The organism is Magnetospirillum sulfuroxidans, from assembly GCF_018224925.1.
Taxonomy (GTDB): Bacteria; Pseudomonadota; Alphaproteobacteria; order Rhodospirillales; family Magnetospirillaceae; genus Magnetospirillum; species Magnetospirillum sulfuroxidans.
In genome coordinates this window covers 168,099-217,577 of the sequence record NZ_JAGTUF010000005.1, presented here as the reverse complement: position 1 = coordinate 217,577, position 49,479 = coordinate 168,099, and the positions used below count along the sequence as shown (strand labels likewise).

36 protein-coding genes are annotated in these 49,479 nt (G+C 61.9%); 18 read left to right on the top strand and 18 right to left on the bottom strand.

The genetic code is table 11. From position 1 onward, the window contains the following. The first annotated feature begins 332 nt into the window (after positions 1 to 332). Positions 333 to 728: a PDDEXK family nuclease gene (locus tag KEC16_RS08395; protein ID WP_211547776.1), complete on the top strand. Its 396-nt coding sequence runs from the start codon at positions 333 to 335 to the stop codon at positions 726 to 728. 297 nt (positions 729 to 1,025) lie between these two features. On the opposite strand, the gene KEC16_RS08390 is transcribed toward KEC16_RS08395, so the two are convergent. Next, positions 1,026 to 4,640, bottom strand: coding sequence for a tetratricopeptide repeat protein (locus KEC16_RS08390; RefSeq protein WP_211547774.1), 3,615 nt, complete (start codon positions 4,638 to 4,640; stop codon positions 1,026 to 1,028). 113 nt (positions 4,641 to 4,753) lie between these two features. Beyond that, positions 4,754 to 8,155, bottom strand: coding sequence for an indolepyruvate ferredoxin oxidoreductase family protein (locus KEC16_RS08385; RefSeq protein WP_211547772.1), 3,402 nt, complete (start codon positions 8,153 to 8,155; stop codon positions 4,754 to 4,756). A 191-nt stretch (positions 8,156 to 8,346) separates the two neighbouring features. Between KEC16_RS08385 and KEC16_RS08380 the strand changes: the two genes are divergently transcribed. Then, complete coding sequence (locus KEC16_RS08380; RefSeq protein ID WP_283091892.1) at positions 8,347 to 9,327, top strand: SDR family NAD(P)-dependent oxidoreductase; 981 nt, start codon at positions 8,347 to 8,349, stop codon at positions 9,325 to 9,327. On the opposite strand, the gene KEC16_RS08375 is transcribed toward KEC16_RS08380, so the two are convergent. Next, positions 9,315 to 10,202 carry a LysR family transcriptional regulator gene (locus KEC16_RS08375; protein ID WP_211547766.1) on the bottom strand — a complete coding sequence of 296 codons (888 nt, stop codon included), beginning with the start codon at positions 10,200 to 10,202 and terminating at the stop codon, positions 9,315 to 9,317. The genes KEC16_RS08380 and KEC16_RS08375 overlap by 13 nt on opposite strands. 81 nt (positions 10,203 to 10,283) lie before the next feature. Here KEC16_RS08375 and KEC16_RS08370 point away from each other — a divergent pair, with 81 nt between their 5' ends. Continuing rightward, positions 10,284 to 11,003: a sulfite exporter TauE/SafE family protein gene (locus tag KEC16_RS08370; RefSeq protein WP_211547764.1), complete on the top strand. Its 720-nt coding sequence runs from the start codon at positions 10,284 to 10,286 to the stop codon at positions 11,001 to 11,003. 4 nt (positions 11,004 to 11,007) lie between these two features. On the opposite strand, the gene KEC16_RS08365 is transcribed toward KEC16_RS08370, so the two are convergent. Further along, positions 11,008 to 12,735, bottom strand: a complete 1,728-nt coding sequence (locus KEC16_RS08365) for an AMP-dependent synthetase/ligase (protein ID WP_211547762.1) — start codon at positions 12,733 to 12,735, stop codon at positions 11,008 to 11,010. A gap of 97 nt (positions 12,736 to 12,832) precedes the next feature. Between KEC16_RS08365 and KEC16_RS08360 the strand changes: the two genes are divergently transcribed. Further along, positions 12,833 to 14,617: a M3 family oligoendopeptidase gene (locus KEC16_RS08360; protein ID WP_211547760.1), complete on the top strand. Its 1,785-nt coding sequence runs from the start codon at positions 12,833 to 12,835 to the stop codon at positions 14,615 to 14,617. A gap of 55 nt (positions 14,618 to 14,672) precedes the next feature. On the opposite strand, the gene KEC16_RS08355 is transcribed toward KEC16_RS08360, so the two are convergent. Continuing rightward, positions 14,673 to 15,854, bottom strand: coding sequence for a cyclic nucleotide-binding domain-containing protein (locus KEC16_RS08355; protein WP_211547758.1), 1,182 nt, complete (start codon positions 15,852 to 15,854; stop codon positions 14,673 to 14,675). Positions 15,855 to 15,941: 87 nt separating this feature from the next. Between KEC16_RS08355 and KEC16_RS08350 the strand changes: the two genes are divergently transcribed. Both KEC16_RS08350 and KEC16_RS08345 read left to right on the top strand, forming a co-directional pair. Continuing rightward, positions 15,942 to 16,376: a FecR family protein gene (locus KEC16_RS08350; protein ID WP_211547756.1), complete on the top strand. Its 435-nt coding sequence runs from the start codon at positions 15,942 to 15,944 to the stop codon at positions 16,374 to 16,376. Next, positions 16,373 to 16,975 (top strand): OmpA family protein, encoded by a 603-nt coding sequence (locus KEC16_RS08345; protein WP_211547754.1) that lies wholly within the window; start codon positions 16,373 to 16,375, stop codon positions 16,973 to 16,975. Before KEC16_RS08350 ends, KEC16_RS08345 begins: the two co-directional genes overlap by 4 nt. On the opposite strand, the gene KEC16_RS08340 is transcribed toward KEC16_RS08345, so the two are convergent. Beyond that, the gene (locus KEC16_RS08340) at positions 16,976 to 19,096 is read right to left on the bottom strand and encodes a CHASE2 domain-containing protein (RefSeq protein ID WP_211547752.1); all 2,121 of its coding nucleotides are present in this window, start codon (positions 19,094 to 19,096) and stop codon (positions 16,976 to 16,978) included. Positions 19,097 to 19,487: 391 nt separating this feature from the next. On the opposite strand from KEC16_RS08340, the gene KEC16_RS08335 reads away from it, so the two are divergent. The 4 genes from KEC16_RS08335 to KEC16_RS08320 all read left to right on the top strand — a co-directional run bounded on the left by KEC16_RS08335 (position 19,488) and on the right by KEC16_RS08320 (position 25,584). Then, entirely contained in the window at positions 19,488 to 20,615 is a 1,128-nt protein-coding gene (locus tag KEC16_RS08335) for a Re/Si-specific NAD(P)(+) transhydrogenase subunit alpha (RefSeq protein ID WP_211547750.1), read from the top strand. 14 nt (positions 20,616 to 20,629) lie between these two features. Continuing rightward, positions 20,630 to 21,037: an NAD(P) transhydrogenase subunit alpha part 2 gene (locus KEC16_RS08330; protein ID WP_211547748.1), complete on the top strand. Its 408-nt coding sequence runs from the start codon at positions 20,630 to 20,632 to the stop codon at positions 21,035 to 21,037. Positions 21,038 to 21,047: 10 nt separating this feature from the next. Next, positions 21,048 to 22,448, top strand: coding sequence for an NAD(P)(+) transhydrogenase (Re/Si-specific) subunit beta (locus KEC16_RS08325; RefSeq protein ID WP_211547746.1), 1,401 nt, complete (start codon positions 21,048 to 21,050; stop codon positions 22,446 to 22,448). Positions 22,449 to 22,602: 154 nt separating this feature from the next. After that, positions 22,603 to 25,584: a PAS domain S-box protein gene (locus KEC16_RS08320; RefSeq protein WP_211547744.1), complete on the top strand. Its 2,982-nt coding sequence runs from the start codon at positions 22,603 to 22,605 to the stop codon at positions 25,582 to 25,584. Between the two features lie 51 nt (positions 25,585 to 25,635). On the opposite strand, the gene KEC16_RS08315 is transcribed toward KEC16_RS08320, so the two are convergent. Further along, positions 25,636 to 26,664, bottom strand: coding sequence for a methyl-accepting chemotaxis protein (locus tag KEC16_RS08315; protein ID WP_211547742.1), 1,029 nt, complete (start codon positions 26,662 to 26,664; stop codon positions 25,636 to 25,638). A gap of 361 nt (positions 26,665 to 27,025) precedes the next feature. Beyond that, a complete protein-coding gene (gene rpsU / locus KEC16_RS08310; RefSeq protein WP_024079771.1) occupies positions 27,026 to 27,229 on the bottom strand; it encodes a 30S ribosomal protein S21 in 204 nt (67 codons plus the stop codon). A gap of 183 nt (positions 27,230 to 27,412) precedes the next feature. Here rpsU and KEC16_RS08305 point away from each other — a divergent pair, with 183 nt between their 5' ends. Further along, on the top strand, positions 27,413 to 28,033 hold the full coding sequence (locus KEC16_RS08305) for a COQ9 family protein (RefSeq protein WP_211547741.1): 621 nt from the start codon (positions 27,413 to 27,415) through the stop codon (positions 28,031 to 28,033). 33 nt (positions 28,034 to 28,066) lie between these two features. Here KEC16_RS08305 and KEC16_RS08300 read toward each other — a convergent pair whose 3' ends face one another. Then, on the bottom strand, positions 28,067 to 29,257 hold the full coding sequence (locus KEC16_RS08300) for a TIGR03862 family flavoprotein (protein ID WP_211547740.1): 1,191 nt from the start codon (positions 29,255 to 29,257) through the stop codon (positions 28,067 to 28,069). Positions 29,258 to 29,333: 76 nt separating this feature from the next. Between KEC16_RS08300 and KEC16_RS08295 the strand changes: the two genes are divergently transcribed. Next, positions 29,334 to 30,122 (top strand): MBL fold metallo-hydrolase, encoded by a 789-nt coding sequence (locus tag KEC16_RS08295; RefSeq protein WP_249208952.1) that lies wholly within the window; start codon positions 29,334 to 29,336, stop codon positions 30,120 to 30,122. Here KEC16_RS08295 and KEC16_RS08290 read toward each other — a convergent pair. The 3 genes from KEC16_RS08290 to KEC16_RS08280 all read right to left on the bottom strand — a co-directional run bounded on the left by KEC16_RS08290 (position 30,114) and on the right by KEC16_RS08280 (position 36,582). Then, complete coding sequence (locus KEC16_RS08290) at positions 30,114 to 32,324, bottom strand: hypothetical protein (protein WP_211547736.1); 2,211 nt, start codon at positions 32,322 to 32,324, stop codon at positions 30,114 to 30,116. The two genes, KEC16_RS08295 and KEC16_RS08290, sit on opposite strands and share 9 nt — an antisense overlap. A gap of 137 nt (positions 32,325 to 32,461) precedes the next feature. Further along, positions 32,462 to 35,611, bottom strand: a complete 3,150-nt coding sequence (locus tag KEC16_RS08285; protein WP_211547734.1) for an efflux RND transporter permease subunit — start codon at positions 35,609 to 35,611, stop codon at positions 32,462 to 32,464. 5 nt (positions 35,612 to 35,616) lie between these two features. Next, positions 35,617 to 36,582, bottom strand: a complete 966-nt coding sequence (locus KEC16_RS08280) for an efflux RND transporter periplasmic adaptor subunit (RefSeq protein ID WP_249208950.1) — start codon at positions 36,580 to 36,582, stop codon at positions 35,617 to 35,619. A 103-nt stretch (positions 36,583 to 36,685) separates the two neighbouring features. On the opposite strand from KEC16_RS08280, the gene KEC16_RS08275 reads away from it, so the two are divergent. Continuing rightward, positions 36,686 to 36,889 carry a YgaP family membrane protein gene (locus tag KEC16_RS08275; RefSeq protein ID WP_211547732.1) on the top strand — a complete coding sequence of 68 codons (204 nt, stop codon included), beginning with the start codon at positions 36,686 to 36,688 and terminating at the stop codon, positions 36,887 to 36,889. Between the two features lie 31 nt (positions 36,890 to 36,920). Here KEC16_RS08275 and KEC16_RS08270 read toward each other — a convergent pair whose 3' ends face one another. Then, a complete protein-coding gene (locus tag KEC16_RS08270; RefSeq protein WP_211547730.1) occupies positions 36,921 to 37,787 on the bottom strand; it encodes a M48 family metallopeptidase in 867 nt (288 codons plus the stop codon). A 520-nt stretch (positions 37,788 to 38,307) separates the two neighbouring features. Continuing rightward, positions 38,308 to 38,700, bottom strand: a complete 393-nt coding sequence (locus KEC16_RS20190; protein ID WP_211547728.1) for a bacteriohemerythrin — start codon at positions 38,698 to 38,700, stop codon at positions 38,308 to 38,310. Between the two features lie 157 nt (positions 38,701 to 38,857). On the opposite strand from KEC16_RS20190, the gene KEC16_RS08260 reads away from it, so the two are divergent. The 3 genes from KEC16_RS08260 to KEC16_RS08250 all read left to right on the top strand — a co-directional run bounded on the left by KEC16_RS08260 (position 38,858) and on the right by KEC16_RS08250 (position 42,650). Next, a complete protein-coding gene (locus tag KEC16_RS08260; protein ID WP_249208946.1) occupies positions 38,858 to 39,991 on the top strand; it encodes an ABC transporter substrate-binding protein in 1,134 nt (377 codons plus the stop codon). A 52-nt stretch (positions 39,992 to 40,043) separates the two neighbouring features. Then, positions 40,044 to 41,099, top strand: coding sequence for a phytanoyl-CoA dioxygenase family protein (locus KEC16_RS08255; protein ID WP_211547724.1), 1,056 nt, complete (start codon positions 40,044 to 40,046; stop codon positions 41,097 to 41,099). Positions 41,100 to 41,225: 126 nt separating this feature from the next. Then, entirely contained in the window at positions 41,226 to 42,650 is a 1,425-nt protein-coding gene (locus KEC16_RS08250; RefSeq protein WP_211547722.1) for a hypothetical protein, read from the top strand. Positions 42,651 to 42,653: 3 nt separating this feature from the next. On the opposite strand, the gene KEC16_RS08245 is transcribed toward KEC16_RS08250, so the two are convergent. Further along, positions 42,654 to 43,673 (bottom strand): polyprenyl synthetase family protein, encoded by a 1,020-nt coding sequence (locus KEC16_RS08245; protein ID WP_211547720.1) that lies wholly within the window; start codon positions 43,671 to 43,673, stop codon positions 42,654 to 42,656. Positions 43,674 to 43,838: 165 nt separating this feature from the next. Between KEC16_RS08245 and KEC16_RS08240 the strand changes: the two genes are divergently transcribed. Beyond that, positions 43,839 to 44,543, top strand: coding sequence for a tRNA1(Val) (adenine(37)-N6)-methyltransferase (locus tag KEC16_RS08240; protein ID WP_249208942.1), 705 nt, complete (start codon positions 43,839 to 43,841; stop codon positions 44,541 to 44,543). On the opposite strand, the gene KEC16_RS08235 is transcribed toward KEC16_RS08240, so the two are convergent. From KEC16_RS08235 to KEC16_RS08225, 3 genes are read right to left on the bottom strand one after another with little or no spacing between them, the layout of a single operon-like run. Continuing rightward, positions 44,532 to 45,392, bottom strand: a complete 861-nt coding sequence (locus KEC16_RS08235) for a universal stress protein (protein WP_211547717.1) — start codon at positions 45,390 to 45,392, stop codon at positions 44,532 to 44,534. The genes KEC16_RS08240 and KEC16_RS08235 overlap by 12 nt on opposite strands. A gap of 46 nt (positions 45,393 to 45,438) precedes the next feature. Next, positions 45,439 to 46,923 carry a bifunctional aminoglycoside phosphotransferase/ATP-binding protein gene (locus tag KEC16_RS08230; RefSeq protein WP_211547715.1) on the bottom strand — a complete coding sequence of 495 codons (1,485 nt, stop codon included), beginning with the start codon at positions 46,921 to 46,923 and terminating at the stop codon, positions 45,439 to 45,441. Then, entirely contained in the window at positions 46,920 to 47,384 is a 465-nt protein-coding gene (locus KEC16_RS08225) for an NUDIX hydrolase (RefSeq protein ID WP_249208940.1), read from the bottom strand. The genes KEC16_RS08230 and KEC16_RS08225 overlap by 4 nt, the downstream gene beginning before the upstream one ends. A gap of 40 nt (positions 47,385 to 47,424) precedes the next feature. Between KEC16_RS08225 and KEC16_RS08220 the strand changes: the two genes are divergently transcribed. Then, positions 47,425 to 49,464, top strand: a complete 2,040-nt coding sequence (locus tag KEC16_RS08220) for a sensor histidine kinase (protein ID WP_211547712.1) — start codon at positions 47,425 to 47,427, stop codon at positions 49,462 to 49,464. Positions 49,465 to 49,479 lie beyond the last annotated feature (15 nt).

Here is a 49,479-nt window from a genome sequence, read left to right as displayed (position 1 = left end):
TAGACGCCTTCACCCCTGCCGAGTGCGAGAACTTCTTCGCCGCTGCCGGATATGACCGTGATTGAGCGGAAAATGCTCTAGGCCAACAGGTCCAGCGTTTCCAGTATGAAACATTAACCATGTCGTGAATTTTCAGCGTGACGAAAAATCAATGACTTGGTGCTATTTCAGTATGAAACAATTGCCTCACCATACAGGTTGTGATTGCAGATAATAAAGTCTCATCCTTGATAATAAACTATCATCCTGGATAAAAGAGCGTCATCCTAGCTCTTGCGTCGGTGATTGATCGGCGTATCGTGGAGGAAGTCCCGTTCGCGGAGGCCTCCGTCATGGCGTACCGGCGATGGTCCGTTGATGAAGACAAGATCACCCGCCTGTACAAGGAGGGACGAGGCCAGGGACGGGGGGCTGATTATCGGCCCTGGCTGGCGATTTATGATGTCGCGTCCAGGGGGCGCTCCCATCGAGTGGTCGGTTATAAAACCGGTCGCATCCATCATTTCCTCTCGGACATCGGATGGCGTTTGTTCATGCATCTTGACTGGTGTGACGACGTTACGGACATCCGCGAGCAGTTCCCCCTGGAACGGTGCGAGACTCGCCGTATCGCCGATGAGCTGGGAATCCGCCACTCGACCGACACGTCCAGCAAGACGCCATTGGTGATGTCCACCGATTTCCTTGTAGATCTGCTCCGTGGCGGTAAGTTGTACCAGGAAGCCTGATGTCAGGTGATTCCCCGATTAGCATTACCAATGGCTGATGTAGAGCAGTTGAGTTGCGGTTCTCAGACTCTGGGCTGTGTCGGCCCAGCCTCTCGCTGGTCGGTATGATACTATCGCATCACGGCGAACCGCCGAGCCAACAGGCCCGGCAGTTCCAGTATGAAATATTAACCGTGTCGTGATTTCTCGGCGTGAAGAAAAAACAATGGGTTGGTATCATTTTGGTATGACACTATCGCGTCACCATACAACTGGTCTTTAAAATCTCCGGCCTGACGAAAATGCGGTTTTTGTCGTTTAATGGGCGCGGCTGCGCTTGCCGGCGGCCATGGCGGCCATGGCTTCGCTGACGCGGGTGATGGCGCGGGTCCAACTGCCGTCGGGGGATTGACGGAACACCCGCATGGTCGGGTACCAAACGCTGTCGTCGCGTTCGTCGACCCAGCGCCAATCATTGCCCAGGGGCAACAACACCCAGACCGGCTTACCCAGGGCGCCGGCCAGATGGGCTTCCACCGTGTCGGCGGTGACGATCAGGTCCAGACCGGCGATGATTGAAGCCAATTGCCCGAGGTCGCGGCATTGAGTGCCCATTTCCTCGACAAACAAGCGATTGCCGCTGGCGACCAGATCGGCGACGCGGTCGCCGCGTTGCAGACTGACCAGATCAATCCCCGGCTCGGCCGCCAGACGCATCAGCACCGGGAGCGGGACGCCGCGATCACGGGGGCGGCTGCCGGTCCACGACAGCCCCACATGCAAACGGTGATCACCGGGAAAGCGGAACGGCAGCATGCCTTCGGGCAAATGCAGATAGGGCACGTTGCGCGGCGGTGTGGTGCGCGAGGTGGTGCCCAGCAGGCGCGGCACGTCGAGCAGGCGCACGGTGGCGTCCATGGCGGGGATGGGCTCGCCACGGGCGATCACCCGTTCGACCCCGGCCAGTCCGGCCAGGAGGGGGGCCACTTCCGGCACGCATTCCACCGTCACCAGCCCGCCCTGGAGGGCGACCATGGGGATGTAGCGCGACAGCATGATGGTGTCGATGGCGTCGTTTTCGTCGCGCACCAAAATGGTCCGCGCCTGTAAGCGGCCGCCATCCCATTCGCTGGCGTCCACCGGCGGCAACATAACCGGACGACGACGGCTCATTTCGGCCATGCCACGGGCCAAATTGCCTGATTTCAGCAAGGCGCTGGCCAATTCGCCGCCGGGCACGGTGCCGGGGCGCAAGGTTTCGGCCTTTTCGAACAGGCCCAAGGCTTCCTTGGGCCGGCCGCGTTCGCGTTCCAGCAGGCCAAAGGCGTAGAGCAGGTCCGGGTTGTCGGGCATGGTGGTCAAGGCGTGCAGGAAGGTGGCTTCCGACGCTTCCAGATGGCCGCTTTCCCGCAAGACATTCGCCAGATTGGCCCGCACCATGGGCGGGCCACCGGCAGCCAGGGCGCGACGCCAGCAGGCGGCGGCGGCATCGGCGCGACCGATGCGGCGCAGCAATCCGCCCAAATTGGCGTTGGCATCCACATTGCCGGGATCTTGAGCCAAAGCGCGGGCAAAGGTGGCGCCGGCGCGATTGGCCTGGCCCTTGGCCAGTTCGGCATTGCCCTGGGCGGCCAGACGGGCGGCCAGAGCTGACGCCTTGGCCATGCTGGCTGGTGAGGTGGGGTCGCCGGCATCGCCGTAAAGCGCCGATACCGCGACGTCCGGCGCCACGGCCAGCACCGTGGCGGCGCCGCCGCTGAACGGGCGCACCGGACCGGCGGCGATGGCGCCAGGGAATTCGAACAGCTTATAGCCACGTTCGCTCAACAGAGCGGCGGCGCCGCCGCCGTCAGCATGGCGAAAAACGATGATTGCCGGCAGGTACGATCCCAGACCGGCCAAGATGGCGGCTTCTTCCCCCTTGGCCCCCAGGCGCAGCACCAAGCGGCGGCCACGCAGGTCCGGGTGGCGGTCCAGCATGTCGGCCAGCGGCAGACATTGCTGCCCGGCCTTGACCCAGGTCGGCAAGGCAAAGACGGCGCGGCCCGAACGTTTGCGGCCGGCGACAGTCACCGGCGCCGATACGGCGCCGATGGCGACCCGTTCGACGGTGACGATGTCGGAGAGGCCGGAAATGGCCACGGTATCTTCCAAGATGTCGGCTTCGCCAGGGCGGGCGTCGACGGCCAACACCCGGATGTCGTCCAATTCCTGGCTGGCGGTATCCAGCACATGGGTGCCGTCGGCGCCGCAGCCGATATCGACATACAGGTCGCCGGCGGTCAAATGGGTCGACAAAAAGGCGCGCTGGGCCGCCCGTTCGCCGCTTTGCGCCAGGGCCATGCTTTGGCGGCGGGCGTTTTCGCCGGCCAGTTTGTCGTCCAGCGCCGCCATCACTTGGCTGATGGTTGCGGTCCAATCGCCGGCCCGGCTTTGCCGGAACAATCGGGCGGTGCCGTACCAGGGCGAATCGTCGCGGCCGCGCATCCACCGCCAATCGGCGGCGACGGGCAGCAAGACCCAGACCGGTTTTCCCAAAGCGCCGGCCAGATGGGCGACGGCGCCATCGACGGTAATGATCAGATCCATTTCGGCGATGCGGCCGGCCAGATCGCCGTAATTGGAAATGGTTGGCGACAGGTCGGTAATCAGACCGGGATGGGCGAGCTGCGCCACGTCTTGGGCCCGGTTGCCCAGTTGCAGGCCGAAAAAGGCGGCGCCGGGATGTCCGAACAGGGCCATCACCTGCGGAAAGGGAATGCTCCAGCCGGCGCGGGGGCCGGCCCAGGCCAGCCCCACTTTCAACAAGGCGGATGGCGGCGCCACGACCGGAACGCAATGGCCCGGCGGCGGCGCAAGATAGGGCGCGGGGGGGATGCCGGCCAGCGAGGTGCCGAACAGGCGCGGCAGATCGTTGAACGAGGCGTTGTAATCGACCTTGATCCCGCGCGGCAAGGGCTGGCCCGAGGCGATTACCGCGAAAACCCGGTCCAGTCCCTTGGCCAACGGCACCAGCGGTTGCGGCACGCCCAAGATGACCTTGCCGGCCCGCTGGCCGATTTCGCGGACATAGCGCAGCAGATGGATGATCTCGGCCAGTCCTTGTTCGGCCCACAGCAAGATGGTGCGGCCGGCCAGATCGTCGTCGCCATTCCAGCTTTGCCCCGGCGGTTCCGGGCGTTTGCGGCCCTCTGCCCGCCAGCGCCATTCCAGATCATCCCAGGCGCCTTGCAGATGGCCGCCCAGCAGATTGAGGCGGGCCCGGCCAAGATGGGCGTGGGGATTGTCGGGGATGATCGCCAGGGAACGTTCCAACTGGTCTTGGGCTTCGTCCAGACGGCCCAGGCCGATCAGCGCCTGGCCCAACCCGGTCAGGGCGGCGGCATTGTCGCAATCCATGGCCAAAATATCGTGATACAGATCGGTGGCGGCGGACAGATCCATGCGTCGGGCCAGCAGATCGGCCAATTGCAGGCGAGCTTCGATCAGGTCGGGGGCCTGGGCCATGGTCCGGCGCAGTGCCGATTCCGCCGCGGCTTCATGGCCATCGGCCAATAACAGCAGGGCCAAGCCGTGCCACGCCCGCGCCGGCGGCTCGGGGGTGCGGACCAGCGCGGCAAAGATGATGCGGGCTTCGTCCGGCCGTCCCAATCCTTGCAGGGTCAGCGCCAGTTCCAGCCGTGCTTCCAGGTGGTGGCTGTCGAGATCGAGAACGCGCAGCAAGACCGGCAGCGCGTCGCGGTCGCGGCCCAAGGCCCGCAACATGGCGCCTTTGCCGGCCAGGGCATCGGGGTGGGCGGAATCCAGCAGCAACGCCGCCTCATAGGCGGCCAGGGCATTGACGTGGTCGGCGGCGTCGCGGGCGGCGCGGGCGGCGTACAATTCGGCTTCCATGGCGGCGCTGGTGCCGGCTGGCTCGCCCACTTGGTCCATGACGCTGATCCCCCCGCATGTGTGTAGCTTGCCCCTCTGGCAGTCAAGCGCGGCTGTGCCTGATGGTCAAGTGTAAACGAGATGAAGGATAAGCCTGCTTGTTGCAAACGTCATCAATCAGCAAGGGGTTTTTCATATTCGCCGAGGGCGGCGGTGACGGCGGCGCGGGCTTTTGTCACTGCTGTCGCCTTGACCGGGCCAAAGCCCCGTATTTGTTGAGGTATTGCGGCAATACTTACGGCCAGGGCATGGTTGTCTTTGTTCAGTCGTGCCAGCAGACGGTCAAGAATGTCTTCGTATTCGCCGATCAAGGCCCGTTCCATCCGGCGCTCGGCGGTGTGGCCGAAGGGGTCGGCCCAGCTGCCGCGCACTGCCTTTAATTGGGCCAAGCCTTTCATCAGCTTGAGCATCCACGGACCGAAGCGATGCTTGCGCGATCCGAACCAGGGCGGCGCCAGATGCGGCTCGATCCGCTGCCAGCCTTGGAAATGATCGGCCAGGGCGGCGGCGAAGCTGCCGTCGCTGTACAGCCGCGCCACCTCGTATTCGTCCTTATAGGACATCAGTTTGAACAGCGCATGGGCGGCCGCTTCGGTCAGGGCAGTGCTGGCGGTGATCGCGCTCTCGGCGTGGCGGATTTGAGCGATGCGAGCGCTGAAACGTTCGGCCCAACGATGGTTGCCCCAGGCCTGCAACTCGGCGACGCGATGGGCGATGGCGCTGTCCAAATCACGGGTGATCGGGGCGGGCGGGGTCAGCAATGCTTCGATTGCGCGGCGGTCATGGGCGGCGCGGCGGCCCCACAGGAAAGCCTGCTTGTTGAAATCGGGGGCGGCGCCGTTGAGGTCTATGGCGGTCTGAATGGCTTCCCACGACAACGGCAGCAGGCCGCGCTGCCATGCATAACCGACAATGAACAGGTTGGCGCCGATGGCGTCGGCCAGCAAGGCCGTGGCCAATTGGGTGGCGTCGATGAAATCGGCGGCGGCGGCGGCGCTGATGGCCTGGCGCATGGATTGCGCAGGAAAGGCCAGATCGGGGGCGTGGGTAAAGGTGGCCGGCATGGATTGATGGTCGTTGACCACCGCCGTGCTGTCCCCGGCCTTTAACTTGGACAAAGTATCGAAACCGGCGGCGGTGACCATGTCGCAGGCCAGCAGGACTTGGGCGCCGCCATCGGCGATGCGGGCGGCGTACAGCTTGGACGGCTGCTCGCACAGGCGCAGATGGCTGACGACGGCGCCGTTCTTTTGCGCCAGGCCGGTCTGGTCAAGGCTGGTGACGGCTTTGCCGTCCAGATGGGCGGCCATGCCCAGCACCTGGGCGACGGTGACCACCCCGGTGCCGCCGATCCCGGTGACGACGATGGAATAAGGTTCGGCCGCGGATGGCAAAACGGGGTCGGGCAGGGCGGCGAAACTGTCGCTGGCCACGGTCTTGTCGCGCTTCAATTCAGCGCCGGAGACAAAGACGAAGGCCGGACAAAAGCCCTTGGCGCAACTGAAATCCTTGTTGCAGGCCGATTGGTCGATGGCGCGTTTGCGGCCCCATTCGGTTTCCACCGGCACCACGGCGACGCAATTGGATTTGTCGCCGCAATCGCCGCAGCCCTCGCAGACTTTTTCGTTGATGAACAGGCGCTCGGGCGGGTCCTCCATCAGACCGCGCTTGCGCCGGCGGCGCTTTTCGGCGGCGCATGTCTGGTCGTGGATCAACACCGATACGCCCGGCCAGGCGCGCAATTCCTGTTGCAGGGCGATGATGGAATCACGGTGGTGGATGGTGGCGCCGGGCGGCAGCATGTCGGCATAAGCGATGGGGCGGTCCGAGACGATGGCGATGCGATCAACCCCCTCGGCGCGGACCTGGGCGGCGATGGCGGCAACGCTGATCGGTCCGTCCACCGGCTGGCCGCCGGTCATGGCGACGGCGTCGTTGAACAGAATTTTATAGGTGATGGGCACGCGGGCGGCGATACAGGCGCGGATGGCCAGCAGGCCGGAATGGTAATAGGTGCCGTCGCCCAAATTCTGGAAAATGTGACGGCGTTGGGTGAACGGAGCCTGACCGATCCAGTTGGCGCCTTCGCCGCCCATCTGGGTATAGGTTTCGGTATGCCGTTCGGGCATCCAGGTGGCCATGATGTGGCAGCCGATGCCGCCCATGGCGTGGCTGCCTTCGGGGATGACGGTCGAGGAATTATGCGGGCAGCCGGCGCAGAAATAAGGCACGCGGGCAAAGCCCTGGGGCAGGCTTGCCAGGGCGGTTTGCTTGGCGTCCAGCCATTCCAGCCGCTGCCGGACCCGCAAGCTGGTGTAAAAGCGGCCGATCCGGCCGGCGATCATGCGGGCCAGCAACGCCGGGTTCAGCTCGCCATGGCTGGGCAGCAGCGGGGCGCCGGTCTCGTCGGTCTTGCCGACCACGCGCGGGCGGACGTCATCGCGCCAATTGTACAATTGGGCGCGCAACTGGTCCTCGATCACCGGGCGTTTTTCCTCGATGACCACGACTTCCTCCAGGCCTTGGCAAAAGGCCCGGATCCCATCGGGCTCCAGCGGCCAGGTCATGCCCACCTTGTAGATGGCCAAGCCCATGGCGGCGGCATATGCGCCGTCGATGCCCAGATCGTCCAGGGCCTGCATCACATCTTGGCTGGCCTTTCCGGTGGTGATGATGCCAAGGCGGCGATAGGGGCCGCCGACCACCACCCGGTCCAGGCAATTGGCGCGGGCGAAGGCCAAGGCGGCGGGCAGTTTGTGGCGCAGCAGACGTTCTTCTTGCGCCAGGAAGCGATCGGGCCAGCGGATGGACAGGCCGTCGGCGGGCACGGGGAAATCGCTGGGGGCGACGATGCTGACCCGCCAGGGATCGATGTCGATGGTGGCCGAACTTTCCACCGTCTCGGTGATGGCCTTTAGCCCCACCCACAAGCCGCTATAGCGCGACAGCGCCCAACCGATCAGACCGTAATCCAGCAATTCCTGAACATTGGCGGGGTTGAGCACCGGCATCCCCAGGGCCATGAACAATTGCTCGGATTGGTGGGCCATGGTTGACGAGCGCGCCCCGTGATCGTCGCCGGCCAACACCAAGACGCCGCCATGGCGGGCGGTGCCGGCGGAATTGGCGTGCTTGAAGGCATCGGCGGAACGGTCGAGTCCTGGTCCCTTGCCGTACCAATAGGCGAAGACGCCATCGACCGTGGCGTCGTCGGACAGGCCGATTTGCTGGCTGCCCCAGATGGCGGTGGCGGCCAGATCCTCGTTCAGACCGGGTTGAAAGCGGATGTCGTGGGCGGCCAGATGCTTTTCCGCCCGCCACAATTCCTTGTCCAGGCCGGACAGCGGAGAACCACGATAGCCCGAGATGAAGCCGGCGGTGTTCAGGCCAAGGGCGCGGTCACGGTCACGTTGCAGCATGGGCAGGCGCACCAGGGCTTGGACGCCCGAGACGAAGACACGGCCGTTTCGGGCGGTATATTTGTCTTCCAAGGTGATCTTCGCGGCGATGGACATGACGCACCTCCTGCTTTGGCAGGTGGGAAGGGCGGTGGCGCAGGGAAAGGGGGGATGGGGAAAACGCAATAAAACTCAGCGCCAAGCCGACACGGCGTAACAAAATTGCCGGCGCCGCACCGAAATCGGGGGGTGATTTCCGTGCCGAGGCAGGCTATACGAAAGCAGCCTGAAAATTAGGAATGTGCCCGATGAGCGTGCTTGTGACCGGAGCCGCCGGCTTCATTGGATATAATACCTCGTTGCGATTGTTGGCCCGTGGCGACCACGTCGTCGGCGTCGATAATTTGAACGCCTATTATGATCCGGCTTTGAAGGCGAAGCGGCTGGAACATCTGTCGCAGCATCCGGGATTCACCTTTGTTCAGGCCGATATCGCCGACCGTGCCGCCATGGCGGCGGTGGCGCAGGCGCATCCCGAGATCACGGCTTACATCAATCTGGCGGCTCAGGCCGGTGTCCGTCACTCGCTGAATGCGCCGCACGATTACACCCACTCCAACGTCGAAGGCCATCTGGTCATGTTGGAACTGGCCCGCGCCAACAAGAAGTGCCGGCATTTTGTCTATGCCAGCTCGTCCTCGGTTTATGGCGCCAACACCAAGCTGCCGTTCTCGGTGGAAGACCGCGTCGATCACCCGATTTCGCTCTATGCCGCCACCAAGCGCGCCGGCGAGCTGATCAGCCATTCCTATTCGCACCTGTACCGCATTCCCACCACCGGCCTGCGCTTTTTCACCGTTTATGGCCCGTGGGGACGCCCGGACATGGCGGCCTATCTGTTCGCCACCGCCATTTTGGCCGGCAAGCCGATCACCGTATTCAACAATGGCGACATGCGTCGCGACTTCACCTATATCGACGATATCGTTTCCGGCGTTGTCGGCGTGCTCGACAACCCGCCCGCCGATGACGGTGCGGCGCCGCCCTGCCGGCTGTACAATATCGGCAACAACAACTCGGAAAAGCTGATGGATTTCATCGGCTTGATCGAGCAATGCCTGGGCCGCAAGGCGGAATACGATTTCCGTCCCATGCAGCCGGGCGATGTCAAGGAAACCTATGCCGATATTTCCGCCATTCAGCGTGATGTCGGTTTCGCCCCGACCACGCCGATCTCGGTGGGCGTGCCCAAGTTCATCGAATGGTTCAAGACCTATCACGGGGCCTGAGCCAGGGCCGCCAGCAGCGCCGTCACCAGCGGCGGCTGGAGCTTTTGCCGTCTGACGCAGACCATCAGGTCGCGGCTGGCCCAGCCATCGGCCAGCGGAAGCGCGATCAGCGCATGTTTGAGGGCGGCGCGGCGCGCCGCCGCTTCCGGCACGACGGCGATGCCGACCCCCAGGGCCGCCAATTCGCAGATTCCGGCAAAAGTGCGCAGGCGGGTGCGGAACTTCATCCGTCTTCCCGCCTGCGCCGCCTGGGTGGCCAACAAATCATGAATGGCGCTGTCGCTGCCCAGCCCGACGAAATCGCAATCCAGCACTTCGGCGAAGTGGACCGCATCGCGTCCAGCCAATGGGTGATCGGGGGCGGCGGCGACGACTAAGCGGTCACGTCGAAACAAGGTGGTGTCCAGCCGGGGTGAGGCGGCGGCATAGGCGGCGATGCCGATATCGGCCAAGCCGTCAGCGATGGCGGCGACGATGCGGCGACTGGGATGTTCCTCGATATCGACATCGATCAACGGATGGGCGGCCAGGAACGGCCCCAGCGCCTGGGGCAGGAATTCCACCAAGGTGACGGTGTTGCACAGCAAGTGGATGCGGCCACGGCGGCCATGGGCGTATTCCGACAAATCGGCCCGCATGGTCTCCATCTGGGCCAGGATCTGGCGGGCATGGCCTTCCAGCACCCGGCCGGCGGCGGTCAGTTCGATGCCTCGACGTTTGCGTTCCAGCAAGGCGGTGCCCAGATGGTCTTCCATGCCGCGCAGCCGGGCACTGGCCGAGGCGATGGCCAGATGGGTGCGCTCTGCCCCCAAGGTGATGGAACCGGTCATGGCGACATTGAGAAACAGGCGTAAATCGGCGGGATCGAAACGCATGATCGTACTTTCGGATAAGACGAAATCTTAATCCTGAAATAGCAGATATTCCGAAGTGATGGCCAGGCCCATGCTGGGGCCATGGACATCGCTCTCATCCTTTCCATCTTCGTTCTGGCCGGGGCCGTCAAAGGTATCAGCGGCCTGGGTTTGCCCACGATCGGCATTGCCTTGCTGGGGCTGATGTTCAGTCCGGCCGAGGCTGCCGCCTTGCTGGTGGCGCCGTCCTTGCTGACCAATGTCTGGCAGGCCTGGGGCGGGGGGGCGTCGTTGATGCTGTTGGCGCGGCGGTTGTGGCCCTTGCTGGCCGGCATCGTCGCCGGCACCGCCTTGGGCGGCGCCTTGGCGGTGGATGCGGCATTCGCCCGGCTGATTCTGGCCGAGGTGCTGATGCTGTATGCCATGTTGGGGCTGCTGGATTTTTCCCCCCGCATGGCGCCCTGGGCCGAGCCGGTTCTGGCGCCCCTCAGCGGACTTGCCGCCGGCGCGTTGGCGGCGGTCACCGGGGTGTTCGTCATCCCGGTGGTGCCTTATCTGCAAGCCTTGCGGCTGGAGCGCGATCATTTGGTTCAGGCGCTGGGGCTGTGCTTCACCGTTTCCACCTTGGCCTTGGGGCTGATGTTGGCCGAGCATGGCGCCTTGGCGCTGCCGCAACTGGGATTATCGCTGTGGGCGACGCTGCCGGCGGTATTGGGCATGATGCTGGGGGGCAAGATCCGGCGGCGTATTCCGCCGCTGATCTTTCGTCGCGGCTTTTTCGTCTTTTTGTTCGCCATCGGCGTGCATCTGCTGTTGTCTTAGCGCATTAGCGATACAGCCTTTCCAGCTCTTCGCCGTAATGCTGGCGGATGACGTGGCGGCGGATTTTCATGGTCGGCGTCAACATCAGATTGTCGGTGGAAAACGCCTCAAGGGTCACCGCGTGGCGACGGATTTTCTCGATGGTTGATACCGAGGAATTCACTCGCTCCACCGCGCGGCCGACATCGGCGGCGGTGTATTCCTCGGCCGGGACGAGCAAGGCCACCAGATGCGGGCGCTTGTCGCCATGGACCATGGCCTGGGCGATTTCCGGTTGCAGGGTCAGCAATCCCTCGATTCGTTGCGGCGAGATGTTGTCTCCGCCGGAATTGACGATGATGTCGCGCTTGCGGTCGGTGATGCGGATATAGCCGTCTTCGTCGATTTGGCCGATATCGCCGGTATGCAGCCAGCCATCGGCGTCGATGCTTTGGCCGGTGGAGACGGGATCGCGCCAATAGCCCTGCATCACCACCTCGCCCTTGACCAGGATTTCGCCGTCTTCGGCGATGCGGACGCTGATCCCCTTTAGCGGCGGCCCCACCGTATCCAGTTTGACCTTGGCCGGTGGCGAACAGGAAATGGCCGGTCCCGCCTCGGTTTGGCCATAGCCTTGCAGGATGCGGACACCAAGGGCGGCGAAGAACATGCCGACTTCCAGGGCCAGCGGCGCCCCGCCCGAGACCAAGGCCTTGAGGCGGCCGCCGAAACGGGCCCGCACCTTGGCCCGCACCAGCCGGTCCAGGGCAAGGTCGCTGAGCCGCTCGGCGAAGCTGAGCGGCTCGCCGTTCAGTCGTTTGCTCCCCAAGCGGATGGCGGCGAGAAACAGTTTTTCCTTGAAGCCGCCTTGGCGGTGCAGGGCGCCCAGGATCCTGGCCCGCATGCTTTCGTACAGACGCGGCACCGCGGTCATGATGGTCGGGCGCACCTCGGCCATGTTGGCGGCCAGTTGCTCCAGGCTTTCGGCATAAGCGATGGTGGCGCCGACGCTGAGTGGAAAGATCAGCCCGACCGTGTGCTCATAGGAATGCGACAGCGGCAGGAACGACAAAAACAGTTCATCGCCCGCATACAGATCCTGCAACAAGGCGTCGGCGCCCAAGCAATCGGCGAGCAAGGCGCCATGGGACAGCATGACGCCGCGTGGCGCCCCCCCGGTTCCCGAGGTGTGGATGATGCAGGCGGTGTCGTTGCGGCCGAGGCTGGCGGCGCGGGTGCGCATTTCGGCCTGGGTGCCGTCGCCCATGGCCAGCGCCTGCCGCCAGCTGAGGACGGCGAAGCTTGGCGCCTGGGCCAGATTGGGGGGCTCGAGACAGATCAGGGTGGGGGGGTGACTGGCGCGGGCGGCGGCGTGCATCAGCTTTTCCGCCAGCGCCAGGGTCGAGGCGATGACGATGCGGGCCTGGGCGTTTTCCAGAATGTGCAGATGGTCGCTGGCGGTGTTGGTGACATAGGCCGGCACGGTGATGCCGCCGGCGATCATGATGGCCAAGTCGGCGATAGCCCATTCCGGCCGGTTTTCCGACACCAGCATGACGCGGTCGCCGGGTTCCACCCCCAATCGGACTAATCCGCCGGCCAAGGTCAGGGCGGTTTCCGCGGTTTGGCGCCAGCTCAGATAGCGCCAATGGCCGTCATGCTTGGCCCCCAGCAACGGTTTTTCCCCCAAGCGAGCGGCTTGGGCCAAAAACATGGCCGGTATGCTGGGGCAGGTTGCGAAATCCACGGACATGATTCCTCCCATTGGCTCTTGATCCGGGCCGTTTCGCGCCATCTTATAGGGGCACGTTGTCTTAAGAGATATCCCCAACCGGGACAGGAGTCACTGGATGAGCATCACCAATACCGCCGCCGATCTGGGCAATCTGCCCGAATGGGACCTTTCCGATCTGTATCCGGCCCCGGATTCGCCCGAATTGGCGGCCGACCTGGAGGCGGCGGAAGCGGCGGCCAAGGCGTTCAGCCAGACCTATGACGGCAAGCTGGCGGCGATTTCCGGCGACGAATTCGGCCGGGCCATCGCCGAATATGAACGCATCGGCGAGATCATGTACCGGGCCATGTCCTATGCCCAGCTTTACTATGCCGGCGACCAGACCGACCCGGAACGCGGCGGCTTTCACCAGGGCATTCACGAGCGGATCACCGATATCTCGTCCCATACCCTGTTCTTTACCCTGGAAATCAACCGGCTGGATGATTCGGTGCTGGCGGCCAAGCTGGATTCGGCCAAGGCCGCTCATTACGGCCCCTGGCTGCGCGACGTCCGCGCCTTCCGCCCGCATCAATTGTCGGACGAGGTCGAACGTCTGCTGCATGACAAATCGGTGGCCGGGCGTTCGGCCTGGAACCGCCTGTTCGACGAAAGCATGGCGCGGCTGCGCTTTCCCATCGACGGCGAGATCCTGACCTCGGCCGAGGCGCTGCACCTGATGAGCAACCGCGACCCGGCCAAGCGCAAATCCGCCGCCTTGTCGTTGGGCAAAGTGCTGACCGAGAACACCGGTCTGTTCGCGCTGATCACCAACACCTTGGTCAAGGACAAGGAAATCGAGGACAAGTGGCGCCAATACGCCCGGCCGCAATCTTACCGCAACTTGTCCAATCAAGTGGAAGACGAGGTGGTTGACGCCTTGGCCGCCGCCGTCAAGGGCTGCTATGGCCAGTTGTCGCACCGTTATTACAAGCTGAAGGCCAAGTGGTTCGGCGTCGATCAGTTGGATTACTGGGACCGCAACGCGCCGTTGCCCGACGTCGCCGACCAGACCTATAGCTGGGAACAGGCCCGCGACACCGTGTTGGACGCCTATGGCGCCTTCAACCCGGACATGGCCGCTGTCGGCAAGCGTTTCTTCGATGGCAAATGGATCGATGCCCCGGTGCGTCCGGGCAAGTCGCCCGGCGCCTTCGCCCATCCCACCGTCACCACCGCTCATCCGTATCTGCTGGTCAATTACCAGGGCAAGGTGCGCGATATCATGACGCTGGCGCACGAGTTGGGCCACGGCGTCCATCAGGTGCTGGCGGCGGGCCAGGGCGGGCTGATGGCCGATACGCCGCTGACCTTGGCCGAAACCGCTTCGGTGTTCGGCGAGATGTTGACCTTCCAGTCCATGCTGGCCAAGGAAACCGAACCGGCGCGGCGCAAGGCCATGCTGGCCGGCAAGGTCGAGGACATGCTGAACACGGTGGTGCGTCAGGTGGCGTTCTATCAGTTCGAATGCCTGGTCCATGACGAGCGTCGGCGCGGCGAGCTGTCGCCCGACCGGATCGGCGAATTGTGGATGCAGGTGCAGGTTGAAAGCCTGGGGCCGGCGCTGCGTTTCGACGACGGCTACAAGGCGTTTTGGACCTATATCCCGCACTTCGTCCACACGCCGTTTTATGTCTACGCCTATGCCTTCGGCGATTGCTTGGTCAATTCGCTGTATTCGGTCTATCGCAACGGCGCCCCGCACTTCGCCGACAAGTATCTGGACATGTTGCGGGCGGGCGGCACCAAGCGGCACCAGGATCTGCTGGCGCCGTTCGGCCTTAATGCCGGCGATCCGGCTTTCTGGCGGCAGGGGCTGGACGTGGTGGTCGGCTTCATCGACGAATTGGAAGCCATGTGATCAGGGGGGGCGGGGAAAAGTTCACCAAGGCGAAGCCGAGGGACTTTTCCCCAACCTAGGCCTTGGCCCCCAGCATCGCTTTCAGCCGGGCGATTTCGCCCGACTGATAGCGGATGCGTGTCGCCATCACTTCCAGCAGCTTGACGGCGATAATGTCGCTTTTTTCCAGCCGGGCCAGGAAGTCGGCACCTTTGATCACCACCACTTCCGACGGTTCCAGTACCTGGGCCGAAGCCATGCGCGGGCGATCATCCAGCACCGCCATCTCGCCGATGATGTCGCCGGGCTTGGACACGTCCAGATACAGCTCGCGGCCATCGGGGGTGGTCTTGGAAATCTGCACCAAGCCGTCATCGAGCACATAGCACTCGCCGTTGCAGGAATCACCTTGGTGGAACAGGTATTCGCCGGGGCGCAGGAAACGGCGGCTGTTGGCCGATGGCCCGGAGGCGGTCGCCGTCACCGCTCGCTTGCCGCTGACGACGGCCTGCAAACCGCGCAATTGTTCCACGGCGTCGGCGATGGAATTGTCCATGCTGGACGTATTGCGCAAGGTGCCGGCGATGCGCAGGGCCATGGGGCGGATTTCGGCGTCGGCCGGCAGTGCGGCCAGCGTTTCGATCATCACCGCCGCCCGTTCGGCGTCGTCGGCGCGGCACAGCGCCGGTTCACGGAAGGCGCCGAACGATCCCAAAAGTGCGCCAGAGCCGTTGCGGGCATGAATGGAGCGGGCCACGTGCAGCAGGCGGGCGGTGGCGAAATTCTCGACCTTGATGACGCCTTTTGGCGACAAATAGGCCTGGGCTGGCGACAGGCATAGCCCGACCTGACCGATGCGCTGGCTGAGTTCGAACAGCGACAGCAACCGCACCATGGCCGAGGCGGCGAAAACCGACGAGATGTTGTTCACCCCCTTGGGCAGGCGGCTGAGGGGCAGACCGTCCGGGACTTCCGACACCACGTAGATGCGGTTATCGTCTTGCAGCAGGTCCTCGGCCTGCAACACGCTGGGATGGGTGACGGCGCGTGCTTGCTGCACATCGGCCTGCAAAAGGGCCAGATCATAGCCGGTGCCCGGATGGTCCAGCAGCGTCTTGTCCAGCCCCAGGATGACGACCTGGCAATCGGCCTTGGTGTCTTGGCAGCGGGCGCGCAGAACGCCGTCTTCCATGGCGCTGGACAGCACCCGGTAACGGTCGAACAAAGTTCCCGGCACCATGGCCGCCGCGTCACTCATGGACTCCTCCTTAATTTGTCGGCACCATGATAGTGCGAAGCCAATTCATTGGCGAGGCGGTTGCAGCAACCGGAAAGGGTTAGGCGCATGGTTTGCTATAAAGGGGGGGCGCTGATCGCGCTGATGTTGGCGGCGCCGGCTTGGGCCGCGCCGGTGGGGACCATCAAGAACACTGCCGGGGAGGCGTCGGTGCTGCGCGGGGAACAGAAACTGGCGGCGGCGCCCGGTCTGGCGCTGGAACAAAGCGATTCCATCGTTACCGGCAGCGACGGCAGCGTCGGTCTGACCTTGCGCGACAACACCACGCTTTCGGTGGGGCCGCGGACCACCCTGGGGCTGGATGAATTCGACTTTGAACCGGCCTCCGACCGCATGAAACTGGTTGCTTCGGTGGCGCGGGGCACCATGATGATGACCTCGGGCACCATTGCCAAGCTGGCGCCGGAAAAGGTGTCGGTGGTGACCAAGACCGGCACCATCGGTGTGCGCGGCACCCGCTTTGTCGTCAGCGTGGAAGAATGAGCCGGCTTCGCCTTGCCGTTGCCATGACGGTGCTGGCTTTGCTGGCCGGCTGCTCGCGCCCGGCGGCTTACGTGGTGTTGCTGGATCAGCCCGATCGGCCCAACAGCGCCGTGACCTGGACCACCCAGGCCGGCACCCAGGTGGTGAGCACGCCGGGCAGCGGAACCGGCGCGGATCGCGTCGATGCCAAGCCGGTGGACGTCTTCGCCGTGGCGGAAAAGGATATTCAGGATCGTTTCGGCCAAGCCATCAAGGCGCAGCCGCGCACGCCCAAATCGTTCCTGCTGTACTTTCAGTTCCAATCCACCGATCTGACGCCCGAATCCAAGGTGCTGCTGCCGGCGGTGCTGGACGAGGTCAAGGCGCGGCCGGCTCCTGATCTGTCGATCATCGGCCATACCGACGGCGTCGGTGACGCCAAGTACAATTACGAGCTGGGTCTGCGCCGCGCCAACGAGGTTCAATCCATGGTCACCGCTTTGGGCATCGAACCCAAGATGATCGAGGTGACCTCGCACGGACAACGCAATCCGCTGGTGCCTGAAGTCAAGGGCAAGGGCGAAGCTCAGAACCGTCGGGTGGAAGTGATCGTCCGTTAGTTATTTCTCGGCCAGCACCACCCGGATGCCGGTTTGCCCCGCTTGCAGCCGGTGCAGGTGAAAGGCGGCCAGCGGGTCCGAACCGGCCAGGGCGGCGAAGGCGGCGGTTGCCGCCGGCTCGCCCGCCGCCATCAGCTCATAGGCGGCTTGATAGGCGGCGCAATCGCTGTCGTCCGGCAGGGGCTCGAAGGCCAGGGTGGCTTGGCTTTTGCCCTTGAGCACCAATTCGCCCACCGGCCGGCCGTGAAAATCCGGGCATTGGCTGACGGTGGCGGCGGCGACGCAGATGCGGGTGCCGAGATGGCGGTTGACGGTTTCCAATCGCGCCGCCGCGTTGACGGCGTCGCCCAGGGCACGATAATCGGAAATGCTGCCGCCGCCGACATTGCCGATGGTGACAAGACCGGTGTTGACGCCGATGCGGGTCAGCCCCAGGGGATGCCCGGCGGCCTGCATGCGGGCGACGTAATCCTGGCTGAAGCGATCCATGTCCAAGGCGCAGGCGATGGCGCGGGCGGCATGATCAGGCTGCGCCACCGGAGCCGAGAACATCACCGCCACCGCATCGCCGACGATGCGGTCGAGCGTGCCCTGATGGGCAAAGGCGATCTTGACCATCCCGTCGATATAGCCGTTGAGGACATCCAGCAAGGTGGCCGGGTCAGCGCTTTCCACCAAGGTGGTGAAGCCGGCCAGATCGGTCATGACAAAGGAACATTCGCGCCGTTCGCCGCCCACCGCCAGGGAGTGCGGGTTGTCCAGCAGGTGGCGCACCAGATTGGGCGAGATGTAGCGGGCGAAAGCGCCGCGGATGAACGATCGTTCCGCCTGATCCTGGCGATGGCGGATCAAGGCGGTGGCGCCATGGGCGACCAGGGCCGCCGCGATTGCGGGCAATGGATCGGCCAGCATGTTCAGGCCCAGGAACAGCAACGCCGTCACCGCCGCCAACGCGGCGACGACGCTTAGGGCGGCGATGGTTCCGGCCAACGGCGCCATCCAGGCGGCGGCAATGATCAGGGTCAGCCCGGCGATCACCGCCAACAGGGTTTCCGCCCCTTCCATCCAGTCGGGCCGTTGCAGCAAGGCCCCCAGTTGCGCCGCTTCCGCCGCTTCGGCATGCATCAGCACGCCGGGGACGATGTCGCCCGCCGGGGTCAGACGCAGATCCAGCAGGCCTTTGGCCGAGGCGCCGACGAACACCACATGGCCGGCGATGTCGGCGAGGTTGGCGCTGCCGTCCAGCACTTTCCAGGCCGGTACGAAGCGTTGCGGCCGTGGGTCGGTATAGTGCAGATGAACCGCGCCCTGGGCATCGACCGGAATGTGCAGCGGCCCGATGGCCAGTTGGGTCAATGCTCCGGTTTCGGCGGTCTTGACCAAAATGTTGCGTTTGCCGGTGGCGACGCGCAACGCCTCCAAGGCCAGGGAAGGGTGCAGATGCTGGCCCAGCCGGACCACTAACGGCACCCGCCGGATGATGCCGTCGCCATCGGCGCTGAAGGCGACGGCGCCGTTGCCGGCGGCGGCCTGTTCCAGGGCCGGCAACGAGCGGACGGCGTGGCCAATATCGGGCAGGCCGGCCAGGGGCGAGGGACCGGAAAAGACAAAGCGGGCCTTGGCGGCGCCATCAGTGTCCGGCTCTTGTTGGCCCGGCGCGGGTTGATTCGCGGCGAAGCCGGTGATCACCCAGCCGCCGGCCAGGGTTTCGGCCAAAAGGGCGTCGGGGTCGGGCAGGGCGGCGATGGCGGCCTTGGCTGCCGCCGGCAGCGGCCAGGATTGCGAAACGCGGGCTGGGGCGGTGCGGTCGGGCTCGGCCAGGATGATGTCCAAGGCGATGGCGGCGGCCCCGGCGGCGCGCAGCCGTTCGATCAGCGCGGCCAGCTGGTGGCGCGGCCATGGCCACTGACCCAGCCGGGCCAAGGAATCCTCGTCGATGTCGATGATGCGAACGGGCACCGGAATATAGGGGCGCGGCCACAGGTTTTGCAGGCTGTCAAAGGCCAGGTGGTCCAGCTTGGCCCGCGCCTGCGGCACCACCAGCAAGCCGATGATGGCCAGTATCAACACCAGCAATCCGGCTGCCGCGGCCCGTGCTTTTGCTTTGTTCTTGCCGGTCATGGCCATTGCCCGCTGAATGTCATGCCGTTTGCTGTCGGCTTGGAGTACGATTTTGCCATCGCCGCACTGTATCGCAGCAGGGCTGGCTCCACACCCCACCCGCATGGGCGGGGACGACTCTGCCCGACTCAACTACTCAGAGGTCATAATCGGGCAACAGGGGCTCGCTTCAAGGGCAAATGTCGTGTAGGCAGTCAGTCATGGTGCGTCGCACAAAAGCGGTACAGGGGAATCTTAGTTCAGATACTCCTGATGCAGCGCAATAAAAAGACAGGACGAGGGGTCTCTTGGTGTGTAAAGTTTCTTGAAACTCCTTGGCAACGCGGCGCGAGCCGTGCATCCTGTTTTTCTAATATAGAGCGGCCCGTCTCTTGAGCAGGGGAAAGAAGCAATGAAGATCGCCATACCGAAGGAGCGACGCGCGGGTGAAGCCCGTGTGGCGGCCTCGCCCGATACGGTGAAGAAGTACGTCCAGATGGGCTTTGATGTGCAAATCGAAGCCGGCGCGGGGGCTGGGGCCTCTATTGCCGACGCGGTTTATGTCGAGGCCGGCGCCACTATCGCCGCCGATGCCGCCGCCGCTTTCGACGCCGATGTGGTCTTGAAGATCGCCCGTCCCACCGACGAGGAAATCGGCCTGCTGAAGGAAGGCTCGGTGTTGATCGCCGCGCTGTCGGCGCTGACCCATAAGGATATGGTGGAAAAGCTGGCGGCTCGCAAGGTCACCGCCTTCGCCATGGAATTGGTGCCGCGCATCACCCGCGCCCAAAGCATGGATATCTTGTCGTCCCAAGCCAATCTGGCCGGCTACAAGGCGGTGCTGGACGGCGTGCACGAATTCAAGCGCGCGGTGCCGATGATGATGACCGCCGCCGGCACGGTGGCGCCGGCCCGCTTTCTGATCCTGGGCGCCGGCGTCGCCGGTTTGCAGGCCATCGCCACCGCCAAGCGTCTGGGCGGCGTGGTTTACGCCTTCGACGTCCGTCCGGCGGTGAAGGAACAGGTGCAGTCGCTGGGCGGCAAGTTCGTCGAAGTCGATCCCGACGCCACCAAGGACGCCGAGACCGCCGGCGGCTACGCCAAGGAAATGAGCGAGGATTACAAGGCCAAGCAGGCGGCGAAGATCGCCGAGGTGCTGGCTAAGACCGATATCGCCATCTGCACCGCGCTGATCCCCGGCAAGCCGGCCCCGGTGCTGATCACCGAGGACATGGTCAAGGGCATGCGCCCCGGCTCGGTCATCGTTGATCTGGCGGTGGAAATGGGCGGCAATTGTCCGCTATCCGAGTTTGACCGCGTGGTGGAAAAGCACGGCGTCACCCTGGTCGGCCACGGCAATGTGCCGGCGCGTCTGGCGGTTGACGCCTCGGCCCTGTTCTCCAAGAACCTGCTGAACTTCATCACGCCGCTGGTGGACAAGGAAAACAAGAATTTGGCCTTCAACTGGGATGACGAAATCCTCAAGGGCTCTTGTGTCGCCCGCGATGGTCAAGTCGTGCATCCCGCGTTGGTCGGCTAAGGAGGAACCCGGACATGGATCCCAAAGACATTGTCGAGGGCGCAGCCAAGCTCGCCACCGACGCCCAGGAGATGGCCGCCAAGGCGGCGCTGCTGGCCCAGCAGGCCACCCAGTTGGCGGTTTCGACCGGCGGCGATCATGGGACGGCCTTTGTCAGCCTGCTGACCATTTTCGTGCTGGCCTGCTTTGTCGGCTATTACGTGGTCTGGCGGGTGACGCCGGCCCTGCACTCGCCGCTGATGGCGGTGACCAACGCGGTGTCGTCGGTCATCATCGTTGGGGCGCTGATCGCCACCTCGACCGAGGGAACGGCGGCCAAGGTGTTGGGGTTCTTCGCGGTCATCTTGGCCTCGGTGAACATCTTCGGTGGCTTCATCGTCACCCAGCGCATGCTGTCCATGTTCAAAAAGAAGCAGAAATAAGGGGGCGACCGTGTCTGCAAGCCTGACGCAATTCGCATATCTCGTCGCCGCCATCTGCATGATCATGGCGCTCCGTGGCCTGTCCAGCCCAGAGACCTCACGCGGGGGCAACACCTGGGGCATGGTCGGCATGGCCATCGCCATCGTCACCACCATCCTGACGCCGGACACGTCTTATATCCTGATCCCGCTGGGGCTGCTGATCGGCGGTTCCATCGGCACCATTGTCGCCAAGAAGATCGAGATGACCGCCTTGCCGCAATTGGTGGCGGCGTTCCATTCCCTGGTCGGTCTGGCGGCGGTGTTCGTCGCCGGAGCGGCGGTGGCATCGCCGGAAGCTTTCGGCATCGTCGCCGCCGAGGGGGGCATCAAGATGGGCTCGCTCATCGAGATGAGCCTGGGCGTGGCCATCGGCGCCATCACCTTCACCGGTTCGCTGGTGGCCTTCGGCAAGTTGCAGGGTCTGGTCAGCGGCAAGCCGCTGGTGTTCCCCATGCAGCACAAGCTGAATGCCGGCTTGGGGCTGACCATGGTGGTGCTGATCGTCCTGTTCGCCATGTCGGGCGGTTCGGTGCCGTTATTCGTGCTGATCACCCTGGTTGCCCTGGCCTTGGGCTTCTTGCTGATCCTGCCCATCGGCGGCGCCGACATGCCCGTCGTCGTCTCCATGCTCAATTCCTATTCGGGTTGGGCGGCGGCCGGCATCGGTTTCACCTTGGGCAACCCGCTGCTGATCATCGTCGGCGCACTGGTCGGTTCCTCGGGCGCGATCCTGTCCTACATCATGTGTAAAGGCATGAACCGGTCGATCTTCAACGTCATCCTTGGCGGTTTCGGCGGCGAAGTGGCCGGGCCTGCCGGCGCTGCCGGCGCCGGGGGCGATCGTGCGGTCAAGGCCGGTTCGGCCGACGACGCCGCCTTCATCATGAAGAACTCGTCCAAGGTCATCATCGTGCCGGGATATGGCATGGCGGTGGCTCAGGCCCAGCATGCGTTGCGTGAAATGGGCGATCTGCTCAAGGCCGAAGGCGTCGATGTGCGCTATGCCATCCATCCGGTGGCTGGCCGCATGCCGGGTCACATGAACGTTCTGCTGGCTGAAGCCAACGTGCCCTATGACGAAGTCTTCGAGTTGGAAGAGATCAACCACGAATTCGGCACCGCCGACGTGGCTTTCGTCATCGGCGCCAACGACGTCACCAATCCGGCGGCCAAGACCGACACCGCCTCGCCCATTTATGGCATGCCCATTTTGGACGTGGAAAAGGCCAAGACGGTGTTGTTCATCAAGCGCTCGATGGCGTCGGGCTATGCCGGTGTCGATAACGAGCTGTTCTTCCGCCCGAACACCATGATGCTGTTCGGCGACGCCAAGAAGGTCACCGAGGAAATCTGTAGCGCGCTTGGCTGATCGCAAGCGTCGTAATCGGGATTAAGGGGCGCGTCCTCCGAAAGGAGGGCGCGCCCCTTTCATTTGGCCATCTGTCAAATCATGTCTTTGTGGGTATACATTTAGCATCATTCAGAAGGGGCGGAGACCGAGATTCCACCCCGGGGAGGTTGCTGTGAATAAAGTGGATACCCGCCCCGCCGCGTCGCGACCAAAGCCGCAAATCGACAGTTTTTTCGACCTCAGCCTGGATCTTTTGTGCATCGCCAACACCCAGGGTCGGTTTGTCCGTCTGTCGCGGTCGTGGGAATGCGTGCTGGGCTATCCCCTGGCGGATTTGATGGCGGCAAGCTTCTTGGATTTCGTCCATCCCGACGACCAAGCGAACACTTTATCGGTTCTACAGGCCCATGCCGACGGCGAGCGGGTGAGCAATTTCATCAATCGTTACCGGGCCTCGGACGGGCAATATCATTCCTTGGCGTGGCGTGCGAGCACCGTCGATGGGGATGGTCTGATTTTCGCCGTTGCCCGCGATGTTACCGATGAGCATCAGGTCTTGCATGATTTGGCGGAAGAGCGCGCCCGCTTGCGGGCGGTGATGGACAGCATCGCCGATCTGGTGTTCATCAAGGATCGGGATTTTCGTTATATCGGCTGTAACCGACCGTTCGAAGCATTTACCGGCCATGCCGAGCATGACTTGGTTGGTGGCGATGATTTCGATTTCTTCCCAACCGATGAAGCCCATTCTTTCCGCCAGAATGACTCGGCCATGCTGCGAAGCATGGCGCCGCGGCGCAACGAGGAATGGCTGACCTATCCGGATGGGCATAAGCGGTTATTCGACACCCAAAAGGTGCCGCTGCGCGATGTATTCGGGCAAGTGATGGGGCTGGTCGGCGTCAGCCGCGACATCACCGAGCAAGCGCAATTGCGTGGTGAAGTGGATTTCCTGGGGGCGATGGTCAATCACAGCCGGGAGGCGGTTTATTGTCTCAGTCCGTCACAAGATTTCGCCATCACCTACGCCAACCGGGCGACCTGCGCCTTGCTGGGATTGTCGCGCCGGGAAATCCTGTCTTCGCCGTTGACCCGGTTTGATCCGACGATGACGCGGGATTGGCTGGATCGGGTTTGGATGCGGATAAAGAGTTCAGATCATCCGGTTTTGATCGAGACACAATTGCGGGCGGCGGACGGCAAATTCGTGCCCGTCGAGATTTCCGCCAGCCGGCTGCATCACGAGGATGAAGAATATGTGGTCGGCTGGCTTCACGATATTTCCTCGCGGCAGGCGGCGGAACAGCAATTGCGCGAGCGGGAGGCTTTGTACCGTGCCTCGATCGAGGCCACCATCGACGGCTTCTGGCAGGTTGATAGCGGCGGCAGGATTGTTGACGCCAATTCCGCCTATGCCCGCTTGTCCGGCTATTCGGTCGCCGAATTGTGCACCATGCGCATCCATGATTTAGAGGCGGCGGAAAATGGTTTGGACACCGAAAAACGGATCTCTTTGATCGCCGCGCAAGGGGCGCTGCTTTTTGAAAGCCAGCATCGCCGCAAGGATGGCTCGATTTGGGAGGTCGAGGTCAATGTTCTGCATTCCGATCTGAGCGGCGGGCGCTTTTTCGTCTATCTGCGCGATCTGCGCCGGCGGCGTCGGGCCGATACCTTGCTGAAGGTGCGGCTGCATCTGGCCGAGGTCGGGCGACGCGGTGATATGGATGGCCTGCTGCACGAGGTCACCCTGGCGGCTCAACGCCTGACCGCCAGTACCACCGGGTTTTTTCAGTTCACCGATGCCGGGAACTTCAATGACGACCTGCCCGATATCTGCGGAGAGGCCTTGCGGTGTGGCCGGCCGGTGATCCGGAATGCCGAGCAAGCGATGGGCGAGGATGGTTCGCTCCATCGGCTGATGGTGTTGCCGGTGGTGGACGAGACGGGCTTCGCCGCGGTGATCGGCGTTGGCGACAAGGCGTCGGATTATGATGATGCTGATGTTGCTATCCTGCTGGAACTGGCCGATATCGCTCGGGATATCGCCAATTGGGTGCGGGCCGAACAGGCGCGGCAAAGTTTGAGCGCGGCCCTGGCCCAGACCGCGCATCAGTGGAGCGTGGCCATGGAGAATTTCGAGGGCGGGATCGCCGTCCTTGATAAGGATCGCCGCCTGCTGCGTGGCAATGCCGCTTTTTTCAGCCTGACCGCGTCATCGATCGACCGTATCGGCACCGTCATGCGCGGCTTGGCGGGAAATGTCGCGGCTGTGGATGTTTGGTTCGCCGCCGACACTCTGGAAATCGTGTTGGAAGCCGATGATCCGGCCAACCCTTCCCACCGGCCGTTAGAAGTCCGCACGGCCTCGATCCGCGACGTCGACGGTGCCGGCCAAGGCGTCGTGCTGTCGCTTTATGATCTGACTCGGCTGCGCGAACAAGAGCGTCGCTTGGAGCAAACCATTGGCGAATTGACCCGGAGCAACGCCGAATTGGAACGATTTGGCCAGGTTGCCGCCCATGATCTACAAGAACCAACCCGCCGTCAGGTGCTGTTCGCCCAGTTGTTGCAGCGTAAGTTGGCGGGCATTTTGGATGATGAAAGCCGCCAGTATCTGGATTTCCTGATCAGTGATGCATTGCGGATGCGCGACATGGTGCGGGCTCTCAACGTCTATCATCAGGCGGGGCAATCGGTGCGTCCGCCCGAATGCGTTGACCTTGACCGGGTGGTTGCCGACGTCTTGGCCACGCTTGCCGCCGAGATCGACGGCAGTCACGCCCAGTTATGCGTGTCGGCGCTGGGCGAGACCAGGGGCGAACGTTCGCGCTTGCACCTTTTGTTCGTTAATCTGGTGTCCAATGCCCTGAAGTTCCGCCGGCCAGGAATGGCGCCGCGTATCGCCGTGTCGGCAGAGGATTGCGGCGATCAGGTCTTGCTGTCGGTGGTCGATAATGGCATTGGCATTCCCGAGGAATACCGTGGCGATCTGTTCACATTGTTCCGCCGCCTCGGCTCGGAGGCCGGACTGGGCAGCACCGGCATGGGCTTGGCGCAATGCCGTCGCATCGTCGAGGATTTGGGCGGCCGGATCTGGATCGAAGGCAATGAACAAGACGGCAGCACGGTCAAGTTCACCTTGCCGCGGCTGTAATGAAAACGGGGCCAAAATGGCCCCGCCTTTCGCCAATCCGGGCCGTTGGGATTATTCTTCCTGAACGATGACCCCGTACCAGCCCAGGCCTTGATAGGTTTCGTATCCTGGGGTCAGGGCATAGGCGACAATGGTATTGTCCATGTCTTGATAACAGCCGCGATCGCCCTGTTTGGTGCGCAACGGAAATTTTTCCACCAACAGGCCGCGCCGGGCCGAATCGGCGATGATGCGGTGATCGCGGTCGATCAGCATGCAGCGGCTTTTCAGCTTTTCCTGCGGTGACAGGCGGACGCCATCGACGATGGTTTGGGCCTGGGCTTCCCAGTCGAAGAAGATCCCCAAGGCGCCGATGGGCTTGCCGTCGGCTTCGCCGCCTTCACGGATGGCGGTGGCATAGGTGGCGACCAGGGCGCCGCCCAAACCGCCTTCGCGGCTGATGTCGGCGACGGCGAAATCATTGCCGCTGCTGGTGGCCATGGCATCGCGGAACCATGCTTGCCGCGATACGTCGGTGCCGATGGCGCTGGGATAACGACCGGGCCGGCCATTGGCGATAATCCGGCCCGAGGAATCGGCCACCCACAAATCCAGATAGACGGTATAAGAATCCAGGATCACGCCCAGGCGCTTACAGGCATGGGCCACCTGATCGGGATCGGTCAGGCAATCGACCACGGCGGAATCGGTGGCCCACCAGCGCACATCGCATGACCGTTCGTACAGATTGCGGTCGGCGATTTCGACGGCGTTATGGGCGAGATCGGCCAGACGTTCGCCGCGGACTTGGCGCACTTCCTCGGCCAGGGCACGGCCGAAGCCGGACAGGCTGTCCAGTTTGCCGCGCAACTCGCCGCGCAGTGAATCGGTGAGTTCGGCGATTTCGGTGGAAATGGCTTTGACTTCGTCGGCGACGACGGCGAATCCGCGGCCCAATTGGCCGACGCGTTGCGCTTCGATCGAGGCGTTGAGCGCCAGCATTCTCGACCTGCGGGTGATGCCGTGGATCCGGTCAATTTTCTGATCGGTGACGGCGGCGACGGTCCCGGTAATTTCCAAGAGATGCTCGACTGATGCCATTTTCGTCCCCTTGCGCCAAGGTGTGCGTTGCAGCATCCTTAGCATGCCCGAGGGAAAAGTGAACAAAAAAATTGCACTCTATGGCAATTAGTCAATATGCCTTAGTTTTAGGCAGTGCCTTGTGAGGATTCGATCATGGGGGGCTCTTGGCGTTACCCTGAATCGGTCCGGAGACGGGGGACAGGGGGAGATTTCCGGGGAAATCCAGGGCATAAAACGCCAAGAGCGCCGCGACATTGCCATCGCGGCGCTCTGGTGCAATTGACTTTGGTCAGCTCTTGCATCCCATGCCGAATTTTAATTACGGCGCAGGGGTAGAGGAGGCTTGCCAAGGGCCGCCGTCAATCGCGGCGGCAATCAATTAGAAGCCTTCGCGCTCCAGGCGCTTGCGCTCCAGCTTACGGGCGCGGCGCACGGCCTCCGCCTTTTCGCGAGCGCGCTTTTCCGAGGGCTTCTCGTAGTTGCGACGCAGCTTCATTTCACGGAAGACGCCTTCGCGCTGCATCTTCTTTTTGAGGGCCTTCAGGGCCTGATCGACATTGTTGTCACGGACGAGAACTTGCACGTTTCTTCACAGCTCCTCTACGCTGAATAGAAAACCTACGCACGGCACACCATGCCGTCCGGGAGGGCGATCTGATAGCACAGTGTATTGGCTTTGCAAAGAGAATTACACATCATCTTGATATTCTCGACGCCGCCGCCCAACTGAGCTACGTATTGACGGGCATAACCTGAGGCCAAAGCCATGGACTTTCAAGATATTCGTGACCGGCTGATCGTGGCGGCGTTGCCCCATGCGGTGTTTGACGGCTGGACCGCCAAGACCTTGGTGCTGGCCGCGACCGATTTGGAGATGGAGCTATCGCTGGCCGAACGCGCGTTCATGGGCGGCCCGGTCGAAGCGGTGGAGCATTTCGCCGATTTTGGCGATCGCCTGATGGTGGCCGATTGCGGCGATCTGGCGACGTTGAAGACGCCCGATCGCATCAAGATGTTGATTCGCACCCGATTGGAACGCTGGTCGCCCCACCGCGAGGCCTTGCGCCGGGCCTTGGCGCTGCTGGCCTTGCCGAGCAATGCCCCGATTGCCGCCAAGATCACCGGGCGCACGGTGGATGCCATGTGGCGGGCGGCGGGGGACGTGTCGCACGATTTTTCTTGGTACACCAAGCGTGCCACCCTGGCTGGCGTTTATACCGCCACCTTGTTGTACTGGCTGGATGATGGTTCACCCGATTGCGCCGATAGCTGGGCCTTTCTCGACCGCCGTCTGGCCGATGTCGGCCGCATCACCAAGGCGCGCAAGGGGGTCGGGAAATGGTTGGCGACGGTGTTGCCTAAACCGGCGGCAAGCAAGCGGGTCTGATCGCCATTCCTTGAGGGCGGGGGCGATGGGGACTTATGCTTTAAGCCAGTCCAGCGCCGCCAGTCCCGCCGTTCGGCCGGTGGCCAGGCAGGCGGTGAGCAGGTAGCCGCCGGTTGGCGCTTCCCAATCCAGCATCTCGCCGGCGACAAAGACGCCGGGGCGGGATTTCAGCATCAGGCGCTGGTCCACGGCGTCGAAGCACAATCCGCCGGCGGTGGATATTGCCTCGGCCAGCGGGCGGGGCGCGGTCAAGGTCAGGGGCACGGCCTTGAGCGCGGCGGCGTCGCTCAATCGTTCGACCGGCAGACATTCCCGCGCTAAGCCGGCGGCGACGCCCTTGATGCCGGCTTGACGTTCCAGATGGTTGGCCAGTGATCGGCTGCCGCGTGGGCGGGCCAGGGCTTGCGCCAGTTTTTCGACATTCCAGTCGGGTTTCAGGTCCAGATACGGCACGGCTTGGCCATCGGCTTGGATGGCGTCGCGCAGCGGCGCCGACAGGGCGTAAATGGCGCTGCCTTCCACCCCGGTTTCGGTGATGACGAATTCACCTTTCAGCCGCCTGCCGGCGAATTCCACCCCTACCGCCTTGACCGGGGCGCCGGCGAAGCGTTGGCGGAAATGATCGCTCCAGTTCGTATCGAAGCCACAATTGGCGGGGCGGAACGGCACCAGTTTTTCCGCCGCCAGAATGGCGGTCCAACCGCCATCCGACCCCAAGCGCGGCCACGACGCCCCGCCCAAGGCCAGGATGGCGGCTTTGGCGCTGACGGTGATTTCACCCGAGGGCGTGGCGAAGCGAAGGGCGTTGCTTTCATCCCAGCCCAGCCAACGATGACGGCTGTGCAAGGTGACGCCGTCGCGGCCCAAACGCTGCAACCAGGCCCGCAGCAACGGGGCCGCCTTGAAATCGGTGGGAAAGACCCGGCCCGACGAGCCGATGAAGGTTTTTATGCCCAATCCCGCCGCCCAGTCGCGCAAGTGATCGGGGCCGAAAGCCCGTAGACTTGGCGCCAACAGGTCGGCACCGGGGCCGAAACGCCGCAAGAACGCGTCCAACGGCTCGGAATGGGTCAAGTTCAACCCACCGATGCCGGCGCGCAGGAATTTGCGGGCGGGGCTCGGCATGGATTCGAACAGCGCGACCCGCAGCCCGTTCTGGCCCAGGACTTCCGCCGCCATTAATCCCGCTGGGCCGGCGCCGATGATCACCACGTCGTATTGCATGCCCTTTCATACGATTGATCGGGGCCGGCTGTCACCTGCTCTTGCCCTTTGTCCTAGCTTGCGCCACCTTGGGGTGATGAAGCTGATGGACGAAATCGCCGCCACTATCGTTGACCGCAAGACCATGGCCGTGTGGTTCTTGGGCCAGAACGGCTGGGTTATCAAATCCCCCGCCGGCAAGATTTTGGTAATCGACCCCTATTTATCCGATTCCTGCAATCCATCGCGTCGCGGCCTGGATGTGCGCCGTCAGGTGCCGGTGCTGATCGCCCCCGAGGATCTGCACGCCGACCTGTTGGCCTGTACCCATTCGCATAAGGATCATGCCGATCCGCAGAGCTTGTGTCCGGCCTGTCAGGCGGGACGCATTGCCGGTTTCCTGGGGCCGGCGCAGACACAGGCGGTCTTTGCCGAGGCCGGCGCTTCGCCGTCGGATTGTTTGTTGACCTGGCCGGGCGACGCGGTGGAAATGGACGATATCCGCCTGCACGGCACCTTTGCCTTGCCCACCGACACCAGCGATCAGACCCATATGGGCTTTGTCGTCGAAGTGGATGAGGGGCCGAAATTGTGGATCACCGGCGATACCGCCTGGTGTGACCTGCTGGCCGAATCAGGTTTGCCGCACCGGCCCGACGCCATGGCGGTGTGCATTAATGGCGGCTATGCCAATCTGTCGCATTGGGAAGCGGCGGAATTGGCCCGCCGCGTCAATCCACGGCTGGCCATCCCGTGTCATTACGACATGTTCGCCGATAATTCCTGCGATCCGCGCATGTTCGCCGCCAGCCTGACCGTCAAGGGCATCGGCGACAAATATTGTCTGGCCGGACATGGTGTGAAAATGTCAATTGGCTTAGTCTAATTGATGGGGTGGCTGCTCTTTATTATCTTTATATTCTTGTATTATTCTGACTATGTTGTCAGATAGTGTTCTGAAATTAACTGTTCTTGATTCGTCAATATTATCTATAAAGTCACATATTGTTTCCGTGAGTTTCGGTGATATACGAAAATAGAAATTATCAAATAATAGATTTCCCTTGTTTTTCTCAAAAATCTCACATTCCGCTCTCTCTATCTCCATAATCACCTGTAAAAATAAGAATGTATTTATAAGTGATTGCTCAATCCAGCGGGATATAGAGACGACACTATTATGCTTATATTGTCCCTTGAACTTTGATGATAAAATCCTTGGCACAAATGTATCTAATATTACATTTTCAATGTATCTCATATTAAACAGCATTCTGTTTATAGCGATATACCCAAAATTACTTATACTGTAAGTGTATTTGTCGTTTTTGTAAACAATTTTAACGAAACCTCCTGCCTGCAAAATCTCCATTATGTCTGTTAGTTCGTTCCGGGAGCAGTGATATCCAAGGCATTTCAACAGTTCATCAATAGACTCTATGTCGCAATAGTCATTTATTTTGTCAAGGTACTGTAAAATACGAACTTTTATTAGAAGAAAATTTGGTATGTCAATTTGATCTTTGTGGTCAAGGTGGTAGTTAAATAGATTGTCAACCGTAGCCCCGAATATATCGTGGCTGTATTTTTTTCCAAGCTGTACTTTATTGAAGAAACCAATTCTATCCCGGATTAGGAATGCCTCAAATATATCATATTGACTTGATGAAGATAAGTAGCTTCCGTCTCTTTTTATGTACTCAAATAAATCAAAAATATCTTTAAACTCTGAGTCCTTTCCCTTAATTGTACCTGACAGAACAAATGTCGCAACTTCAATCACGGACTCCATTAGTTGTCTATGGTTGTAATCAAAAAACTTTGATATTTCTTCGTCATTTTTAATGCCAAGTGCCTTTGACATTGTTTCTAAAAGTTTTCTCCAAAACCATTCAACGGAATCCTCTCTCCCTCTCCAGAAAGACTTTTCTGATTTATCATGTTGAATGAAATAGGCGACGCCTCTTCTCAATAGGGTATTGAATTCACATGGAACAAGTTTGCGTTGCTCCACCCTGCGGAGTCGCTCGGAGTGCGCGCAGACAAACGTCTCGTAGGTGCAGTCCCTTAGGGTTATAATGTAATTTGTGTGCGGGATAGTATGGTGGCGTTGTTTTTCTCCAAATATCACCGTCGCCAAGTCATTGAATAGTTGTGTGTATTCTCCTTTTACAATTGAGCCAAAGCTGAGTGCATCTAATCCGTCTATGCTAACGAGGAATTTTATTCCCTTTATTGCAAGAAATTGCGGTAAGTACGAGAGTGATCTGAGTGTATTTTCACCAACAGGTGTGTTGGGGTAAACTACTGAATGGAGGTCTTTCTTGTCGAATGCGGCTCCTTTGTTTTTGCAGAATTCGCTAAAATCATCTCGAGCCTTCTCTCTTCCGCCAATTTTGTTTATTAAGATATCGTTTTGACTAAACGATGCTGCAATGCTTCTTTGTATTGTCTTTGTTATTTCAATGTATCTAATGTCGTCTGTGAGTGCTTGTTTCGTTCTGTCTGCACTTATCTTTGATGAGAATAAGTCGTGAGGGATTAGTGTAAAAAGTATATTGTTTTCTATAAACTTATCTCTGTATCCTTCTGAGAAAAAATTAACGAACGTTGATTTTCCGCTTCCAACTTTACCAGTTATGAACTCTATGTGTGGGAGGTATTGTTCCGTCTTTGATATGTTATTTAAATTTATTTTATTGATAATATTACAAACCCAGTCGTCGACAGATCTTTCTGATCTGTTTATGTGTCCCCTGTATCCTTCCTGATGTGTGAAATTCTCTACATGCTTATCGGATGGATAACAGTAACCATATTCTTTGTTGAATACTTCTCTGCCTGGCGGTAATTTAAATAAGCAGCGTTCAGTGTTCTTGAAGAAATCATTTGTGTATTCGAACACATCTGTAATATCGTTTTCGCCATAACGATCCTGAGCGCGGGGGTTTAAGTCGCTAGGCCGGGGGCGGTTAATTTTTGCATTTTCTGACAGCTGGCTCCGCGATAGATGTATTCTTCTGCTAGAATACAATTTTTTTAGCTCATCTATGAGTGCTTCTGTGTCGCTGTTCGTATTTTTTGTCACGATTTAGGTGCCCTCAGCTAAATACATTTGTTGCGATCATTTTACCGCAACAAGCAACTTTTTGGCAATTACTGATCTCGTAAAAATAGATTTCTCTATTAATGACTCTCAAAAATATCAGGTTATAATTTATATAATCATTCCAGTTCGCGGCCGTCGTCGCGCAGCCAGATATACAGCGCCGGGATGACCGCCAGGGTCAGGGCGGTGGATGACAACAGGCCGAACACCAGCGAGATGGCTAGACCCTGGAAGATGGGGTCGGCCAGGATGAAGGCGGCGCCGATCATCGCCGCCGCCGCGGTCAGCACGATGGGCTTGAAACGGGTCGCCCCCGAATCAAGCACGGCTTGGCGAATGCTGGCGCCTTCGCCCAGACGGTGACGGATGAAATCCACCAGCAAGATGGAATTGCGAACGATGATGCCGGCCAGGGCGATGAAGCCGATCATCGAGGTGGCGGTGAACGGGGCGTTGAACAGCATGTGGCCGATGACGATGCCGATCAGGGTCAAGGGCACGGGCACCAAGATGACCAGGGGCAGACGGAAGCTGCCGAACTGGGCCACCACCAGCAGATAGATGCCGAGAATGGCGACGCCGAAGGCGGCCCCCATGTCGCGGAAGGTGACATAGGTGATTTCCCATTCGCCGTCCCACAAAAGCGTCGGATGGGATTCGTCGAGCGGCTGGCCATGATACTTGACGGTGATGGCGGCGGGCAGGTGATCCTCGACCGCGAACATGCCGTAGATCGGGGCCTCGTAGCGGCCAGCCAGTTCGGCCTGAACCATTTCGGCGTAGCGGCCGTCACGGCGGAAGATGGGCGAGCTGGCGGCTTCGTAACTGATTTCGACCACGTCGCCCAGTTCAACCACGCCATGACGGGACGGCACCGGGGTGGTGGCCAGCAATTCGCCCGGATGCTTGTCGGCCTTGGCCAGGGCGATGACGATTTCCTTGGGATTGGCGCCGGCGCCGCGATGGGAATAGCCGACCTTGACCCCGCCCATCAGCGCTTGGATGGTGTCATAGACCGCTTGTTGTTCGACGCCGTGGAATTCAAGTCGTTCCTGGTCGATGGAAACGCGCAGGCGCTGCCACGGATGGGCCAGGGTGTCGTCGATATCGACGACGTAATCGACCTTGGCGAAGGCCGCGCGCACTTGCGCCGCCGTTGCCCGCCGGCTGTCGGCATCGGGGCCATAGATTTCGGCCAAGAGGGTCGACAGCACCGGCGGGCCGGGCGGCACTTCGACGACGCGGATGGCGGTGCCGTCCGGCTTGGCCAGATCGGCCAGACGCTGGCGCACGTCTAAGGCGATGGCATGGCTGGGACGGTCGCGGTCGTGCCGAGAGGTCAAGTTCAGTTGCAGATCGCCCAATTCCGGCGCGGACCGCAAATAAGAGTGGCGGACCAGACCGTTGAAGTTGAACGGTGCGGCGGCTCCGGCATAGGCCTGGATGCTGGTCAGTTCGGGCAGGTCGGCCAGCCGCTTGGCGGCATCCATCAGCACCCGCTCGGTGTCTTCCAGCGGCGCGCCTTCGGGCAGATCGATCACGACCTGGACTTCCGACTTGTTGTCGAAGGGCAGCAATTTGACCGTTACCGCCTTGAAGCCGAACATGGTCAAGGACAGCACGGTGGCGATGGTGACGCCGGCCAGCAGTTTTTTCGAGCGCGAGCGGCCCTGCAACAGCGGTCGGGCCAGCCGGCGATACAAATCGCCCAGGCGGTCGCGGTGCCCGGCGTGGCCGCCGGTCTTGGAGCGTCCGGCCACTTTCAGCAACAGCCACGGGGTGATGATGATTGCGACGAAGAACGAAAACATCATGGCCGAGGAGGCGTTGGCCGGAATCGGGCTCATATAAGGCCCCATCAGCCCCGACACGAACATCATCGGCAACAGCGCGGCAATGATGGTCAAGGTGGCAATGATGGTCGGGTTGCCCACTTCCGCCACCGCTTCCACCGCCACTTCGGCGCGGTCGCGGGTCTTGTCGGCCAACCAGTGGCGGACGATGTTCTCGACGACGACGATGGCGTCATCGACCAGGATGCCGATGGAAAAGATCAAGGCGAACAGGCTGACGCGGTTGATGGTGTAGCCCAGCAGATAGCTGGCGAACAAGGTCAGCAAGATGGTGGTCGGCACCACCAGGGCGACGACGACGCCTTCGCGCCACCCCAATGCCCAGGTGATCAGGACGACGATGGACAAGGTGGCCAAGGCCAGATGGAACAACAATTCATCGGCCTTGTCCGCCGCCGTCTCGCCGTAATTGCGGGTGACGGTGATATCCACCGTGGGCGGGATCAAGCGGTCCTTGATTTGTTCAAGCCGGGCCAGGGTTTCCTCGGCCACCAGCACGGCGTTGGCGCCGGCCCGCTTGGCGATGGCCAGGCTGACGCTGGGCACCGCCTTGCCGGCTTTGATCTGCCAGGCGCGGGCATCAACGGCTTCGCCGTCGATGACGACGCGGGCGACATCCTTGACATAGACCGGGCGGCCGTCATGGGACAGCAGCAGTAAATTGCCGATATCGGGAATGCCGGTCAGGGTCTGACCGCCGACCACCGGCAGATGACGTCCGGCCTCGCGCACGGCGCCGACCATGAACGAACGGTTGGCGTTCTCGATCTTGGCGACCAATTGATTAAGGGTGATGCCGTACAGGGCCAGGGCTTCCGTGTCCGGTTCCACCCGCACTTGATCCTTGCGGCCGCCGACGATGTAGCTTTGGCCGACATTATCGACCTTGACCAATTCGTGCTGCAACTCTTCGGCCAGATTATAAAGGGCGTTGTCGTTCCAGCGCTCGGCGTGTTCGGGCTTGGGGGCGATGGTCAGCGCCAAGATGGCGACATCGTTGATGCCGCGACCGATGATCAGCGGCTCGGGGATGCCGTGGGGCAGGGCGCGCAAATTGGCGCGCACCTGTTCGTGCACGCGCAAGATGGCGGCATCTTCCGAGGTGCCGACAGTGAAGCGGGCGGTGACGATGACTTGGTCGTCATTGGTCTGGGAATAGACGTGCTCGACCGCGTCGATCCCCTTGACGATGTCTTCCAGCGGCTTGGTCACCAGTTCGGCGGCGTCCACCGCCTTTAAGCCGTTGGCGGCGACCATGATATCGACCATGGGCACGCTGATCTGCGGTTCTTCCTCTCGCGGCAGCGCCGACAAGGCGATGAACCCCACCGCCAGCGAGGCCAGCAGCAACAGCGGCGTCAGCGGCGAACGGATGAAGTGCTTGGCGATGGCGCCCGAGATGCCCAGCTTCATGGCGCTCACCACGTCACCAAATCGCCGTCGCGCAGACCGGACAGCACTTCGATATCATCCTCGGCCGCCTGGCCCAGTTGCACGACCACGGGGCCAACATCCTTGACGGTGACGTAATCAAGACCAAAGCGGGGACTGATCGCCGCCCGCGGAACAATGATGGCCGGGCGTTGTCCGGTGGTCACATGCACCGGCACCCGTTCGCCGACGAAGAAATCGCCCAGGCCCTCGACGGCGACATCGGCGATGACCCGGCCGTCCTCGATGCGCGGATAGACTTGGCGGATGGTGCCGAAACGTGGCGGCGTATCGATGGTGGAGAGGCTGCGCGGCCCCACCAGCACCCGATCGCCGAGTTTGATGAAGCGGGCATGGCGTTCGGGCAGAGCCATGCGCAAGATGTAATTCTCGGCGGCGATGGTGGCGATGGTGTCGCCGGCCATGACCACGCTGCCTTGGGTGACGTGCACTTTCAGCACCCGGCCGGCGCCGGGCGCCAGCACCGCGCCCTCGCCGCTGCGTTCGGCGCTGACCTGCTTTTCCGAGCGAATGGCGGCGATATTGCGGGTGGCCACATCCAGGCGGGTGCGGGCATTGTCGACGCGGGCCTGGGTCGCGGCGCCCTTGGCCAGCAGATCGCCCGAGCGGCGGAATTCGATTTCGGCCAGATCGCGTTCGGCCTCGGCCGCTTTCAGGCGGGCGTCGATGCCGGCGGTGGCCAGGGCCAATTTGGGGTCGCCGATGGTGGCGATGCGGACGCCGGCTTCGACGCTTGTCCCTTCATCCACCAGCAAGCCCGACACGGTGCCGGTGATCCGGGCGCGGGCCAGGACTTCATCGACGCTTTCCACCGTGGCGAATACCGCCTTCAGGTCGTCCACCTTGTGGGTCTTGACCACCATTTCGCCGGCAAGCGCGGGCGAGGCGGCGATGAGGGCGGCCAGGGTCAGGGGGAGGACGAAATGCGACATGGAATCATCTCCTGGTGACGATACCCTTGACTTATATATTAGGCTAATCTAATTAACAAGGGGTCAGAGACGGCTTTTCTCTCGGTTTCAAGGAATATCGCCCATGTCCATCGATCGTGTCGTGTTCGCCTTTGCCGGTTTGGTCATTCTGGCCAGTCTGGTGCTGTCGCAGGTGCATTCGGCCTATTGGCTGCTGATGACAGCCTTTGTCGGCCTCAACATGTTTCAGGCTGCTTTTACCGGCTTTTGCCCGCTGGCCATGATCTTGAAGAAGATGGGCTTTCAGCCGGGCTGCGCCTTTAACTGACGGGGCTGATGCCGATTTTGCCGCCGGCCGCTCAGCCCGCCGGAGTTGGGAACAGTTCCTTCAACTCATCCCACCCCGCCGTCTGGGCGCCGTTGTTTCGGCGCTCGGTCTTGGCGGCGGCTTGTTCGATCCTGGCGATGCGTTCGGTGGTGCCGGGATGGGTGGAAAACAGCGATGTGGTCGTCGTGTCCGATTGGGGATGCAGGCGGAGCAGGGTGTGAAAGAAATCGTCGGCCCTGTTCGGATCATAGCCGGTACGGGCGAAAATCTTCAAAATGTGGGCGTCGGCTTCGAATTCATGGTCGCGGGAATAGCCGGACAGAATCATGCCATACAGCGGCCCCTCTAATGCCGACAGCACTTCGCCGCCGATGGCGCCGGCGCCACCGCCGATCCAGGCCCCCAGGGCTTCCTTGCCCAGGCTGCCGGCAGAGCTGATGAGCGCCTGATTGCGGATCTGGGCCAAGCCATGGCCGCGATCGGCGTGCCCGATCTCGTGGGCGATGACCGAAGCCAGTTCATCCGGGGTCCGGCATTGCGACACCAGGGCGCTGTTGATGGCGATCTTGCCGCCGGGTAAGGCCCAGGCGTTGACCTGATCGCTTTCCACCAAGGTGATGTCCCAGGCCAGGGCGCTGCGGTCGGCGGCGTTGATCAGCGGCTGGGCGAAGGTCTGCAATGCTTCTTGGGCGTCGCTGTCGGGATAGACGCCACCGGATTTGCTGAGATAGCCCTGGTAATAGCTTTCGCCCATCTCGATTTCATCGCTTTCCCCGGTGGTATAGGCGCCCGCCACGGTAACGGCGCTTTGGATCAGGTTGCCGATGCTGAACTGGGCATAAGCAGGGGCGGCGACGGCGCTGGCGGCCAGGGAGGCAAGCAAGGAACGGCGATTCATCGGAAGAAACCTCGGCTTTGACAATGGCGCGCCCCCTTGCTTGGTCCATGCCGAAGGGATAAGGCCAAGCCGATAGTGACCCAGATACAATTTTGCGTCCACGCGCTTTTGCCGATCGGCGCTAACGTCTTGGCAATGTTTTCGCCACACCCTGTCACATGTCGATTCACACCAATACACTCGCCGCGCTGGCGATTGAGTAGAATTGGAATGGATCAATCATGGTCTGTCCGTTGATGGGTTGCCGTCATGTCCTTGCACGTCGAACGCCAAAACAGCCAATGCTACGCAATTCGGGTTGAGCAGGCGGCCGCTCATGTCGGGCGGGGGGAATGGGCATGCGGACACGCCATCACCAGTGGTTTGATGCAATGCGCCTTAGCCGGCGGATGCCCGAAACGGGGCGAATGCAGCCACGCGGCCGAACGCATGATGGGTGTGATCAAGGATCTGTTAGAGAATTGATGGCGGTCGCCCTTTGCCATGATCGGGCCAGGCGACCGGCCGGCCCGCGCGGCACTTAGGGGCGGTTCAGATGCTGAAAGATCTTTTGGTCTTCCTCGCTGATATGGCGGTATAGCCAAGCATTCAGAAAATGCTCGATATCAGCGGCGGGGTGGTTGTTGGCGCCCATGGCCATCTCTTCGCGGAATTCCCGGATTTCGTCCAGCAAGGCCCGGTGCAGCTGTTCATGCACGGCGAGGCCCGGCAAGTGGATGTTGCGCATCACCCGTTCTTCATGGGCGAAGTGGTCGGCGACCTGCTCAATCAGGCGATCCAGCCCTTCGACCAGGAACAGGCGATCCGCACCGGCATGAACATGGGCAAAAAACGCCTCGACCTCGCGGATGAGATTCCGATGCTGCTGGTCAACGGAATTGACGTCTGTACTCAGGCCTTCTTTCCACAACATCAACAGCATCCTATGGTGTTTGAAATTCTTTTAAATTAAATCGCCAAGCCTTTGCAATGGTTTCACCGGCAGGGAAAAGCGGTGCCAATAATTCAGCAATCACGCTATTATCTGGTTCGGTGTGTTTTGGTGGATTTGGGATACGAAGATGAAATTTATGCGCGTAGTCTTAGCCGCGGCGCTATTTTCATTTGCTGCTTTTCCGGCGTTGGCCGAGGACCCCATTCGCATTGGTTCCTTCCTGTCCACCACCGGGGTGATGTCGCCCATGGGCGACCCGGAAAAAAAGACCCTGGAGATGGAGATCGAGCGTCTCAACGCCCAGGGTGGCCTGCTCGGCCGGCGGTTGGAACTGGTGCTTTACGACGATGGCTCGGTTCCCGAAAAGGCGGTGACCATGGCCAAGCGGCTGATCGAATCCGATCGGGTCGATGTCATTATCGGCGGCTCGGGGACGCCGACCTCGTTGGCGGTGATGTCGATGATGGAAAAGGCGGAAATGCCGTTTCTATCGCTGGGCGGCGGCGTTGCCATTATCGAACCGGTGCGGAAATGGACTTTCAAGGTGCCACAAACGGATCGGTTGGCGGCGGAAAAGGTCTATGGCGACATCAGGCGGCGTGGGCTGTCTCGGGTGGCGTTGCTGTCGGAAAATGTCGGGTTTGGCAAATCCGGTCGCAACCAATGCCTGGATTTGGCCGCGGCCTATGGTATCGAGATCGTTGCCGATGAAACCTATGCGCCGCGCGATCCTGACGTCACTCCGCAATTGACCCGTATTCGCGCCACTCCGGGGGTGCAGGCGTTGTTCGTCTTCGGCACCGGGCAGGGGCCGGCGGTGGTGACCCGTAATATTCGCCAACTGGCCATGGATGTGCCGGTCTATCAATCCCACGGCGTCGCATCGAAAGACTTTCTGCGTCTGGTCGGCACCGCCGCCGACGGCATGCGCTTGCCGTCCTCGGCCTTGGCCATTGTCGATGTGCTGCCCCAATCCGATCGGCAAAAACCGGTTCTGACCGCCTTCAAGCGTGATTTCGAGAGGCGGAGCGGGGACGAGGTCAGCATGATGGCCGGCCATGCCTGGGACGCGCTTTATCTGTACGTGCAGGCGGTAAAACGGGCCGGCAGTACAGACAAGGCCAAGGTGCGCGACGAGATCGAGGCCACGCGCGATTTCGTCGGCCAGGGAGGCATTTTCACCCTGTCGGCCACCGATCACATGGGTTTGACCTTGGATTCCATGCGCATGGTCGAGATCCATGGGGGCGATTGGACGTTACTGGAATAGGTTTAGACTGTTTATTCATGGTTGTGTCCGCGCCAAGGGGCCGTTATGCAAGATGCGCCAGGTGGACGGCGAGGGGGGCATGATGGCGCTGGCGGAGCAACGGGAAGGTGGGAAACTGGGGGTTTTTGCCCTCAAACGTCTGTGGTCGCGTTGGCTTGGCGATCAGGCTGTCGCCGCCGAGCATGCCGCCGATGAATGGCGGACCACCCAAATCGTGTTTAGTGGTCTGGGGTTGGGACTGGAACCGACCATGCGCCATGTGTTGGGGCAGCGTCCCGATTTTGCCGCCTTCGAGGATTGGATCATCGCCAATAATGGCGGTCCGTTCGCGCCAGAGCGGATCGCACGGCTCAATGCCGCCCTGAGCGGCGCGGCGGTCCCGCCGGCGACGGCGGCGCGTCTGCACGCGATCGAAGCGGCCCCACCGGTCCTGGATGCCGATGATTTGGCCCATTGGGAACACCAGGGGTGGGTGCGATTACGCGGGGCCATCTCGCCCCAGGCGGCCCAGGCCAGTGCCGAGGTGGTGTGGCGGACCCAGGGCATGAGTCCCGACGATCCCGCTGGCTGGGGCCGCTTTGGCCCGCACCAGCAATGCGTTTTCGTCCAGATGTTCCGTCACCCGGTTTTGGATGCCAATCGCCACTCGGCCCGTATCCACAAAGCCTTCGCCCAATTGTGGGGGACCGCCGATCTGTGGCCGAGCATCGACCGTATCGGCTTTAATCCCCCGGAAAGCAGCGGTCTTCCCTTTCCTGGGCCGGGGATCCACTGGGATGTCAGTCTGGTGCAGCCCATTCCCCTGGGCATTCAGGGGGTGATCTATCTGACCGACACCGATCCCGACCAAGGGGCGTTCGCCCTGGTTCCGGGCATGCAGCGGACAATCGGTGACTGGCTGCAAACGGTGCCGGCGGGGAGAGAGCCGCGCCAGCACGCCGTCGACACCTTGACCATGACCCCCATTGGCGGGCTGGCGGGTGACATGGTGTTGTGGCACCACGCCTTGGCCCACGGCCCGACCCCTAACCGGGGATCGCGGCCGCGTCTGGTGCAGTACCTGAAGTTTTTCCCGGCTGATTTCGGCATTTGCCCAAAATGGCTGTAGGCCAGGGGCGCTGATGCAGGAGAGTCTTGGATTTTGCCGTCCATGATGGTATTTTTTACATTCACGATCATCTTGAGGTTGTGAATGGTTCTTCGCCACCCTCCGCCTCCGACAAAATTCGGCCCTGTGGCAACGCGGCCCGCTGCCACCGCCGGGCCGGCCAAACCGGTTGCGGCCGCCGCGCCCGTCTTGGCCAAGACGGTGCAGCCGAAGTTCGGATTTGAATTTCAAACCAATTGGACCGTGCGTGACCCGCTCAATTATGTCAGCCGCAAAGTCGGAATAAATTCTTTTTCCGAAATTCCGGTGTTCAAGGCGACCGCTTTGGCCAAGGGGGAAGGCTGGGCGCTGACCAATGATGGGGGCGACGCCGAATTTGTCCTTGATCCGATAGAAGAGGGGGATATTTCCCGGCTGCGTGCGGTTTTTCGCGACATGCTGGCTTTTATCCGCGACATCACCACTCTTAGCGCCAGGGGAACCAGTGTGCCGTTGTGGCAGATGCAGAATGCCACCACCCTTGGGGTTCTGGAGAAGCTGGACACCTCGGCCGGGCCGCCCTTGGCCAATCCGCAGATGACGGCGGGTATCAAAATGTCAAAGCTGCGTCATGTGATGACCGAACTGGGAAACCGACAAGGAGACCCGACGGCGACGGACATCCAATATCGTGGGGACCGGCTGGCCGTGGCCACGGTGCTAAAGGAATGCTCGCTGGCGGCGGGGGCGCAGATTACCGGTCGCTCGGCGGAATACAAATCGCTGATCGCCTTGGTGGTCAGCTATGTGGTTCTGAGTTCCCTGTGTCAGGCCTTGAGCGAGAGCATCAAGCAGATAACCTCGCTGATGAGCCGCAGCAATCTGGGAACTGCTTTTACCCAGACCAAGGAATGGGACAATCTGCCGTCCTCCCCGACCGGACAGCAGAAATTTCGCAACGGCATGCTGAAGGATGTGATCAATTCGGCGAAACGGGCAAAACGCGCATTGCACAGTGATCCCAGCGACATCAAGGAAGGACTGCAATTGTCCTTCACCGGATTGTGGGAACAGACCCGAGCAGGACCAACCATCGGCGATGTGGTCGATGGATTGATGCAGGGGCGCGATGTCTTCGCCTGGACTTACGGACGTCAGCGCATGGCCGTCGGCGGGTCATCCATGGGGTCCATGGGGATGAATAAATCGGCGCCGAACAAGACCAAGGATGATCTGATCATCATTGAATTCCGCGATTTCGTCACTCAGATTCCGTTGGCTCAATGGGCGCCTTGGGCCGAGTCGCTGGCCCGTTGGGTGCAGCACATCAATACCGGGCACGACACCGTCTTTACCGCTCATGTGGCGGCGCCGTTGGCTCCGGCGGTAAAATCGCGGATCGGCACGGCGTCGCCGGTCAAAACCGCCGGGATGTTCGCCGGCGCCCTGGCCTTGCATTTGCTGTCGCCCGTTATGCAGTTCAAGCCAATGAACCCGCTTCCACCGGCGGGGACCGGGTGGGTCTGGGCCGGCGGAGCGCGTCTTAAATTGCCGGCGGGGCGGCGGTTATAGCCGTCAATAGGCCCGGTCGATGCAGAAATCGATGACGTCGATCATCGCCTGCTTGACCGGGGTGTCGGGGAACAGGCCCAGGGCATCGCGGGCGACTTCGCCGTAATGGCGGGCGCGGGCGACGGTGTCGGCCAGGGCGCCGTGCTTTTCCATCAGGGCAATGGCCTTTTCCAGGTCGCCATCTTCTTGTTCCAGCCGCTCGACCGTGCGGCGCCAGAATTCGCGCTGTTCGTCGTCGCCACGGCGGAAGGCCAAGATGATCGGCAAGGTGATCTTGCCTTCGCGGAAATCGTCGCCGACGGTCTTGCCCAGCACGGCCTGCTTGGCCGAATAATCCAGCACGTCGTCGATCAATTGAAAAGCGATGCCGAGGTTAAGGCCATAGCCTTCCAGCGCCTCTTCCTCGACCTTGGGGCGGTCGGCGACGATGGCGCCGATGCGGCAGGCGGCGGCGAACAGGGCGGCGGTCTTCGAGCGGATGACTTCCAGATAGGAATCTTCGCTGGTGTCGGTGTCGTTGGCGGTGATCAGCTGCAACACCTCGCCCTCGGCGATGACCGAAGACGCGCGGGACAAGATGGCCAGAACCGCCAGCGAGCCGTCTTCCACCATCAATTCGAACGAGCGGGAAAACAAAAAGTCGCCGACCAGGACGCTGGCCTTGTTGCCGAACAGGGCGTTGGCCGAAGCCTGGCCCCGGCGCAAGTCCGATTCGTCCACGACGTCGTCGTGCAGCAAGGTGGCGGTATGGATGAATTCAACGCAGGCGGCCAGCTTGATATGGCGGTCGCCGTCATGCCCGGCCAACTTGGACGAGGCCAGGGTCAGCACCGGACGCAGGCGCTTGCCGCCGGCGGCGATGATGTGACCGGCCAGTTGCGGGATCAGCTCGACCGGACTATGCATGCGGTCGATGATGGTACGGTTGACCTTTTCCAGGTCGTCCTTGACCAGGGACACCAAGGTATCGAAGCTCTTGGACTTCTTGCCCCGTTCTTCTTCCAAGCTCACCACGACTGCCACTCGACCACTCCTCAAACTTTCGGTTCCCCTGCCGCAGGGTGAACATAGGCTTGCGGCGGAAACCCGGTCAAGCGTACATCAGCAAACATCTTAAGCAAAAGGTCGTGTCCCATGCCGAAGGGTGAGCCGATTCCCACCACAACGGACCAATTTTTGGGTGGAAAGTTGACCCTGCGTCAACCTCACACCGGGTATCGCGCCGGTTCCGACCCGGTGTTCCTGGCGGCGGCGGTGGCGGCCCAGGCTGGCGACAGCGTGCTTGATCTCGGCAGCGGTGTCGGGACCGCCGGGCTGTGCCTGTTGGCGCGATTGTCCGATGTCACCGTTACCGGCCTGGAATTACAGCCGCACCTGGCCGCCTTGGCCGGCGAAAACGCCGTCGCCAATGGCTTGGAACAGCGTTATCGGGTGATCGAAGGCTGCTTGACCAGCCGGCCGGCGGCGTTGCGCGGGGCGGGTTTTGATCACGTCATCACCAACCCGCCCTGGTACGAGCCGGGCACCATCCGCCCGCCGCAAGCCGACAGCAAGGCCATCGGCCATCTTGAAGGCACGGCCGATCTGGCCGTCTGGTTGAAGGCGGCGGTGAAGTACCTCAAGCCCAAGGGGCGGCTATGGCTGATCCATCGCGCGGACCATCTGGGGCGTATCCTTGCCGGTCTGGAAAAGCTGCCGGTGGGGGAAATCCGCATCCTGCCGCTGTGGCCCAAACGAAACCGCGCCGCCATCCGGGTGCTGGTGGCGGCGCGCAAGGATTCGAAAGCTCTGATGGAGATTTTGCCCGGCTTGCTGGTCCATGACGACGACAACGCCTATACGGCGGCGGCCGAGGCCGTCTTGCGCGACGGGCAACCGCTATCAGTGGCTTAGCAAGACCGGAATGTCGGCATGGGACAACACGTGGCGGGTGACGCCGCCCATGATCAGCTGACGCAGACGCGAATGGGTATAGGCCCCCATCACCAGCAGGTCGGCCATGGCGTTCTTGCAGGCATCCAGCACCGCCATGCCGGCATTGCCGCCGGCGGGAATGTCCTGGTGGCTGGCGCTGATGCCATGCCAGCCCAAAAAGGCGATCAGGTCGTCGGCGCCGGCCATGGTGTCGTGTTCATTGACGGTCAGCACGCTGACGGCTTCGGCCTGTTCCAGAATTGGCAGGGCGGCGGCGACGGCACGGCCTGATTCGGCGCTGCCGTTCCAGGCGATGACCACCCGCTTGCCCAGGGATGCCGGCATCGAGGCCGGAGCCAGCAACAGCGGCCGGCCGCTATCGAGCAAGGCGGCGTTGAGGCTGAGGCCCGAGGCATCGTCGCTGCCGGCGCCGGCATGGCCCATGACCACCAGATCGTGGACCCGGCCACGATGGGCGACGACTTCTTCTTCGCGGCCGACCACTTCGACCCAGTCGGTGGTGACGGTCGCGGCCGGCGGCGCCGCCTGCACGGCGATGCCGTGACGGGCCCGCAAATCCTCGTAGACGGCGCGGGCGGCATCGGCGCTGGCGCGCGATTGGGCCTCGGCGGCGTTCAGCATTTCCTCGACCATGGCCCCCGACATGCCTTCACCGATCAGCGGTACGGCGGTGGTGGGATCGGCCAGCACATGCAAGACGGTGACATGGGCGCTGAACAATTCAGCCAAGCGAAATGCCGCCTCCAAGGGTGCGGGCGCGGCGCCGGCTTCGGCGATGGGCGCCAGAATGGTTTTGATGGTGGACATGGCAAATCTCCCCTTAGGCTGATGATCCGATTATGCGCCTAAGCGCCTATAAGCACAACGCGGCCCGTCCCGCCGTCACGGCTTCATCCTTGGAGCCGCCGGTATGGATGCGGGACCAATCCATCGGTCCCAAATCAATGGTAAGCTGGCGGCGCAAAATGTCCACGGTGGCGTCGGACACATTGGCCTTGCGTTCCTGGATGCGTTGTTCGGCCAGTTCCGGCTCGGTCCATAGCCATAACCCGTCAAAGGGGACGCCGGCCCGCGCCGCCACCGCGGCAATGGCGGCACGTTGTTCGGGTTTGGCGAAGACCGCGTCGGCAACCACCGAATGGCCGGCGCGCAGCAGGGTTTCGCAGATGTCGTAGAGGGCGGCATACGTGCGCCGACCGGTCTTGGCATCATAGGCCTGGGGCGGCAGCCGCTCCAGCAAGCCGGCGCCGACGATCTGTTTGCGCAAGGCGTCCGAGCGCACCACCGCCGCGCCGGGGACCGCCAGGAACGGCGCCAATTCGCGGCCCATGCGCGATTTGCCGCTGCCCGACAATCCGCCCACCGCCAGCAGGCGCGGCCGGGGCGGAGACAGATAGGCCAAGGCCTCGTCCAGATAGACGGTGGCGTCGTCGGCCTGTCCCATGGCGGCGGCCACATGGGCGCGGATGGCCGCGCGCAGGCTCAGCAGCAGCGGCAGCAGCGTCACCCCCAGGTAATCGCCCGACAAATCCAGGTAATGGTTGAGGGCATGGCTGGCCAGAATGCGGGCGCCGCGATGATCCAGGTCCATCAACAAGAAGGCCAGATCGTAAAAGACGTCGATGCAGGCGATGTCTTCGGAAAACTCGATGGCATCGAACAAGGTCGGGTGGCCCTGGTACAGGCAGATGTTGCCGCAATGCAGATCGCCGTGACACCACCGCACCTTGCCATTGGCGCGGCGGCTTTCCAGCAAGGGCGTCAGCCGGACGACGGCCGCGCGCGACGCCTCGGTCAAGGATCGGGTCCTTGCCGTGGGCAGGATGTGGGCGTGGGCGGTCAGGGCGGTGGCGTTGGTGTCGATCACCCAGTTCAGGCCGGCGGCGCCGCCCTTGTCGGGACGATGCGCTGCCGCTTGGTGGGCCTGCCAGGTGGCGGCGGCCACCTGTTGGATCAAGGCGCGGTCCACCTGATTTCGCCGCAGCAATTCCGACAATAGGTCAGTTTGGCCAAAGCGGCGCATGGCCACCAGCCATTCCACCACCTCGCCGTCCCCTCCCAGACGCAGGGCGCCGTCGGCGGCGCGGGTGACGGGGGTCACGCCCAGGTAAATTTCTGGTGCGGCGTCACGATTGACGGCCAGTTCCGACAGGCAGGCGGCGTGACGCAAAGCCAGGGTGCTGAAATCCAGAAACGACAGCTTGACCGCCTTTTTCAGCTTCCAGGCTTTTTCTCCGGCCAGGAAAATCACCGAGATGTGGGTTTCCAGGCGCTCGGGCGGGGTGCCGTCATGGGTGGCGGGATCGGCGAGAAAGCGCAGCACCTCGTCTTGGCTCATGGCGCATGCCCCAGCAGGCAATCGGCAAGGCCGGGCAAGGCGTCATGGACATGTTCCAGCCGGGCGATGGCGGCGCGGTCGAACCAACCAAAGGCGGCGGCATCGCTGGCGGCGGCGCCTTCGCCGTGTCGCCATTGGCATTGCACCACCAAAATCAGGAAATGCTGACGAACCCGGCCGTCGGCGTCGCGGCGGATCATGTCGAAAACGTCGATGACGGCGCCGGCGGTGGCGATGATGCCGGTTTCCTCATGCAGTTCACGCAAAGCGGCCTGTGTCGGGCTTTCGCCGAGTTCGATCAGGCCGCCGGGCAAGCCCCAGCGGCGTGGGGGCTCTTCCTTGCTCCGCTGCACCAAGGCAAGGCGGGTGTCGCGGGTGACGGCGGCAAGGACCGCCGGCAACGGGGTGGTGGGGTAGTCGCGGTTCATGTTCGCCAGTATAGCAAGCTTGCTGGCAGGCATGGCTAGTCCTATGGTCGCGATAAAGCTTATGTAATTGGGAATGGCGTCTATCGTGATCGGCGGTCTCAGTCAGCGACTTTCCACCCGAGTGGCGGCGGCCACCTCGGCATTGGCTTTGTTTTTTGTCGTCTGCATGGGGGTCGGGGCCTGGTTGGTGGCCTCGGGGATGATGCGGGCTCAGGTCGAGCGGCAGATGGGCGAACTGGCCCAGGCGCGGGCCGTCCATGTCTCGGGGATCTTGGATACCATCGCCACCGGCATGAGCGAACGCGGCGACCGCAGCGTTGGCACCAGCGAAAATGTCCGAATCGGCGCGATCCCGGTCAACGTCCGCTATCTCGGCATGGCCGATCTGGGCGACTGGAACAAGGCGGCGATGATTTTGGGGGTCGGCGCGGGTCGGTTGTCGGCGGAAAATGGCGGCACGATCGAGATGATGCAGGCCATCAATACGGGGGTGGCCAGCCCCAGCAAGGCGTTGGTGTGGAGCGTGCGGCTGGATCATCTGACCCGGCGGCTGGCAGGAAGCCGCGGCAATGATGGCGGCCAATTGGTGGTGCGGGTCGGGGGCCGCGAAGCTTCCGCCGCTTGGGGGGAAAAGCTGACCGTCAGCTCGGTTGTCGCCGAGGCCGAGGTGATGCTTCCCAACGGTTTCGGTCGTGGTCAGATGGTCGTGCGCATCGGCGCCGACGCCGCCGATCTGGACCTGCCGTTGGGGCAATATGCTTTGTGGCTGTCGATTATCGGCGCCGCCGCCACCGCGCTGGCGGTGGCCTTGGCCACCATCACCAGCCGGCGCTTGACCCGGACCTTGTCGGGGTTGGCCGACGCCGCCACCGCCTTTGCCTTCGACGCCGGCGGCAGTGTTGATTTCCATGTCGCCGGCGATGACGAAATCGCCCGTTTGGGGAAAGCCTTTGCCGGCATGGTCGAGCGCTTGGACCAAGCTTATCGCGACCTTGATCAGCGCAGCCAGGCCTTGCTGTCCAATGCCGAGCGCGTCGCCCAGGTGGGCAGCGCCATCTGGGAGCCGGGCCAAAGCCGCCAAGTGTGGTCCGAGCAGTTCCATGCCATCTTGGGGCTTAATCCAGCCGATGTCAGCGCCAGCCGCGAAGTGTTTTTCGACCGTATTCATCCCGATGATCGAACCCGGCTGGCGACGGCGATCGATGCCGCGCTCCAGGCCGGCGGCCGCCGCGTGGTCGAAGAGTTTCGCATCATTCGCGGCGATGGCGTCGAGCGGGTGGCGCAGTTCCGAGCCGAGGTCGCCCGCGATGACGAAGGTCACCCCATCCGCGTCGATGCGACCATCCAAGACATCACCGAACGCCAGCGCATGGAAGACCAACTGGATGGGGTGGTCCGCGATCTGAAACGCTCGAACGAAGAACTTGAACAATTCGCCTATGTGGCATCACACGATCTGCGACAGCCCTTGCGTACGGTCAGGTCCTATCTGACCCTGATCGAGGATTCCATTGAGGATAAGCTGGACGACGAAACCCGTGAATTCATGGATTTCATCCGCGATGGGGTTAAGCGCATGGATGCGCTGATTACCGATCTGCTGACCTATTCCCGTGTCGGTCGCCGCGTCGCCGACGGCCCGGTGGATACCGGGCGAATGATTGATCTGTCGCTTTTGGACCTGCAAGCCGAAGTTGACGAGACCCAGGCAATCGTCGACGTTCCCGACGGCTTGCCGGTGGTCGAGGGCGATTCCGGTGAATTGACCCGCTTGTTCCAGAACCTGATCGGCAATGCGCTGAAATATCGCAATGCCGAACAGGTGCCGCACATCGCCATCAAGTGTCGGGACCTGGGGGCCTTTTGGCAATTCAGCGTCATCGACAACGGCATCGGCATTCCACCGGAACACCGCGAGCGCGCCTTTGGTATTTTTCAGCGCCTGCACGGCCGCCATGAATATGAAGGAACGGGGATTGGTCTGGCCATTTGCCGCAAGATCGTCGAACGTCAAGGCGGCGAAATCTGGGTGGAAAACACGCCAGACGGTGGCGCCACCTTCCGTTTCACTTGGCCGAAAATGCGCAGGCAGGTCACCACCTTGGGGTTGTGAATCGTAAAATTACGC

Excerpts from the sequence above, each read along its gene's own strand:
- KEC16_RS08330 (WP_211547748.1), top strand. The coding sequence starts at position 20,630 with ATGGATCCCAAAGACATTGTCGAGGGCGCAGCCAAGCTCGCCACCGAC.
- KEC16_RS08375 (WP_211547766.1), bottom strand. The coding sequence starts at position 10,202 with ATGCGTTTCGATCCCGCCGATTTACGCCTGTTTCTCAATGTCGCCATG.
- KEC16_RS08360 (WP_211547760.1), top strand. The coding sequence starts at position 12,833 with ATGAGCATCACCAATACCGCCGCCGATCTGGGCAATCTGCCCGAATGG.
- KEC16_RS08285 (WP_211547734.1), bottom strand. The coding sequence starts at position 35,611 with ATGAAGCTGGGCATCTCGGGCGCCATCGCCAAGCACTTCATCCGTTCG.
- KEC16_RS08365 (WP_211547762.1), bottom strand. The coding sequence starts at position 12,735 with ATGTCCGTGGATTTCGCAACCTGCCCCAGCATACCGGCCATGTTTTTG.
- KEC16_RS08230 (WP_211547715.1), bottom strand. The coding sequence starts at position 46,923 with ATGAGCCAAGACGAGGTGCTGCGCTTTCTCGCCGATCCCGCCACCCAT.
- KEC16_RS08300 (WP_211547740.1), bottom strand. The coding sequence starts at position 29,257 with ATGCAATACGACGTGGTGATCATCGGCGCCGGCCCAGCGGGATTAATG.
- KEC16_RS08305 (WP_211547741.1), top strand. The coding sequence starts at position 27,413 with ATGGACTTTCAAGATATTCGTGACCGGCTGATCGTGGCGGCGTTGCCC.
- KEC16_RS08225 (WP_249208940.1), bottom strand. The coding sequence starts at position 47,384 with ATGCCTGCCAGCAAGCTTGCTATACTGGCGAACATGAACCGCGACTAC.
- KEC16_RS20190 (WP_211547728.1), bottom strand. The coding sequence starts at position 38,700 with ATGTTGTGGAAAGAAGGCCTGAGTACAGACGTCAATTCCGTTGACCAG.
- KEC16_RS08255 (WP_211547724.1), top strand. The coding sequence starts at position 40,044 with ATGCGCCAGGTGGACGGCGAGGGGGGCATGATGGCGCTGGCGGAGCAA.
- KEC16_RS08395 (WP_211547776.1), top strand. The coding sequence starts at position 333 with ATGGCGTACCGGCGATGGTCCGTTGATGAAGACAAGATCACCCGCCTG.
- KEC16_RS08345 (WP_211547754.1), top strand. The coding sequence starts at position 16,373 with ATGAGCCGGCTTCGCCTTGCCGTTGCCATGACGGTGCTGGCTTTGCTG.
- KEC16_RS08370 (WP_211547764.1), top strand. The coding sequence starts at position 10,284 with ATGGACATCGCTCTCATCCTTTCCATCTTCGTTCTGGCCGGGGCCGTC.
- KEC16_RS08260 (WP_249208946.1), top strand. The coding sequence starts at position 38,858 with ATGCGCGTAGTCTTAGCCGCGGCGCTATTTTCATTTGCTGCTTTTCCG.
- KEC16_RS08315 (WP_211547742.1), bottom strand. The coding sequence starts at position 26,664 with ATGGCATCAGTCGAGCATCTCTTGGAAATTACCGGGACCGTCGCCGCC.
- KEC16_RS08340 (WP_211547752.1), bottom strand. The coding sequence starts at position 19,096 with ATGACCGGCAAGAACAAAGCAAAAGCACGGGCCGCGGCAGCCGGATTG.
- KEC16_RS08385 (WP_211547772.1), bottom strand. The coding sequence starts at position 8,155 with ATGTCCATCGCCGCGAAGATCACCTTGGAAGACAAATATACCGCCCGA.
- KEC16_RS08380 (WP_283091892.1), top strand. The coding sequence starts at position 8,347 with ATGAGCGTGCTTGTGACCGGAGCCGCCGGCTTCATTGGATATAATACC.
- KEC16_RS08295 (WP_249208952.1), top strand. The coding sequence starts at position 29,334 with ATGAAGCTGATGGACGAAATCGCCGCCACTATCGTTGACCGCAAGACC.
- KEC16_RS08280 (WP_249208950.1), bottom strand. The coding sequence starts at position 36,582 with ATGTCGCATTTCGTCCTCCCCCTGACCCTGGCCGCCCTCATCGCCGCC.
- KEC16_RS08350 (WP_211547756.1), top strand. The coding sequence starts at position 15,942 with ATGGTTTGCTATAAAGGGGGGGCGCTGATCGCGCTGATGTTGGCGGCG.
- KEC16_RS08275 (WP_211547732.1), top strand. The coding sequence starts at position 36,686 with ATGTCCATCGATCGTGTCGTGTTCGCCTTTGCCGGTTTGGTCATTCTG.
- KEC16_RS08235 (WP_211547717.1), bottom strand. The coding sequence starts at position 45,392 with ATGTCCACCATCAAAACCATTCTGGCGCCCATCGCCGAAGCCGGCGCC.
- KEC16_RS08220 (WP_211547712.1), top strand. The coding sequence starts at position 47,425 with ATGGCGTCTATCGTGATCGGCGGTCTCAGTCAGCGACTTTCCACCCGA.
- KEC16_RS08335 (WP_211547750.1), top strand. The coding sequence starts at position 19,488 with ATGAAGATCGCCATACCGAAGGAGCGACGCGCGGGTGAAGCCCGTGTG.
- KEC16_RS08390 (WP_211547774.1), bottom strand. The coding sequence starts at position 4,640 with ATGGACCAAGTGGGCGAGCCAGCCGGCACCAGCGCCGCCATGGAAGCC.
- KEC16_RS08270 (WP_211547730.1), bottom strand. The coding sequence starts at position 37,787 with ATGAATCGCCGTTCCTTGCTTGCCTCCCTGGCCGCCAGCGCCGTCGCC.
- KEC16_RS08355 (WP_211547758.1), bottom strand. The coding sequence starts at position 15,854 with ATGAGTGACGCGGCGGCCATGGTGCCGGGAACTTTGTTCGACCGTTAC.